Source organism: Shewanella olleyana (assembly GCF_023283825.1).
In the GTDB taxonomy this organism is placed as follows: Bacteria; Pseudomonadota; Gammaproteobacteria; order Enterobacterales; family Shewanellaceae; genus Shewanella; species Shewanella olleyana.
Genome location: NZ_JAKILD010000009.1, coordinates 115343 through 166007, shown reverse-complemented (window position 1 = coordinate 166007; position 50665 = coordinate 115343). Strand labels below are relative to the sequence as shown.

General features: G+C 40.9%; 47 protein-coding genes and 1 pseudogene (1 of these 48 only partly in view). 24 read left to right on the top strand and 24 right to left on the bottom strand.

The window, feature by feature from the left end:
* Positions 1-579 precede the first annotated feature (579 nt).
* Positions 580-2673, top strand: coding sequence for a multiheme c-type cytochrome (locus L2735_RS08695; protein WP_248984318.1), 2094 nt, complete (start codon positions 580-582; stop codon positions 2671-2673).
* Between the two features lie 455 nt (positions 2674-3128).
* On the opposite strand, the gene L2735_RS08690 is transcribed toward L2735_RS08695, so the two are convergent.
* Complete coding sequence (locus L2735_RS08690; RefSeq protein ID WP_248984317.1) at positions 3129-3926, bottom strand: S1/P1 nuclease; 798 nt, start codon at positions 3924-3926, stop codon at positions 3129-3131.
* A gap of 343 nt (positions 3927-4269) precedes the next feature.
* Between L2735_RS08690 and L2735_RS08685 the strand changes: the two genes are divergently transcribed.
* Both L2735_RS08685 and L2735_RS08680 read left to right on the top strand, forming a co-directional pair.
* Entirely contained in the window at positions 4270-7431 is a 3162-nt protein-coding gene (locus L2735_RS08685) for a TonB-dependent receptor (RefSeq protein ID WP_248984316.1), read from the top strand.
* Positions 7432-7572: 141 nt separating this feature from the next.
* Entirely contained in the window at positions 7573-8052 is a 480-nt protein-coding gene (locus L2735_RS08680) for a GNAT family N-acetyltransferase (protein WP_248984315.1), read from the top strand.
* Between the two features lie 195 nt (positions 8053-8247).
* On the opposite strand, the gene L2735_RS08675 is transcribed toward L2735_RS08680, so the two are convergent.
* Positions 8248-8505, bottom strand: a complete 258-nt coding sequence (locus L2735_RS08675; protein WP_248984314.1) for a hypothetical protein — start codon at positions 8503-8505, stop codon at positions 8248-8250.
* A gap of 155 nt (positions 8506-8660) precedes the next feature.
* On the opposite strand from L2735_RS08675, the gene L2735_RS08670 reads away from it, so the two are divergent.
* Positions 8661-9539 carry a radical SAM protein gene (locus tag L2735_RS08670; protein WP_248984313.1) on the top strand — a complete coding sequence of 293 codons (879 nt, stop codon included), beginning with the start codon at positions 8661-8663 and terminating at the stop codon, positions 9537-9539.
* Positions 9540-9639: 100 nt separating this feature from the next.
* Here L2735_RS08670 and L2735_RS08665 read toward each other — a convergent pair whose 3' ends face one another.
* Entirely contained in the window at positions 9640-10353 is a 714-nt protein-coding gene (locus tag L2735_RS08665) for a DUF3313 family protein (protein WP_248984312.1), read from the bottom strand.
* Positions 10354-10488: 135 nt separating this feature from the next.
* Between L2735_RS08665 and L2735_RS08660 the strand changes: the two genes are divergently transcribed.
* Positions 10489-10944: a GNAT family N-acetyltransferase gene (locus L2735_RS08660; RefSeq protein WP_248984311.1), complete on the top strand. Its 456-nt coding sequence runs from the start codon at positions 10489-10491 to the stop codon at positions 10942-10944.
* 17 nt (positions 10945-10961) lie between these two features.
* On the opposite strand, the gene L2735_RS08655 is transcribed toward L2735_RS08660, so the two are convergent.
* The 3 genes from L2735_RS08655 to L2735_RS08645 form a co-directional block, all read right to left on the bottom strand.
* Positions 10962-11156, bottom strand: coding sequence for a helix-turn-helix transcriptional regulator (locus L2735_RS08655; RefSeq protein WP_248984310.1), 195 nt, complete (start codon positions 11154-11156; stop codon positions 10962-10964).
* Positions 11153-11572, bottom strand: a complete 420-nt coding sequence (locus L2735_RS08650) for a hypothetical protein (RefSeq protein WP_248984309.1) — start codon at positions 11570-11572, stop codon at positions 11153-11155. Before L2735_RS08650 ends, L2735_RS08655 begins: the two co-directional genes overlap by 4 nt.
* Positions 11573-11933: 361 nt before the next feature.
* Entirely contained in the window at positions 11934-12773 is an 840-nt protein-coding gene (locus L2735_RS08645; protein WP_248984308.1) for a mechanosensitive ion channel family protein, read from the bottom strand.
* 280 nt (positions 12774-13053) lie between these two features.
* On the opposite strand from L2735_RS08645, the gene L2735_RS08640 reads away from it, so the two are divergent.
* Positions 13054-13518 (top strand): hypothetical protein, encoded by a 465-nt coding sequence (locus L2735_RS08640; RefSeq protein WP_248984307.1) that lies wholly within the window; start codon positions 13054-13056, stop codon positions 13516-13518.
* Between the two features lie 103 nt (positions 13519-13621).
* Here the strand turns inward: L2735_RS08640 and L2735_RS08635 are convergent, their stop codons facing one another.
* A complete protein-coding gene (locus L2735_RS08635) occupies positions 13622-13831 on the bottom strand; it encodes an HP1242/YdcH family protein (RefSeq protein WP_248984306.1) in 210 nt (69 codons plus the stop codon).
* A 305-nt stretch (positions 13832-14136) separates the two neighbouring features.
* On the opposite strand from L2735_RS08635, the gene udp reads away from it, so the two are divergent.
* The 5 genes from udp to L2735_RS20095 all read left to right on the top strand — a co-directional run bounded on the left by udp (position 14137) and on the right by L2735_RS20095 (position 19045).
* Complete coding sequence (gene udp, locus L2735_RS08630) at positions 14137-14895, top strand: uridine phosphorylase (protein ID WP_248984305.1); 759 nt, start codon at positions 14137-14139, stop codon at positions 14893-14895.
* Positions 14896-15197: 302 nt separating this feature from the next.
* A complete protein-coding gene (locus tag L2735_RS08625) occupies positions 15198-15668 on the top strand; it encodes an NfeD family protein (RefSeq protein ID WP_248984304.1) in 471 nt (156 codons plus the stop codon).
* 202 nt (positions 15669-15870) lie between these two features.
* Entirely contained in the window at positions 15871-16806 is a 936-nt protein-coding gene (locus L2735_RS08620) for an SPFH domain-containing protein (RefSeq protein ID WP_248984303.1), read from the top strand.
* Complete coding sequence (locus tag L2735_RS08615) at positions 16806-17744, top strand: SPFH domain-containing protein (RefSeq protein ID WP_248984302.1); 939 nt, start codon at positions 16806-16808, stop codon at positions 17742-17744. Before L2735_RS08620 ends, L2735_RS08615 begins: the two co-directional genes overlap by 1 nt.
* A gap of 200 nt (positions 17745-17944) precedes the next feature.
* Entirely contained in the window at positions 17945-19045 is a 1101-nt protein-coding gene (locus tag L2735_RS20095; RefSeq protein ID WP_248984301.1) for a glycosyltransferase, read from the top strand.
* A gap of 92 nt (positions 19046-19137) precedes the next feature.
* Here the strand turns inward: L2735_RS20095 and L2735_RS08605 are convergent, their stop codons facing one another.
* Positions 19138-19776 (bottom strand): hypothetical protein, encoded by a 639-nt coding sequence (locus L2735_RS08605; protein ID WP_248984300.1) that lies wholly within the window; start codon positions 19774-19776, stop codon positions 19138-19140.
* Positions 19777-20954: 1178 nt separating this feature from the next.
* Here L2735_RS08605 and L2735_RS08600 point away from each other — a divergent pair.
* The 8 genes from L2735_RS08600 (at position 20955) to L2735_RS08565 (ending at position 31483) form a co-directional block, all read left to right on the top strand.
* The gene (locus L2735_RS08600) at positions 20955-23174 is read left to right on the top strand and encodes an LruC domain-containing protein (RefSeq protein ID WP_248984299.1); all 2220 of its coding nucleotides are present in this window, start codon (positions 20955-20957) and stop codon (positions 23172-23174) included.
* Positions 23175-23270: 96 nt separating this feature from the next.
* Complete coding sequence (locus L2735_RS08595; RefSeq protein ID WP_248984298.1) at positions 23271-23888, top strand: hypothetical protein; 618 nt, start codon at positions 23271-23273, stop codon at positions 23886-23888.
* Positions 23889-24134: 246 nt separating this feature from the next.
* Positions 24135-24494, top strand: coding sequence for a RidA family protein (locus L2735_RS08590; protein ID WP_248984297.1), 360 nt, complete (start codon positions 24135-24137; stop codon positions 24492-24494).
* Positions 24495-24693: 199 nt separating this feature from the next.
* Positions 24694-26862: a DNA helicase II gene (gene uvrD, locus L2735_RS08585; protein WP_248984296.1), complete on the top strand. Its 2169-nt coding sequence runs from the start codon at positions 24694-24696 to the stop codon at positions 26860-26862.
* 203 nt (positions 26863-27065) lie between these two features.
* A complete protein-coding gene (gene ubiA / locus L2735_RS08580) occupies positions 27066-27947 on the top strand; it encodes a 4-hydroxybenzoate octaprenyltransferase (protein WP_248984295.1) in 882 nt (293 codons plus the stop codon).
* 92 nt (positions 27948-28039) lie between these two features.
* Entirely contained in the window at positions 28040-28927 is an 888-nt protein-coding gene (locus L2735_RS08575) for an alpha/beta hydrolase (RefSeq protein ID WP_248984294.1), read from the top strand.
* Between the two features lie 31 nt (positions 28928-28958).
* Complete coding sequence (locus tag L2735_RS08570) at positions 28959-29978, top strand: hypothetical protein (RefSeq protein WP_248984293.1); 1020 nt, start codon at positions 28959-28961, stop codon at positions 29976-29978.
* 254 nt (positions 29979-30232) lie between these two features.
* Complete coding sequence (locus L2735_RS08565) at positions 30233-31483, top strand: YeeE/YedE family protein (RefSeq protein WP_248984292.1); 1251 nt, start codon at positions 30233-30235, stop codon at positions 31481-31483.
* 98 nt (positions 31484-31581) lie between these two features.
* On the opposite strand, the gene L2735_RS08560 is transcribed toward L2735_RS08565, so the two are convergent.
* From L2735_RS08560 to ubiD, 3 genes are all read right to left on the bottom strand, one after another.
* Positions 31582-32160: a nucleoside triphosphate pyrophosphohydrolase family protein gene (locus tag L2735_RS08560; RefSeq protein ID WP_248984291.1), complete on the bottom strand. Its 579-nt coding sequence runs from the start codon at positions 32158-32160 to the stop codon at positions 31582-31584.
* 133 nt (positions 32161-32293) lie between these two features.
* On the bottom strand, positions 32294-32992 hold the full coding sequence (fre, locus tag L2735_RS08555) for an NAD(P)H-flavin reductase (RefSeq protein WP_248984290.1): 699 nt from the start codon (positions 32990-32992) through the stop codon (positions 32294-32296).
* 87 nt (positions 32993-33079) lie between these two features.
* Positions 33080-34561: a 4-hydroxy-3-polyprenylbenzoate decarboxylase gene (ubiD, locus tag L2735_RS08550; protein ID WP_248984289.1), complete on the bottom strand. Its 1482-nt coding sequence runs from the start codon at positions 34559-34561 to the stop codon at positions 33080-33082.
* A gap of 340 nt (positions 34562-34901) precedes the next feature.
* Here ubiD and L2735_RS08545 point away from each other — a divergent pair, with 340 nt between their 5' ends.
* A complete protein-coding gene (locus L2735_RS08545) occupies positions 34902-35612 on the top strand; it encodes a hypothetical protein (protein WP_248984288.1) in 711 nt (236 codons plus the stop codon).
* A gap of 1337 nt (positions 35613-36949) precedes the next feature.
* On the opposite strand, the gene L2735_RS08540 is transcribed toward L2735_RS08545, so the two are convergent.
* From L2735_RS08540 to L2735_RS08480, 13 genes and pseudogenes are all read right to left on the bottom strand, one after another.
* On the bottom strand, positions 36950-37207 hold the full coding sequence (locus L2735_RS08540) for a transposase (RefSeq protein WP_248984287.1): 258 nt from the start codon (positions 37205-37207) through the stop codon (positions 36950-36952).
* Between the two features lie 881 nt (positions 37208-38088).
* Positions 38089-39450, bottom strand: a complete 1362-nt coding sequence (gene mgtE, locus L2735_RS08535) for a magnesium transporter (RefSeq protein ID WP_248984286.1) — start codon at positions 39448-39450, stop codon at positions 38089-38091.
* Between the two features lie 327 nt (positions 39451-39777).
* Entirely contained in the window at positions 39778-40050 is a 273-nt protein-coding gene (locus tag L2735_RS08530; RefSeq protein ID WP_248984323.1) for an HPr family phosphocarrier protein, read from the bottom strand.
* An 8-nt stretch (positions 40051-40058) separates the two neighbouring features.
* Positions 40059-40904, bottom strand: a complete 846-nt coding sequence (gene rapZ / locus L2735_RS08525) for an RNase adapter RapZ (protein WP_248984285.1) — start codon at positions 40902-40904, stop codon at positions 40059-40061.
* The gene (gene ptsN / locus L2735_RS08520; RefSeq protein ID WP_153915576.1) at positions 40901-41344 is read right to left on the bottom strand and encodes a PTS IIA-like nitrogen regulatory protein PtsN; all 444 of its coding nucleotides are present in this window, start codon (positions 41342-41344) and stop codon (positions 40901-40903) included. The genes rapZ and ptsN overlap by 4 nt, the downstream gene beginning before the upstream one ends.
* Before the next feature lie 2 nt (positions 41345-41346).
* Entirely contained in the window at positions 41347-41634 is a 288-nt protein-coding gene (gene hpf / locus L2735_RS08515) for a ribosome hibernation promoting factor (protein ID WP_153915577.1), read from the bottom strand.
* A 24-nt stretch (positions 41635-41658) separates the two neighbouring features.
* A complete protein-coding gene (locus L2735_RS08510) occupies positions 41659-43143 on the bottom strand; it encodes an RNA polymerase factor sigma-54 (protein WP_248984284.1) in 1485 nt (494 codons plus the stop codon).
* 181 nt (positions 43144-43324) lie between these two features.
* Positions 43325-44056, bottom strand: coding sequence for an LPS export ABC transporter ATP-binding protein (gene lptB, locus L2735_RS08505; protein ID WP_248984283.1), 732 nt, complete (start codon positions 44054-44056; stop codon positions 43325-43327).
* 233 nt (positions 44057-44289) lie between these two features.
* Positions 44290-44796, bottom strand: a pseudogene (lptA, locus tag L2735_RS08500) (lipopolysaccharide transport periplasmic protein LptA); the annotation flags it as partial.
* 34 nt (positions 44797-44830) lie between these two features.
* Positions 44831-45391 carry an LPS export ABC transporter periplasmic protein LptC gene (lptC, locus tag L2735_RS08495; protein ID WP_248984282.1) on the bottom strand — a complete coding sequence of 187 codons (561 nt, stop codon included), beginning with the start codon at positions 45389-45391 and terminating at the stop codon, positions 44831-44833.
* Entirely contained in the window at positions 45388-45951 is a 564-nt protein-coding gene (gene kdsC / locus L2735_RS08490; protein ID WP_248984281.1) for a 3-deoxy-manno-octulosonate-8-phosphatase KdsC, read from the bottom strand. Before kdsC ends, lptC begins: the two co-directional genes overlap by 4 nt.
* A gap of 35 nt (positions 45952-45986) precedes the next feature.
* Entirely contained in the window at positions 45987-46964 is a 978-nt protein-coding gene (locus tag L2735_RS08485; protein WP_248984280.1) for a KpsF/GutQ family sugar-phosphate isomerase, read from the bottom strand.
* Between the two features lie 68 nt (positions 46965-47032).
* Positions 47033-47995, bottom strand: coding sequence for a calcium/sodium antiporter (locus tag L2735_RS08480; protein ID WP_248984279.1), 963 nt, complete (start codon positions 47993-47995; stop codon positions 47033-47035).
* A gap of 177 nt (positions 47996-48172) precedes the next feature.
* Here L2735_RS08480 and mlaF point away from each other — a divergent pair, with 177 nt between their 5' ends.
* The 4 genes in view from mlaF to L2735_RS08460 are tightly spaced (at most 35 nt apart) and all read left to right on the top strand, a layout consistent with a single transcriptional unit that may run on beyond the window.
* Positions 48173-49000, top strand: a complete 828-nt coding sequence (gene mlaF, locus L2735_RS08475; RefSeq protein ID WP_248984278.1) for a phospholipid ABC transporter ATP-binding protein MlaF — start codon at positions 48173-48175, stop codon at positions 48998-49000.
* Positions 48987-49772 (top strand): lipid asymmetry maintenance ABC transporter permease subunit MlaE, encoded by a 786-nt coding sequence (mlaE, locus tag L2735_RS08470; RefSeq protein WP_248984277.1) that lies wholly within the window; start codon positions 48987-48989, stop codon positions 49770-49772. Before mlaF ends, mlaE begins: the two co-directional genes overlap by 14 nt.
* 35 nt (positions 49773-49807) lie before the next feature.
* On the top strand, positions 49808-50278 hold the full coding sequence (gene mlaD / locus L2735_RS08465) for an outer membrane lipid asymmetry maintenance protein MlaD (RefSeq protein ID WP_248984276.1): 471 nt from the start codon (positions 49808-49810) through the stop codon (positions 50276-50278).
* Positions 50279-50290: 12 nt separating this feature from the next.
* Positions 50291-50665 carry the 5' portion of an MlaC/ttg2D family ABC transporter substrate-binding protein gene (locus L2735_RS08460; RefSeq protein ID WP_248984275.1) on the top strand. 291 nt of this gene lie beyond the right edge of the window, so 375 of the gene's 666 nt are visible here — the first part of the coding sequence; its start codon is at positions 50291-50293; its stop codon lies beyond the right edge, outside the window.

Sequence of the window (50665 nt, the reverse complement as noted above, 5' to 3'; positions counted from 1 at the left end):
TAACCAACAATATTGCTCAAGATGTGTTTTTAAATAAACGTCGTGAAATGCGTATAAACCAATAAAATAAAACCCCCACTTAAAAAAAGTGGGGGTTTGTCATTAATCTGAAACCACTAGCAATAGTGGTTTTTTTTATTGCTTAAATTTTAATTTTAGCTTTGTTTTCGCTTTTCACTTTTCACTTTCAACGACTGCTAACAACCACTTTCAAAAAAGCAGAATATTAAATTTAAATTAATTTGATATTAATCATTAAGCTTATTTCTTTGTAGTTATATAAAACTGCCAACCATATCTCCGGTTAAGCCTTTGAATATATTGATTATTTTATATGTTAATAATTTAATGTGCGCCTTAACCTTTATAAAACAATGGGTTTAGCGTTTTGGGTTTGTGTTAACCGGTAGGTTAGCATTTGTTAATTAAGATCTGCATCAAACTTTCATGTTAAAGGTTGGTGGTTGAAAAGGTTAATTATTCTAACGTGACCATAGTCACTATTTTTATTATTGGAAATAACTAATATCAAAATAGGTTATACCTAAAAAGTAGTAAATATAAGAAATCGGAGTGATGATGAAAAACTTAACGAAATGCAAATTAGCTTTCGTTGTTGCAGCAGCAATGGGGATTGCTGGCTGTGGTAGCGATGGCAAAGATGGTCAAGATGGCGCACCAGGTGAACCAGGTCCAGGACCTAATCCACCAGTAGTAGAAACTTCTGAAGTAACTAATGTTGAATTTATTTCTCATATGGTTGAAGAAGGTCAAGTAACACTTGAATTTGAAATTACTGATGAAGATGGCGCGTTAATTAATGGTCTTGAAAATGCTGCAGTTTACTTAGCTGCTATGACCGAAATGGGCATTCAACGAGCTCGTGATGGCTCTGTTGGTGGGAGTGCAACTGCCGGTGGTGATGAACCTACTGAAGGTGCAACGCTAACTATGCTTGACGATGGTCGATATGAATTTGTTGCGCCAATGTCAGCGGTTCAAGCTGACACTGAAGGCTTAATTCGTTTACAAGTAGGCGGTGGCGATATTGCTACTTCACCTTACATCATTGTAAACAAGCCTGAGATGACACATACAACGACAACTGAAACTTGTTATTCGTGTCACGTTGATTACGCAACATCTGATATTAAACACAGCAAATATGTCGCACTAAATACTGATGGAGAAGTGGATTTTGTTGGTGGTTGTATGGTGTGTCATAACAACGTAGCTAAGAATGAAGATGGCCAGACTGGAGGTTATGCAAGTAATACCATGCAGAAGCTTGGTCATATCAATCATCAGAAATTTGAAAAAGATTTCACTCCGGTAAATTGTTATACCTGTCACGTCGAACCAGTAATGAACAAAGAGTGGGACGGGAACGGTTGTAGTGACTGCCATACTGATACTATGAATAGCCTTGCAAAAGTAAGTAGCAATAAGGTATCTGCTTTGTCTTCTTCTTCATCAGATATTCGTGAGGTACACGCTCAAAAAGTTGCGGGTATTACTGAACGCAAAACAATGCGTAAAAATTATTATACTGAAACTTCTGCTGTATACCAAGATGACGAACATGGCTATTGTGTTGATGTTAAGCTATTTGATAACTCGGGCGATTCAGCTGTACAGCTAAATATTGGTGAAATGTATGAAGCTCATACCGTGACTTACGCTGGTGCTTATGTGAATGCCTATGATAACGAAACTGACTCTATTGTTGCTCGTGTCATTGGTCACGGAGCTGAAAGTTATGTAGAACGTCCAGATGGTACTCGTTCAGTGTGTTATCCAGAGCTACTAAATGGCCCTGGCACAGGTTATGAGGATGCACATCTTACTACTAGCTCACGTGTTACGTTAGCTGATTCTAACTGGGAAGATGATGATGGTAAGTTTGGTGTATCTTTCACAGGTTTCTCTGAAGTAGTTGATAATACATTTACAGCTATCGACAAGGAGTTCTCACGTCGACATAATGTGGATGCGGACAGCTGTACTACTTGTCACAATAACGAGACTAACTACCATAAAAATGGTAGCTACAACACTGGTGGGGAATCTTGTATAGCTTGTCATAATAATGGTCAAGATCGTGCTGGTGCAAGAACCGTTGCTATGGACGCCTTTGCAACTGATGAAAAAAGAATTGAAGCCGGATATACAATACCAGCGATGGATAGAAGTACTCCTCCTGTGCAAACGGGTTGGAAAGCGCCTAGTGGTGCAGGTTTTGGTCCACTAATACATGCATGGCATTGGGGGATGAGTCAACCAATCACTGGTTCTGAAATGGTAGAGCAAAGGGATGGCACTTTTGAAGAAGAGCTTACAACTAATTCTGCTATTAATTTAAATGGTGATAATTGTGTTTCTTGTCACTCTAATGGCATAGATTTGAGTCTAGTTCCAAATCGTTACATGAAGTCTAAAGCTTCTTCAGACGATGGGGTTGCGGGTGTGGTGTCAAGCCCGATTTCTGCAAACTGTTTGTCATGTCATTACGAAGAGTCAGATATCAGTCACATGGAATCTAATGGAGGTGATTTGAATATAACTACTCCATCAACTGAATGGCACACAATTCCTACAGCAGAGTCTTGTGCAACCTGTCATGATACTGGTAAGTCATTCGGTATTGACAAATACCATAACTTTGAACGTTAGGCTGAGACTTTAAGAGTAAGTTTCAAACGTAAAAGTAAATAGGTTTCTGCAGCTATCCCCTGCAAACGGGCTGCAGAATCCTTTAGAAAAGCCACTATTGATTAAATAGTGGCTTTTTTTATTAGGCTGAGTTCATTTAATTGCTGTCTTTTTGAAGTGTTAACTCAAGAAAGTAAGGTTATTGAAATGACAATTCGATGATGCTTTTAAGTCATGATTACTGCAGTTTAAAGGTGAAGTTGTGAGAGATATCTTGCTGTACTATGACTTTACTATGACTTTACTATGACTTTACTACGGCAGTTCAGGCTAAGGATAATGTTGATGCTGTTGGGATGGTTTGACATAAAATAAACCCACATACTTGTTGATAATGTGGGTTTATATTTAGCTGAAGTTATCAATAATCATGCGGTTAAGTAAAATGAAACGCTATATTTACAATGCGATAGAGCTTATTTAGTAAAGATGATATTCAGTTTGTCCGCTAAACGAATGCCAGCTTGTTGCAAGCGTAATTCAACCGTTGGCGTGTGGTCAAAAATATACTGCCAACGTAAATCTGGTTGATCATCACGGTTTTTCTCGAGGTTATAAGTGGCTTCACGTAGCGCTTTTGATTCATTTGCCCAGTCATAATAGCTTTTACCTACCCAGCTTTTGACGTCTTTATCTGAGATACGCTCAATGAACTTGGTGTATTCGGTATAGCTTAGTTGTTTGTGATCAACAATCTTGCTATCCCACACCGAATGTAAGTTAGTGTCTTCACCAAACCATTTCAGTTTTACTTTATTACCGCCGTGATCGTGGCTATGGCCAACATGCAGTGGTTGGTGAATGTCACCGACAAAATGGACATAAAAAGCTAATGCATCGCATTTTTCTTTATCGCTGACCTTAGGGTCTTTCAGCACCTTTTCAAATTTCTTCAAGCTTTCAATAATATCGCCTTTAGGATTTCTTTCTACTGTGTCCCAAGTTTCATCATCAGCGATAGACACATAATGCCAAGGTGTAGAGTGGTACCAATTTTTATCTGAACGTATTTCATCAGGCCAAGTCGACATTTGTGCTAATGATTCGCCTTGAGTTATTTGATTGATTTTTTCTTGCGCAATAGATGAAAGGTTATTTTGTGCTAATTCACCAATAATTCGGTGGCCATTTTGACCCCAAGCATGAGTGGGTTGACTGACGATACCGGTGGTTAGTGCAACGGTTGCGCCAAATAGAAGTACTGCAGGTTTCATTATTATTATTCCATTAGCGATTCAGCGACTTTGACCCTAGTAGATTTGACCCTAGAAGAGTGGCTGAAGCGTGTGATTAGAAGATTTTTATACTAGCTTTTTTAAATTAATTTTTTGTGACAAAAAGGCTACAGCCCAATGCTCATATAGCCTAGACAGAGAAATATGAAGCGCAATTGATGCGATAGTTTAATTATTGTTGAAAAATAGTTCAAGAATGACATGATTTTGAAACAAATTGGTTATAAAATCCGCCCTGAAGTTTTTACTCTACAACTTCATATTAAAAGCTAGATTAACTAGCAAATAAATTAAAATATAAAAATATTTCAGGGGTCTGAAAATGTTAAACAATAAAATCAGTCGCTTAGCGCTAGCGACTTGCTTTGCTATGGGTGTTTCTCTACCAGCCATGGCAGCAGATACCGCGTCAAATATCCGAGGTCAGATTGTTGGACCGCAAGGAAATGCAGTAACAGATGCAACAATTACCATCATCCATGAACCAACAGGTACAGTGACAGAAGTGTCAGTGGGTGCTGATGGCTTGTTCTCAGCACGTGGTTTACGTGTTGGTGGTCCATACATCATCAAAGTCGATTCAGATGAATTTGCGGATGATTTAGAACAAGATTTATATCTAAATGTTGGTGAAACCTTACGCTATAACCGCACATTACAATCAGCTGCCGATATGGAGCGTATTGGTGTTGTAGGTTCAGCTAACTATTTCCGCAGTGCAGGTAGTAACAGCGAGTTCGGCGCGAAAGATATTGCTAATTCTCCTGGTATTAACCGCGATCTTAAAGACGTATTACGTCAAAACCCAATGGCTGTAGTGGGTACTGATGGCGTTTCAATGAGTGTTGCGGGTATTAACCCACGTTTTAACACATTTGTTGTTGACGGTGTTTCTCAAAACGATGATTTCGGTCTTAATTCAAATGGTTACCCAACTCAACGTTCACCTATCTCAATTGATGCGGTAGAAAGTGTTGCATTAAACACGTCTCCGTTCTCTGCTCGAACCGGTGGTTTCTCTGGCGCACAAGTTAACGCCGTAACAAAATCTGGTACAAATGAACTAGCAGGCACAGTATTTTGGGAAACCACTAACGACAGCATGGCTGGCGATGGTAAAGACCAAGAAACTGGCGAGAAGTTAAAGCAAGATTTCGAAGAAACGACTTTTGGTGCCACAGTGGGCTTCCCGCTGATTAAAGACACTTTGTTCTTCTTTGGTTCATATGAAAACTACGATGCGCCACAAGCAGCAGAGTGGGGACCAGCAGGTGCAGGTTTTGCCAATGATTCTCGTGTTACTTCGGATGAACTTGATCGTATTAACAGTATTGCGAATGATGTTTACGGTTTAAGTAACATTGGTAGTTACAGCGCATCTCCACAAGAGAAAGATGAAAAAATCTTAGCTAAATTAGATTGGAACATCACTAACGAGCACCGTGCTTCACTGACTTACCAAAGCACCATTGGTAACAGAACTAACAAAGTATCTGATGATGAATCTTCACTTAACTTATCAAGCTACTGGTATGATAAAGAAGAAGAATTAGAGTCTTACGCAGCAACGTTATACAGTGATTGGACTGATTCATTTACTACAGAAATCAAAGTTGCTTATAAAGATACAACAAGTAGCTCAAACCCTGTTGAAAATATCGGTATTGGTCAAGTTAATGTCCGTACCGATGCTGGCGATGTTAACTTCGGTACTGAGCGTTCACGTCAATCTAATGAGTTAAACAATCAAAACCTAGAATTACGTTTTGTGGGTGATTACTACTTAGATGAACATACTATTGGCTTTGGTTTTCAGTATAACAATGTAGAAGTGTTTAACTTATTTGCCCAAGACACTATGGGCTCATGGGATTTTGATTCAATTGATGACTTTGAAAATGGTGTTGTTGACCGTTTCCGCTATCAAAATGCTGAATCAGGTAATGCTGATGATGTTGCTGCATCATTCAATATGGAAACACTCGCATTATTTATTGAAGACACGTGGGAAATTAATTCAGATTGGGAAATGACATACGGTATTCGTTACGAAACCATCAGCATGTCAGATTCACCTGCATTAAATGATAACTTTGTCGATCGTTATGGCTTTGCCAATAACGAAACAATGGATGGTAAAGATATCTTCTTACCACGTGTTGGCTTAACTTATGTATTGTCGGACGATGTGACCATTCGTGGTGGCGTAGGTCGTTACAGTGGTGGCTACCCAACAGTTTGGATGTCTAACAGCTTTTCAAACGATGGTAACAGTTTACTAAGTTACAACGATGGTTGGAATGATACTTGGGGTACGCCTGACTTTGGTAATGTACCAAGTGGTGCACAAGATGGTTTAGTCGGTGGTGATGGTAATACTAACTCATTAGATCCTAACTTCGAACTTCCTTCAGATTGGCGTGCAAGCATCGGTTTTGACAGTACTTGGGACTTCGGTGCTTTAGGTCAAGATTGGTTCTTTGGTGGTGAGTTCTTATATATCCAAAAAGAAAATGATGTTGCTTGGGTTGATTTAGCTCGCCGTGAACTAACAACGGATTCAACTGGCCGTGTTATTTACGAAACATGGGATCCATTAGCGAATAATGGTGCTGGTGGTAATACTGAACGTTACGATCTGATGCTAACTAATGCAGATGAAGATGGTAAGAGCCAGACGCTAAGTTTCAGTTTAGCAAAAAACTGGGATATGGGTCTTAACATGCGTTTAGGTTACGCATTTAACTCTGTTGATGAAGGGAACCAAGGTTCATCTTCAACGGCAACGTCTAACTACCAATACACGTCAGTCGGTGAAGACAGAAACGGCACGACTATCGGTCCTGGTTACTATGAAACACCACATCGTTTCACTATGAGCTTAGGTTATGATGTTGAGTTTATTGCTGGCTATAACTCTAGTTTTAATATGTTCTATGAAGCACGTGAAGGCCGTCCAATGACTTGGGTGTTAGGTTCACATAATGATCGTGGTTTTGGTGACCAAGGTGCATTTGCTTACTCAGACTCTTACCTTCCTTACATCCCAACAGGTGCAGATGATACCAATGTTGAGTATGCTGGCGGTTTAACTTATGAAGAGTTTAAAGAGGCAATTGATGAAATTGGTTTAGGAAAATATGCTGGTGGTATCGCAAGTAAGGGTTCAGACAACCAACCTTGGGTACATCAGTTAGATTTCCGTTTCACGCAAGAGTTACCTGGTTTCCTAGAAGATCATAAAGGTATCTTATACTTCGACGTAAAAAACGTACTTAACCTAATGAATGATGATTGGGGTGTGGTTGAGTACCAATCTTTCGGTAGTAAAATCTTAGTAGACCATAATTACGATGCTGATACAGGTGTATACACTTATTCAGTACCTTTCGGTCAAGATGGTATCGAAACTGCGAACCAAAATACTTATGACATCAATAAGTCTGCTTGGCAGTTAAAAGTAGGTGTTAAATACAAGTTCTAAATTGAGCTAGTTTAATCGATAAAATACCGAGCTTAGGCTCGGTATTTTTTTGCCTAAAATGACTGGAGTGACTTGCTTATTAATCGAGTGATTTATTCGTGCTAGACTGCTGAGAATCGGAGAAAGTAGAGCGTTAAAACGATGTCGTTATTAGATTCAATACAGTGGAAATTATTAAGCTTTAACGAGCTTAGTCTTGATGAGCTTTATGATGTATTAAAGCTTAGGGTTGATGTGTTTGTAGTTGAGCAAAATTGCCCATATCCTGAGTTAGATAACAAAGATAGGTTAGCTGATGCTAAACATTTATTAGGGTTCAATCCACAAGGTGAGCTTATTGCTTATACCAGAATATTACCCGCTGGAGTGAGTTACCCTGAAGCGAGTATTGGTAGAGTGATTATTGCAGAGTCAGGCCGTGGCAAAGGAATCGCCCACGCATTAATGCAGCGCTCTATTGATGCCGTAAAAGAGTTGTGGCCACAGGAAAATATTCAAATAGGCGCTCAGCAACACTTAAATAAATTTTACCAACAACAAGGCTTTATCAATAATTCAGAGATGTACCTTGAAGATGGCATTCCGCATATTGATATGTTACTTAGCTTACAACAAAGTTAGCTTTGGTCGTGAGATGAATGCTTATTCCCATTGGGGCTAAGGTGGCGATAAAAATCGCATTTTTTGATTTGGTATAAGAAGTGAGTGATACGACCATAAAATTAGCTCATAAAAAAGAGTGCTTAAAGCACTCTTTTTTGTCGGCGTTACATACTAGGTTACAGATTGCGTAACTGTTTCTAACTCATGTTTTCGCTATTTGGATTCGTCTCGTAATTTGATGTCGGGGCGTAAGTTTAATTCGCCTTCAAAATCAATTACAGCGAGCTCTTTTTGTTGAGCAATGATAGCCAGAGGGCCTTCTGGCATCATTCTAACGAAAAGCAATCGGTACCCAAATCGGTTTAAATCATACAGCGCCATTTTCTGGTCCGCGGTCATGAGTTCCCAGTGTTGTTCCTGATCGAGCGCTTCCCCTCGACGTTCACTGAGTGCATATGCAACTTGATTCATAATCAATTAGCCTGAATAATTATTTGATTAACAAAACGACTATAAACAAGGTATACGATCATTTCAAACGTTTACGATCAAAAATAAGATTAAAAAACAAACGTTACGAATGATATTTATACAAAAAGTGATGGTATTTCACTAAAGGAACTGATTTGATTAACTATATAGAGCCTGTTTTTAGACCGCCATCGGAGTGGAAATCACTTATTTTGCAAGTGACTAACGGTTGTAGTTGGAACAACTGCAGTTTTTGCGACATGTACACTCAAGAACAGAAAAAGTTTAAAGCCCAAAAAGTCGATAAAATAGAGCAAGATATTCTTGCCGCAGCTGCCTCTGGTCATCCTATTAGCAGAGTATTTTTAGCTGACGGTGATGCAATGACATTACCTTTTAAGCGCCTTAAAGAAATTTGTCAGTTGATCAAAACCCATCTGCCATCAGTGACTCGCATAAGTAGTTATTGCTTACCACGTAACCTAACCAATAAATCAGTAGAGCAGTTGGCTGAGCTGCGTGAAGTGGGCTTATCACTACTTTATGTTGGCTGTGAAAGCGGTGATAACGAAGTGCTAAGCCGCATTGAAAAAGGCGAAGATTATCAATCATCTTTAGTGGCATTACAAAAGATTAAACAAGCTGGGATGAAGTCATCGGTGATGATATTGATGGGGCTTGGTGGCACACAACTATCTCTGCAACATGCTAAAGCTTCTGCCAAATTAATGAACGCTGCACAGCCTGAATACTTATCTACCTTAGTGGTGACCTTGCCTTTAGGCACAGAAAGGATGGACAAGGTATTTGATGGTAAATTTGAGTTGCCGGATCAATTAGGTTTGCTTACTGAAATGCAGACTTTACTGTCAAACCTAGAGCTAGATAAAACGATTTTCCGTTCAGATCATGCATCTAATTATTTGGTATTAAAAGGGGTGTTAGGCAAAGACAAGTCTCAGCTATTAAGTCGAGTCAATCAGGCTATTCAAGGCATGGTACCACTGAGACAAGAATGGCAACGTGGTTTATAAGTTCATTTAAAATCCTGCATCCTAAAGCTTTGCACTTTATTGAAAATACTCATTAAAGTGCAAAGTGCAAAGTGCAAAGTGCAAAGTGTTAGGGTTAGCGTTAATCCTTCGGCGCTGCTGCAGCGTTCATTAGCGCATTTTTAAAGTCGTTTACCCAATGACGATAAACTGTTTTAACATCACCCCAGTTAAATACTTTGGTATTTTGTCGCCACTGATCAAACCCGACGGCGCGATCTGCAGCTTTAGCTAATACCTCTCCAGTTTGTGCATCCTTAAGTACCGCTAGCAGCACCATAGAACCAGAGTTTTGAGTGTAGGTTTTGCCCATGGAGTTGAAACTTTTACGAGAGGTTTCAACTGGCGCACTTAACCTAATATCAGTGACTGCGGTTTCAATGATTAAGGTGTTTGGCCCTTTTTCTGTCACTAGCTCGAAAGGCTGCTCACTGTTGAAAACATCTGCAACGGTTTGTGAAAACTGCACTGCCATTTTATCAAGCGATGCTTGCGGAAGGTCATAGGTTGCGTTTGGCCCATCTGACTTTCGATCAACTCTTGGTGCGTGATAATCCGCTGGATGATCATTGGTCACTTTGGTAGTTTCGAAATAAAGCTTGGTGTATTTAGCCCAATCAACGTCTGGTCTGACGTAGGATAAGGCCAGTTGTGAATTATCGACTTTGACTAATCCATCTTTGGTTATTTCAACATCTGGCCCTTGCTGCAATGTTGCTGTTCCCGAGCTACAGCCTGTGCTCATCAGTAATAGTAAGCTGGTTAGAGTTGTAGTAATAGTGTGAGTATTAAGCATATAATCAATCCCTTAATTTATATTATGTTATTCAATATGGCAGGTATCAGAGCAGTGTCAATATACACTGATAGCGCTACAGGTATGGTTAAGGTGGTTTTTTCTTAAGGTGCGGTTTTTAGGTGAACGATTGATATGGATATTCGAATTGATGATTTAGCTGGGCCTGAAATTGCAGCTTTATTAAATGAGCACTTACAAGATATGTATGCCACATCTCCTGCCGATTCAGTCCACGCATTAGACATGACTAAACTAAAGCAGCCCAACATTACTTTCTGGACGATTTGGGAAAATGACTTATTGGCAGGTTGCGGCGCAATAAATGCCTACTCAGCAAAACATGTTGAGATAAAATCGATGCGAGTAGCGAATCAATTTCGCCGCCGTGGTGTTGCAAAAGAACTGCTAAGTCACATGCTCGCATTCGCCAAAAAACAAGGTTATCAAACTATTAACTTAGAAACAGGCTCAATGGACTTCTTTGCCCCAGCGCGACAATTATACAGTGAACATGGCTTTATTGAGTGTGGCCCATTCGCCGATTACGACTTAGATCCAAACAGTATTTTTATGATGTTACGTTTATAAGCCTTGTGCGATTCAACCTATTCTTCATCCTGAAAGATATCTTCGATACTTAGCTTAAATAACCTTGCAGCTTTAAACGCCAACGGCAAACTCGGATCAAACTTACCTTTTTCGATCGCATTAATGGTTTGCCTAGACACATTTAATCGCTCGGCAAGTTGGGCTTGAGTTAAATCATGTTCTGCCCGTAGCACTTTCAATCGATTCTTCATTGATACTTCCTGTTCCCTAATAAAATACCAACCATGTAGGTGAGTGCCATTATTATCACCAAATGAGAAATCTCTGCATCAAATCCAATTAGGCCTGTGACATCTAAGTTGGAATAACTTAAGCCTACGATTAGGCCAACACCTAGACTACCTGCCATAGCATTGAGTTGGATACGTTGTTGTAACTCGTCTAAGCCTGCAAGGTGACGCTTATTGGCAAGGATCATCCCAACCCCGACGGCAAGATTAACGACAATGGCGAGTAAGGTTAATAGCTCATTTTCCTGCCAGATAAATTTAGGGCCAAAGTTCGCAATTGCCATGGTCACGACCCATGCCGTTGTCCATTTTGCTAATGACTTTGTGTCTCGGCAATTGTTCGCTTTCCAGCTTTTTTCAGGTTCATTGTGGGTCATCTCTCTCTCCTTAGATTTAAGTTAACTTGTCATAATGTCAATCAAACTTGACTTTTATAGTGTGGTATTTGAACAGTTAAAGTCAAGTTTATTTTACTTTTAGTCTTGTTTTGATGACATTAAAAAGGCGGGAGAGGGTGAGTGCTTATCAATGGTTTAGATTAAATACTATTTAAAAACAATATATTAAAAGCTGTTGAAGGGCGTAATTGTTAACGTGTATTCGGCTAAAAAGATCACTAAAGGCGAGACAAATGAGCTTAACGACAAATAAAAAGGCTCAAGCAGAGTTGCTTGAGCCTCGTTCACGCAAATTTTGTCAGTGTTTATCGCGGTTATATAGTGAATATATAGCGAGTGTTTATTGTTGTAAGTGGATTTCTCGCACCGGACAAGGAATGGTAATACTAGCGGTTCTTAACGCGTTTATGATGGCGAGATTACTTTGGTATTTATCGTCATAATAACTGTTGGTTGGCACCCAGTAGCGCACCCCGATTTCCATTCCTATGCTGTTAAAGTCATTAATTCCCACTTGCGGCGGACGAGACTGGTTAACCGTTTCTTGTGACAGTAAAGCATCAGTAATCAGTTTAGTGACTAATTGCGGATCGGTTTGGTAATCAATATTAAACTTGGTTTCTACCAGCTTATATTGTTGTGAGTTATGGAGAATTTCCCCAACAATGTGTTTATTTGGGATATTGATTAACTCGCCTTCTTCATTAGTGAGAATCGTAAGCCCTAATTGGATTTTTTGAACGACCCCAGACACACCTTTAATTTCGATGGTATTGCCGATGACAAAGGGGCGAGTCACAATAATTGTTACGCCTGCGGCGTAGTTTGCCAGCATACCTTGCAGGGCTAGACCTGCACCTAATGACGCAGCACCAATAGCTGCAACCATTGGGGTCACACTTATGCCAAGCTTACCTAAGCAGATAATCGATACCATGACGATAATGGTAATTCTGACAAGGTTAGAGACAAAGTTACCTAAGGTGACATCAATATTATGTTTTTCAAATTGATTGGTTACCACATCGGACATTTTGTTGGCGACCCAAATACCAATGAGCAATATGATCACAGCACCAACTATTTGGAAGCTGTACTGAACAATAAACTCTGTCAGTAATTCATACACATTTTGCAGTTGTGCTAATTCTTGATCTAAACCTGCTGGATTCTCATTCATATTGATGGTCTTTTTTGTTGGATGAACAAACAGATAATGACTGATTATAGTGTTGTAATAAAGTGTTGTCTCGGGCTGATTTTTAACGTTTTTAGTTAATTGAACACTTATAATCTGCATTTAAACTATTTAATTAATTTAAAAGCTGTAAATACGTGAGGTGCTTCAAGTTTTTTATGCTACTTAATAGGTAGTAAAATTCATTGAGGTATAGTGCATTGCACCCTCTATTTAAAGACTTTTTCAATAAAGCTTTAAACCCTACATCAGGAATAACAACATGAAAGCCATATTATTTGTAGTAAGTTTATTTTTTATGACGACGGCACAAGCCAATGTGTTTGCTGTGAATGATAAAATTGAACCTGTCACTCTAGAAGATCAATTTGAACAACCATTGGTTGTGAATGAGCAAACTCAGGTTGTCCTTTTTAGCCGTGGCATGAAAGGTGGCGAATTCATCCAAGAAGCCTTAGAGGCAATTCCAGCAGAAAAAAAACCTGATAACTTGGCTTATATTGCTGATATCAGCGGTATGCCTTCGTTAATTGCTCGTTTTGTTGCTATCCCAAAAATGAAAGATTTACCTTTTCCTATGGGTCTTGATCGTGAAGGTGAAGTGACAGCTTCTTGGCCTGCAGAAGAAGATATGGCAACGGTTATTGTGCTAGATAAATTTACCGTAGTCAGCATTGAGAATTTTGATTCAAGTGATGCTATTGTTGAAGCCATCAGCAAGAAGTAATTCAACTTCTTAAGGCGGCTTAATCTAGCCTTAAACTAAAGGACGCCTATGCGTCCTTTTTTGTTTTTACATTCCAATAATCAATAAATCTTTCATTTATGTCCTATTGCTTTTTCAGCATGGTATAAATTTCTTCTTTTAAATGTAGTTTCTTTGATTTCATTATTTTAAGTTCAGGAGTCGTGTCACTATTGTAGTGTTTTTCGTGGTGCTTAATTTGTTCATCTAACTGATTATGCTCATCAAAAATCTTTGAAAAATGTGTATTTGATGTTTTTAATTTACTGATTAAATCGCGGTACTCTGGAAACATAAAACAACTCCTTTTCGTTACTGTTAACTTAAAAATACTCCCTCTTTTGCCTAGGTAACGTGACAAAGATCAACTATTGCTTGATTGGGTAAAATTGCTCTGAATGAACTAAAATTAGCTATTATTTTTTAGGTGGTTTATGGTGCGCTAAATTAGCGATTAACGATTACATTTGTAAATTTGTCACAGCAATCGTTTTATAAATATCAAGATATATGTGATCGAGTTAACCTTAACAGAGCGAATAGTGGGTTAAAGTCGACACAATTAGGATTTTATATTCAATAATGAAAGGGGTTTTCAACATGGCCGACGTATTTCACTTAGGTTTAACCAAGCAAATGCTTGATGGCGCAACCACGGCAATCGTGCCTGGTGATCCAGAGCGAGTTAAGCGTATTGCTGAATTAATGGACAATGCGACGTTTTTAGCAAGTCACCGTGAATATACCAGTTACCTTGCTTATATTGATGGCAAAGCGGTAGTGGTTTGTTCTACGGGTATTGGTGGTCCATCAACTTCAATTGCAGTAGAAGAGTTAGCCCAGTTAGGCGTAACGACTTTCCTACGTGTTGGTACAACGGGTGCGATTCAACCACAAGTTAACGTAGGTGATGTGATTGTGACTCAAGCATCAGTGCGTTTAGATGGCGCAAGTTTACATTTTGCTCCACTTGAGTTCCCAGCAGCTGCAGACTTTAACTGTACTACAGCAATGGTAGCAGCTTGTCGTGACTACGGTTTAGAGCCTCATGTGGGTATTACTGCTTCTTCAGATACTTTCTACCCAGGTCAAGAACGTTACGATACTGTATCGGGCCGAGTGACTAGCCGTTTTGTTGGCTCTATGAAAGAGTGGCAATCAATGGGCGTATTGAACTACGAAATGGAATCAGCGACCTTATTCACCATGTGTGCATCACAAGGTTGGCGAGCAGCGTGTGTTGCTGGTGTGATTGTGAATCGTACTCAGCAAGAGATCCCTGATGAAGCAATGATGAAGAAAACCGAAGTCAGCGCAATTACCATTGTGGTTGATGCGGCTCGTAAGTTATTAGCTTAATTCTTATTGATTAAATAGCTTAACTTATTGTAATTAAAGGCGCTTAGGCGCCTTTTTTGTTGTCTTTTTCTAACCCCAAATGAAATAAGTTTAATGTAAACGAACATTTCTTAAAGGCTAATGTGATTGCAATTTCATCGTTTTACTGTATTGTTGACATATTATGTCGTTAGTTAAATGGCATTCCAATTGTTATCAAGTCTATCTAAATTCGGGTACATAAACAGGTTTCCACCAATAGGAAACGCACCTGAGTTTAATAGCTTAAAGGATTTAATGATAACGTTTTTACAGGGGGGTATATGGAGTTTTCAAATCCAACCAGCATTTGGTTAATTGTTGGTCTTGTCTTAATGATCGCGGAAATTATTGTTCCCGGCGGTATCGTTATCCTACTAGGCGCTGCATGCGTTATTGTTGCTGCTGCATTATTTGCTGGCATTGTTGATGGAGCGACGCAAAGTTTCACCTTATGGTTTATCACTTCAATTGTATTGTTACTGAGTTTTCGTCATATCACCCAAAGAATGATTGGTGGCGATGCGCATGTTGATAATACCGATGAAGAAATGGATTTATATAATCAAGTTGTCACGGTAAAAGCGGATATTGGCCCTGGTGAGCATGAAGGCCGAGTCACATTCTCTGGTACCGAGTGGCCTGCGTTAGGCGATGGCACTGAGATTAAATCTGGGAGCAAAGTGCGGATTATTTGCCGCGAGAACATTGCCCTTATTGTTGAGCCTTATGTAGAAACCGAAGCACCGAGTTAGGCCTTTAATTCGTTATTAACGTTTTAGCGCTATTAATGCCAATAGCGCTACCAATGCTAGTAACACAGTGAAAGGTTATCCAATAAAGCGTGATTGAGTTTGCGTGTTCAATGAGTGTTATCAAATCAAAATTAACGACATCATTACTAAAGATTTAAGTCGCTAATGATGTGCAAGATTATTTTCATAAGGAAGGGGAAGTATGTTTGAACTAACCATAGCTTTGCTATTTGTCGGGTTTATTTTATATAAACTGATGTTGATTGTTCCAATGCGCGAGGTCAATGTGATTGAGCGATTAGGCAAATTTAGAATCGTATTAAAACCTGGGTTTCATTTTCTTGTTCCATTCGTTGATCGCGTTGCTTATCGCCATGATACCCGCGAAGAAGTATTAGATGTGCCACCTCAAAGCTGTATCTCAAAAGATAACACTCAGTTGGAAGTGGACGGTTTAGTGTACTTAAAAGTCATGGATGGCAAGTTAGCCAGCTATGGTATCGAGAATTATCGCCGCGCAGCAGTCAACCTTGCGCAAACTACCATGCGTTCTGAAATCGGTAAGTTAACCTTATCGCAAACCTTTTCTGAACGTGACAGCTTGAATGAATCCATTGTTCGCGAAATTGATAAAGCTTCAGATCCTTGGGGGATCAAAGTATTGCGTTATGAGATCAAAAACATCACGCCTTCAATTCATGTTATTCATACCCTTGAAAAACAAATGGAAGCTGAGCGTCGTAAGCGTGCTGAAATTACCTTAGCTAACGCTGAAAAAGACGCAATGATTAACATCTCACAAGGTGAGCGCCAAGAAGCGATTAACTTGTCGGAAGGCCAAAAGCAAAAACGGATTAATGAAGCAGTAGGCTCTGGACAGCAAATCACTATCATTGCCAAAGCAAAATCAGAAGGCATGGATATGATTTGTACTGCGCTGGCTAATGAAGGCGGTAATGATGCGATGAACATGATGCTTAAAGAACAGTTTATTAGCCAAGTGGGTAATATCCTTTCTGAATCTCAAGTGTCGATTGTGCCTGCTGAAATGGCCAAGCTTGAAGGTTTTTTTGAAGGGATGGAGCAAGTGACTCACGCAGTTGCTAAACCATCATCAGCCACAAAAGGAGCACGATAATGTTAAACGGAATTGATACTGATTTCATCGTGATGATTATTTGGGGTGCAATCTTTTTAGTATTTTTGCTGAAATTATTCCAATCGATTCGTTTGGTACCGACTAAATCAGCTTACATTGTTGAGCGCTTAGGTAAGTATCACAACACCTTGGATGCTGGTTTTCATGCCTTAGTGCCATTCATTGATAAAGTGGCCTACATTCATGACTTAAAAGAAGAAACCATTGATGTACCGCCGCAAGAATGTTTCTCAAGTGACGAAGTTAACGTAGAAGTTGATGGGGTGATTTATATCTCAGTCGTTGACCCTGTTAAAGCAAGTTACGGGATTACTGACTATCGATATGCAGCGATTCAATTAGCGCAAACCACCACACGTTCAGTGATTGGTACGCTGGACTTAGACCGCACCTTTGAAGAACGCGATATTATTTCGGCCAAGGTAGTTGAAGTACTTGATGAAGCAGGTGCGATTTGGGGAATTCGAGTTCATCGTTATGAAATCAAAAATATTACTCCACCTGAAACGGTTAAAAATGCTATGGAAATGCAGGTAAATGCTGAACGTGAGCGCCGTGCATTGCTGGCTCAAAGTGAAGGTGATAAACAAAGTAAAATTAACCGCTCTGAAGGTGTTATGGCTGAAACCATTAACCGCTCAGAAGGTGAAATGCAGCGTATTATCAATGAAGCCGAAGGTAAAGCGGAAGAGATTTTAACGCTGGCCAAAGCGACTGCTGAATCCATCGAACAATTAGCGGTTGTGATATCAAAACCCGGTGGTCAAAGTGCGCTGCGCTTACAATTAGGTGAGCAGTACTTTAAACAGCTTGAAGGATTAAGCGATGCCGATAACCGTGTGGTATTACCGGCTAATTTAATCCACTTTGATCAATGGATGAACACTATGGGTCTTGAAGACGAATTCAAGAAATAGTCCCATTAACACTTGGTAAATTAAAACTGAATGAAGGCTAGCATGATTGCTAGCCTTTTTTATTGGCTATTTACTCATGCAAACTTTGCCAGTTGATAAAGATAAAGTTATGTTTATCTTAGTGAATCAATTTTTACTCTCACAACTGAATCTTTAGTTTCAATTTATCAGTGATATGAATGTGTATATCAAGGAGCTAAGTGGAGCCTAAATCCTTTTCTCAAAACCAGTGCCTGTCGCTGCCACAAGTATTGCATTGTGTTGACGACCCAAACATGGGCGGCGTTAATTTTGCGCTGCAAAGCTTGTGTGGCTCTCAGTTGCAAAACGACTTTAACTTCGACATTCAGTACGTGGACTTTTCCAAGTCGGTGACACTAAACACCACTGCCGATATTATCTGCCTCCATGGCGCATCAAACTGGCGGAATTTAGTTAATATCGCACGGTTCAAATTACGTCATCCTAAAGCTAAATTTATCCTACAAGAACATCATTACAGCGAGCAATTTGTGGCTCAGCAAATACAGTCGCCCACACGTTTTTATTGGATGTTAAAACTTAATTATTGGTTGATGGATAACATCATTGCCATTGCACCATCACAACAAAAATGGATGCTGGATAATAAGCTAGCCACACCTGAAAAAATTGCGCTATTAGGACAAGGACGAGATTTAACAGCGTTCACGGCCAGCAATAATCAACCACTACAAAAAACTGCTAGTGATGTTCCTGTTATTGCAGCTTACGGCCGCTTTCATCGCCAAAAGGGCTTTGACTTATTAATCAAGGCAAGGCAGTTGGTAAAGCACCCTTGTCGATTAATATTAGCAGGAGAAGGTCCGCAAGCTGCCGAGCTAACGGCGTTAGCAGCAGAGCATTCGAATATAGGCTCGGCCACTGTTGAAATTGTCGATAAAGTTGATGATGTACCGAGCTTTTTACAAGCATGCGATGCGGTGATTATCCCTTCAAGGTGGGAACCCTTCGGGTTGATATTTATCGAATCACTGGCAATGAATAAACCGATTATTTCAAGCCAAGTGGACGGCTTAGGGGATCAAGTTAACCAACACTCAGAACATCACCTTATTGATGGTAATCAATCAGCGATAACCCCAATTTCTGCGCCTATATCAGTTGAAAGCATTGCAGATGCCATCGATCAATTCTTATCTCAAGTGGCTTCATCAAACACAGACTCGAATATTGGCTATATCAATCACTGGAAACAGCAACAATGGCTTGAACTACAACAAGCATGGAAAAGCTTGTTTGAGCAGTTGTTGGGGGGATAAGTAAGGTAAAGTGACCATAAAGTTGTGTTGTTGGAAAGTTTATCCTCATCCATTTATTTTAAATTTCCTCTTATTGACATGTTAGAAGTAAATTACTCCAACCTCTTTGAAAAAAAACTGTTAAGTATTTTAAATAATATTATTGCAAAATAGATGAGGAAAACGACACCAATAAGGCTACCAACAATCTTAAACAAGGTGATGAAGGCAGATTGATTGTCATCAACTTTTTTCTCAACATAAGCTTGGTAGCTCAATGTTGAACTACTATTTGTGTTGCCGCCGATGACAGATATATTTTTGAATGTTGGGTTGGCCAAGAGACAATATAAATGGATGCTTTCCATTTGGTGTAACCTTTTAATATCAAATGTGATAATGCTGCTTTCGTGATTGGTTTCTTTTGAGAAAACATTACTTGGTTGGGTTTCGCAGCTGCTTATCGCATTTCTACCAAAGTTAATTGTAGCTTTCGCGTCTCTTACTTCATTGTGAGATTCATTTTTGAACTCTGCATAGAATGACGACTCCAATACTGTATTGACTGGTGGTAGTGAAACACTTTTTATGCTGATAGAGGTTAAATTTCTTCCTTGTTTGGTTTCAACAGCATTTTCTTTGTCCACTTTGATTTCTCTTTCATCGAAATGGATATACAGAGCAACGGCCCCTGTTATTGCAGCAGCTATGACAGCACCCCACAATCCATATTTTGCTGTTTTAAATTCCATTTAACTCGATGTCTCCTTTACTTCTAGCAGTATATTATGCTGAATTTTGAAATGGAAATGCTCTTAAATAAGAACAAGTTGCTAATACTTTAATGAATCAAGATTAGCAGTAAAACATTGCCTCAACAATGAGTTACAACATAAAAATATTCAATCTAATTTTAGCCGCCAGAGTTAAACAAAGAACCTCCATTATTGTATAAACTGCAATATTCTTGCAGGGAGATAATCTACTAGATTCTCGCCTTTATGATAATTAGAGGTGTAGAAATGAGCTAGGTAATATTTTTAAAATGCACTTTTGAGTATGATCGTCATCTCATCATTTATTTGCAAACTCCGTATGGATTAGCTCAAAGTCGTGGCGCTTCGCCCACACCAGACTAAAAGGGAGTGAACTGCGACTCCCTCTTAGAACACCCCGCAGCTCCGGCGAAATTTAAACAGCAAAATTTCCAACGGAGAATCATCCAGCGTTATCCTTCTTTTGAAGTCTTCCTCTGTAAGCTGCAAAAATCACTAACGCTTCCGATGGGGCGTCCCTTCCCCTCGAAAGCTAGCCAGACATCCCTGTCTGGACTCACGCGATTTATTTGCTTACCTCAATTTAATTGGAGCATTCATAGAAAATCAAAATCAGTTTTAAATCTTTACAGAATGAGCACTGTAACAACAAATGAACTTGCAGGTTCAATAATCTCCGTTGGAAGTGTCCGAATGCGTTGAGCTAATTTTCGTGATGGAGGCAGGACGCCGACATAGCCTCAGTTGAGCCATGGATGGCGAGTCTGAGGCGGTAGTAAATTCGCTCTATAGCATGAGGAAAAACACTTCGTCGGAGCGGCAAGGGATATCGAAAAGGGAAATGCTGTTGTTTCCCTTTCGTCTGGTGTGGGCGAAGCACCACGACGTTGACCTTAATCCAAACGAAGTTTGGAAAATAACAGGGCTGCTGCAATCCGATGTCGACGAAGCGCCACAACGTAGACCTTAATCCAAACCAAGTTTGGAACTATAAACACCCATCTTCCCAAATTCAGAATGCGTTGCAGAATGCATTTTAAACAAATAAATAATTCATTAAATCTATTAAGTTGCTGTATTTAAAGGTAAATGAAACTTGGCATTCACTGTGCATTATCAAGTCACATCCTGATAACGAATAGCGAGATGCCAATATGCAAAAATTCAAAGCAAGAACATCACCAACGAAAACAGTAGCTGTTAATCCACTGAATTCCCAGATTATCAATATTCTTGGTTTTAGTAGTATTGCTATTGGTACTAGCATGGCGTTATTTAGCGCTAATACCAATGCCGCTGAAGCCTTTGAAGCGTGTCCTACCGAAGCCTTTATTGTTCAAACTCCCTCTGGTATACCCAAAACATTTGGTGTCGAACTCGGTACTGGTAGCTACACGGTTTTATCACCTGATATGGGGCTTAAAAAATCACTCAACGGTGTAGGTTTTAGTTATCTTGATAACTACCTCTACGGTTGGGATTATGAGCACGGCACTGTGGGTAAGGTCGGTGAAGACTATCAAGTTGAACCTATGACGATTAATAAAGATACCGCTGCTGCATCGGCGGGGAATTTTTATGTGGGTGACGTCGCCATTAACGAAAACGTCTGGTACGGCTACCGTAAAGGTAAAGGGTTATTTACCGTTCCTCTTGATGGTAATGACCATCCAATGAGCATTGTGCCGGGTAGTAAAAATAATGCCACTTACAATGTGACTGATTTTGCTTTCCATCCAACCAATGGTTTTTTATACGCAGTCACCAACGGTAGTACAGGCTCATTAATCAAAATTGATCCAAGTAGCGGTGCATCAGAAACCATCGGAACCGTGATTACTAAAGCCAATGGTAGCTTTACCTTTGGGGCGCAGTTCTTTGATCCAGATGGTAATTTATATTTAAGTAATAACGGTGATGGTAACGTCTACAAAGTTAACGTTGAGAGTGATGACCCAGAAGCTGAACTTTTCTCTTATGGTCCTTCTTCAACTTCTAATGATGGTGCGCGTTGTGCACTTGCTGAAGTGCCTGTAGGTGACAGTGTCGATTTTGGTGATGCGCCAGATAGTTACGGAACATTAATTGATTCAAATGGTGCTCGTCACGGCATCATTGCGGGTATGTCATTAGGTATCCTTGTCGACAATGAGTCTGATGGATATCCAGCGCCGCTGTCTGATGATGCAAGTGATGGTATCGATGATGATGACGGTATCAGTATGCCTACAGGCTTCGAAGTCGGTGAATCAGCAATGTTAATTGTGACGACTCAAGGTGACGCTGCATTCTTAAATGGTTGGGTCGACTGGAATCAAAATGGCGAGTTCGACACTGATGAAAAAGTGATTGCGGGTCGCTCTGTTAGTGCAGGTGTAACCACAATATCTATTGATGTACCTAACTGGGCTAAAACCGGTAAAACATGGTCTCGTTTCCGCCTAAGTTCAGTTGCTGACTTGCTACCAAACGGTGGTGTGAGTGATGGTGAGGTGGAAGATTACCCGCTAACCGTAACTGAAACGGGAGTGACGATTAGCTACTACCCATCTTCATCTGAATACACTACGTTGGCTTACGAGGATTTATATCCAAACCAAGGTGATTTTGATATGAACGATGTGGTGATGCAGTTACGTATCAGCCAGTTCAGTAAAAATGACATGGTACGCCGCGTGGCATTTGATGCTCAGTTGGTTGCAATGGGCGCTGCTTATCACAATGGCTTTGCAGTGCAGTTACCTGAAATTGGCCGCGGTAATGTGCAAGAGTCTGCGATTGATTGGAGCATGCAAGGTGTTAAACAAACCACGTCTCCATTAGAAGAAAATCAAACTAATGCGGTACTCGTGTTTAGTGAAGATTTATGGCAACACGCCACGCCTGGTAATGGTTGTCTGTATTTCAGAACGGAGCCTGGTTGTGGTACTCAATACCGCGCAACATGGCAGATGACAGTGCCTTTCATTGATTCAGTTCATGTTGATGACATGCCTGAATTCCCATATGACCCATTCATTTTTGCGACACCCGATACCGATCATGGTTTAGCCGCTAAAAATATTACCGATGGTAAAAATCCAGGTCGTAAACTTGAAATCCATTTGAAAAATAAAGCGCCAACTGATTTGTTTGATACGCGCTTTTTAGGGATGCATGACGATGCTTTGGCCGCATCACAAGGTCAATACTTCCAAGATGAAAACGGAATGAGCTGGGCAATAGAAGTACCAGATTCATGGCAGCATCCAGCTGAAAATCAACGTGTTGATAATGCCTATATTGAGTTTATTGAATTTGCTGCGGATGCAACAGGTGAAACGAAACCTTATTGGTACCTAACCGCTGCTGATTCATTAATTTTCAAAGACTAATGCTAATTACAACAACTAGTACTTTGATACAGACAAAAATGAATCGATAGCAAACACAATGAATTTAAGTAAAACGGAATTTAAAAGGTAAATATTATGAACACATTAATTACTGGTAAGACTCAAGATAACGAACAAGTCACACTTGAAAACAGCATGGGCTTTAAAGGCATGAAACTCGGTAGTATCGCATTGGCACTAATGCTGACTCAGCTAACAGCTTGTGGTGGAGGCGGCGGAGATGACAGCTCGCCAGCACCAGCGGCAGCGACTCCAGTAGCAACAACGCCAACGACTACTACAACACCAACAACACCAGCAACGCCGACGACTCCAGAGACACCAATGGATCCTGAAACACCAGAAGAACCCGCTCCAGCGCCTACGTCAATTGATGACTTAGTGGTGGATGCTGACTTTGACTTACAAGCGGCATTTAATCTAGCCATTAGTGTTGGCCTTGATTCAACCCAGCGTGGATACTTTTCACTTTGCGATCAATATGAGCAAAATGGCGCACAAATTACGGTGAACTTTGAATCATGTTTATTACGTGGTGCGCTTAATGAAGGTAGCTTAGTTGAGGACTTATTGGTGGCTAACCATCAGCAAAACTTAGTGGCAGTTGTATGGTTTTACGATGGTTCGAATCCGTTATATCAAATGTGGTTTTACGACATGGAAGCTGAAGAGCAAACGTTAACGATTAACTAAGCCAAAGTTAGTTTATCCATGAATCGACGTACTCATTCTAGGAAACCGTTGAACGCGTTAACATCCCCTGAGCAGCACATTAAGATGATGCACAGGGGATTTTTTCATTTGTTGTTATTTGGTCATGAGGCTTGAGCGCCAAAGACCCTATTTGTATACATGGCGTTATTCTTAGTTGTAAATGTCGATTGTTCTGACGGATAATCGTGTAAATTAATTATAATATTCACTGTTAAGAGAGTTAGCATGACTATCGAACGCATGGAAACTAAAACCCGCATGAGCCGCATTGTAAAACATAACGGCACGATCTATTTATGTGGCCAAGTTTGCCAAGATGCCACTAAAGACATCACCGAACAAACCCAAACCATGTTGGACAAAGTTGAAGCGTTATTACTGCAAGCGGGTAGTGATAAAAAGCATATGTTATCAGCCACAATCTATGTTAAAGACATGTCTTACTTTGCAGAAATGAATGCGGTTTGGGATGCATGGGTAATTGAAGGATATGCCCCAGCGCGTGCTTGCGTTGCCGCAAAAATGGCACGAGATGCATTATTAGTTGAAATTTCAGTGATTGCTGCTGAGATAACGCCATCATAAAACCTCAATATACAACTTGCGCCAATACACTTAAGTCATTGATGCCGATGACTTGAGTGTTGAAGAGCGATTACAGGTTATTTGATAACAATCGCTCAGCCTTATCTCTTATTCATACTTCTTAGATTTAGCCTCTCTCTACCCTAGGCTCACACGCCATTGAACTGATATACTGCCCGCTTGATTTTTGGGAGGACCAATGGACGTATCATCATTATTAGATGGCTTAAACGAAATGCAACGCGAAGCAGTGGGTGCGCCTCTGTCGAGTATGCTGGTTTTGGCTGGCGCAGGCAGTGGTAAAACTCGGGTATTAACCCATCGTATTGCTTGGCTAATGCAGGTTGAACAACAAAGTCCATACTCCATTCTAGCGGTAACCTTTACCAATAAAGCGGCGGCAGAAATGCGCGAACGTGTGGAAAAGGTGGTTGGCACTAACATGGGTCGTATGTGGATTGGTACTTTCCATGGTTTAGCTCATCGCTTATTACGCACCCATTATCAAGATGCGAATTTACCGCAAAGTTTTCAGATCATCGATTCAGACGATCAATTGCGTTTACTAAAACGAATTCTTAAAAGCCTCAATTTAGATGAAAAGCAATATCCTCCGCGTCAGTGCCAAGGTTACATTAACGGCAAAAAAGACCAAGGATTACGCCCTAAGCATATCGATGCGGGCAACTTTCCTATTGAGCAAAACCTATTAAACATCTACAAAATTTACCAAGAGTCGTGCGATCGCGCAGGCTTGGTGGATTTTGCAGAAATTTTATTGCGCGCACACGAATTGTGGCTCAATAAACCTCACGTATTAGCCCATTATCAAGAACGCTTTAAGCACATTTTGGTGGACGAATTCCAAGATACCAACGCCATTCAATATGCGTGGATCCGAGTGCTAGCGGGTAAATCAGCCAATGTGATGATTGTGGGTGATGACGATCAGTCAATTTATGGCTGGCGCGGCGCGCAAGTTGAAAACTTACATCGTTTTTTAACTGATTTCCCAGGTTCTAATACCGTTAGGCTAGAACAAAATTATCGCTCTACGGCGAATATTTTGAATGCCTCAAATGAATTAATTGCCAATAACCCCGAACGTTTAGGTAAAAAACTGTGGACTGAAGATAAGGCGGGCGAGCCAATTTCAGTGTACTGCGCCTTTAACGAAATGGATGAAGCGCGCTTTATTGTTGGCAAAATGGCTGAGTGGCATGCCAAAGGTGGCAACTTAGCGGATTGCGCCATTTTATATCGCTCCAATGCCCAGTCTCGTGTACTGGAAGAAGCCTTGTTGCATAAAGGGTTAGCGTATCGAATTTATGGCGGTTTACGCTTCTTCGAGCGCCAAGAAATTAAAGATGCCATGGGCTATATGCGTCTTATCAATAACAAAGATGATGATGCAGCCTTTGAGCGTGTAGTCAACACGCCAACCCGTGGTATTGGTAACCGTACCTTAGAGATTATTCGCTCCACAGCGCGTCAGCAAGAAATGACCATGTGGCAAGCCAGCGTCAGACTGATAGAAGAAAAAGTATTAACGGGACGTGCGGCAAATGCCGTCAATGGCTTTATGGATTTAGTGATTGGTATGCGCACCGACACTGATGACATGAGCTTATATAGCATGACCGATACCGTGATCCAGCGTTCAGGTCTGCGGGCTATGTACGAAGCTGAAAAAGGCGAAAAAGCCCAGTCACGGGTAGAAAACTTAAACGAATTGGTCATTGCTGCACGCAGTTTCGAGATGCCAGAAGAGCTAGAAGATATGGGCGAGTTAAATGCCTTTTTATCCCATGCAGCACTTGAGGCGGGCGAAGGCCAAGCGGATAAATTTACCGATGCAGTGCAGTTAATGACATTGCACTCAGCCAAAGGGCTTGAGTTCCCAGTGGTATTTATGGCGGGTGTCGAAGAAGGTATCTTCCCAAGTAAAATGGCATTGGATGAAGGCGATCGCTTAGATGAAGAGCGCCGCTTATGTTATGTGGGCATGACCCGCGCAATGCAAAAACTGTATATCAGTTACGCAGAGTCGCGCCGTATTTATGGCCGTGAAGACTATGCCAGTCCTTCGCGTTTTATCGGTGAAATCCCATCGGAATATGTTGAAGAAATTCGCATGAAAGCGTCGGTATCAGCACCAGCCATGAGTAGCCGTTTTAACGTACCACGCCAATCCATTGCTAATGACAGTGGCTTTAAAGTCGGCCAAAAAGTGAAGCACTTTAAATTTGGTCAAGGCATAGTGACTGACTTTGAAGGCACGGCAGATAAAGCTCGAGTTCAGGTTAACTTTACTGATTTCGGCAGTAAGTGGTTATTAGTATCACTGGCGAAATTAGAGGCCTGTTAAACGTTAAAACGAGTTTATTTAAATCGATATAAGCTTTGATATCGATCAAGCTATCGCCATTGGCATCGCTACTTTTGGCTTGTTATTGTTTAATAAACTTTTCAGCGTGTTAGATTATTATTTTGGCCAACACATATAAATAGCGTCATCACGATATGACGAATAAGAAGTGATTCAGCTTCAATTGCGGGAGTGAGTTAGCCATGGCAGTATCCTCATGGACGCTAAAACAAAAGATTTCGATTTACCAACGCTTAACACGATTAGACAGACCCATTGGCACCTTATTGTTAATGTGGCCTTGCCTAATGGCATTGGTACTAGCAGCGGGCGGCATGCCTGATGTAAAGGTACTGGTTATCTTTGTCTTTGGTGTGTTTATCATGCGTGCTTGTGGCTGTGTGATTAACGACTTTGCAGACCGAAAGTTAGATGCGCACGTTGAGCGCACCAAACACAGACCGCTAGCTTCAGGTGAAGTGAGCAGTAAAGAAGCGTTAATGCTGTTTGTGGTGATGGCGCTTATTGCGTTTAGCTTGGTGCTATTTTTGAACCCGCTGGTGGTTAAACTCTCTGTGGTGGGGATCATTCTCACTATCATGTACCCGTTTATGAAACGCGTGACCAACATGCCGCAAATGTTTTTAGGCATTGTTTGGAGTTGGTCAATTCCTATGGCTTATGCAGCCCAATTAGGGACAGTGCCTATTGAGGCGTGGTGGCTTTTTGCTGCAAACTGGTGCTGGACGGTGGCTTACGACACTATGTACGCCATGGTCGATAGAGATGATGATTTAAAAATTGGTATCAAATCGACGGCGATATTATTTGGCGACTACGATCGCCAATGGATTGGTTTGTTTCAATTAGCGGCTTTAGGTTGTTTTATCATGGCTGGCTGGTCCGCGGATCGAGGCTTATTGTTTGGCATTGGTATCGCGACATTTATTGCGTTTAGTAGTTATCAGCAATATCTAATTTATGGCCGCGAACGTGCGCCTTGTTTCAAAGCATTTTTAAATAATAACTGGGCAGGGTTTGCCTTGTTTGTTGCATTAGCAGCTGATTATATGCTGCTCTACTAATTTAGTGTGAAAACGGTACAATAGCCTGAATAATAGCTGGGTCAATCAAAGACTCAGCATTAGGGCTAAAACAACATCAACAAGGATAGCTGATGCACACTTTTTTATTGCTGGTTGTGGTGGTAATGGGGTTATGTTTATCAACCTTACCGACGCCAGCAAAGGCAAATGATGCCTTTTCCATTCCTAATTCAAGCTCCATAACGTTAGAAGATTCAGACCGAAGTTATAAGGTGTTTATTAAGCTGCCTAATAGCTATCAAGAAAACGATCCCGCGCAGCATTACCCTGTGGTCTATATGACTGATGCCATGTACAACTTTCAAGTGGTTTCAGGTGTTACTCGCCTGCCAATGAATATGCGCAATATGCAGCAAGCGATTTTAGTGGGGATTGATTGGCAAGAGGGCATGAGTCCTGCCGCCAGTCGCATTCGAGATTACACCCCAAGCTCAGATGAAAGCTGGAAGAGAAAAACCGGTGAAGCCGACCGTCATTTACGCTTTATCGCGAATAAGTTGATGCCTCACATCAACAAAACCTACCGTACTATACCAAGCCAAAACACCTTAGTAGGTCATTCATTAGGTGGGCTATTTGGCGCCTATAGCTTGCTGACCCAGCCAGAGCTGTTTAGCAATTACCTACTGAGTAGTCCTTCATTGTGGTTTAACGACAAACAACTGATGAAGCAGTTTCGTGCCAGTGACTTTATGCTCAAAAGCATCAATGCCAAGGTGTTTATTGCCATTGGCGAGTACGAAACGGCTGAGTTGACTGATTTCGGTCATGATATGGTGAATGATGCGAAGGAATTTAAAGCCATCTTAGAGCAAAAAAATAGGCTGTCGGCGATCCAAGGGATTAATGTCAAATTACAGGTCATTGCCGAGGCGGATCACAGCATGGCATTTCCAACGGCTGCAATTCAGGGCTTAAGTTGGTTTTTGCCTCAGCAAAATAGGTTGGCTTTGCACTAATCTTACCGTTTAGCGTTACAAGGAGTGTATTGTGAAACGTTCTATGAAATTTCGTTTAGGCTTTTTAGTCCTAACCATTATCAGTTATGTCATCGGTTTTCAGGTGTTGCCTGAGCAGCTTAATAGCACTTATGAAATGACGGTGGTGAGTGGCATTTCTGTGCTTTATTTCCTGGTTTTACCGATACTTTATTGGATTGCAATCATCAATATAGGTAAGCAAAAACCATGGAAAATATTGATGATACTCAGCTTAAGTGCCTTGATGGCACGTTTGAGCTTTCCTGAAGACATTGCCAGTTATTTTGAGTTTGTCATGTGGCTACGCTACCCCATTCTTGCGGTTATTTTACTGTTTGAGATTTACTTATTATTTAGTGTGATTAAAGGTTTATGGCAAGCAAGAAAGCTCAAAGGCGACCCAAGAATAAAAGCGCTAAATATTAGTGATGATGAGAAAAGCCAAATGGTGGGCATGATAATGGCGGGGGAAGCGGCTAATTGGTTTTACAGTATTCCTAAGTTCAGTGCTAATCACCCCAAAGCGATAACCAATATTAAGTTGCTTAGCGCCAAAGCGTGGTTTATGTGGTTAATGATTGGCTTATGTTTTATTGGCTCGACGATCGCGTATTTATTGTTAGTGGACTGGAGTGAAATAGCGGCGATTTTAGTTTCGGCGATTGTGGGTTATGGCTTTTTAACTTTCATTGCTAATTACCGATTATCTCGCCATTACTCATTGTATTTACATGATGACAAACTGGTGATTAACAATAGTATTTGGGGATTGTTGATGGTTGATATCGCTGACATTAAAGCTCTGACAATCACTGAAACGATAAAAACCAAGGATGAAGAAATTTTGTTTGTTGGCCGTGGTGATACAGCCAATGTATCGGTCGACTTTAACCGAACTCAGCGTTATTTTGGCGCCATGGGGCAACTGCCTGAACCTATTGAGCAGCTATTACTGGTGGTGGATGAGCCACATAAACTGCAACAAGCCATTGAGTCTGCTCAATCAAATACGGCAGACGCTAACTCGTAAAGGTGATAAAGCCCGCCGTTAATTCTATTTACTGTTCTATTTACTGTTCTATTTACTTTTTATGCCACTCATTGAGTGGCATTTTTTGTTTCAGGCATGAGTTAGTCCAAAGGGGTATATCAATCTGGCGGGTTTCCATAGACATCAATATGATGATTCACCACAATTACCGAAATTTCAAAACGATTAAAAGCTATTTAAATCAATAGCTTTGTAATCATATTGTTTCGTAAATATTGGTAAATGTTACAATTATGAATAACAAGCAAGCTCTGTATGGCCTCATCGTACTCATGCTGACTCTCGTTGCTGGGAGCACTTTACTTAGTTCTGATGGGTTGTTTCTTCGGTTACTACTAGGATTAAGTTTAGGTTTTGCCCTTGCGAAAGGCTCTATTGGTTTTGCGGGGAGTATTAATCGTGCTTATCGACGTGGCTCAACGCAACTATTACAAACCTTGATGTTTATGTTTGTTATTACGGCCTTTATCAATGCAGGTTTATTGATGAATACCGGATATAGCCAGTTTGATCTGTGGGTTAATCCAATCAACTTGGGCTTGTTGCTAGGCGGGGTGATGTTTGGTGCTGGGATGAGTTTATCAAGCTGCTGCGCTACAGGCATGATGGTTGAATTTGTCAGTGATATTCCGCGGGCAGCGACCACGCTAGTGTTTTTTGGCGCAGGGGTATTTTTTGGCTTTCCATTACAAAGCGGGCAGGAGTGGATAACTGAGACTTGGGTTTCTTCTCAAAGCTTTGATGGTAAGGGAGTATTCTTACCTGATTTATTCGCTAATACGCCTTTGAATGGTTATTTCATGGCGATGGTGATGACCTGTTTATTGGCATTGATTGTCGTGGTGCTTGCGAAAAAGTATGAGAGCCACCGCCGCCAGAATGGATCGTATTTAGGTGTCGATGGCGAGCTTGCCCGTCAACAATTGGCTCAGCAAGAAGACAAACCCTTTAAATTGTGGAGTGTTGAAACATATCAAGCATGGTTCGCCAGCTTATGGCAAATGCGCACCACTGCGTTAGTGATTGCCATTATATTCGGCATCATGATGGCTAGCACTGGTTCAGGCTGGGGCGCTTCAACGCCATTCGGTATTTGGTTTGCCAAGGGACTGATGTTTTTTGGAGTAGAACTAGAAACCATTACAGCATTGAGTGATCGCCCTGAAGGCATGTTTACTACGGCATTTTTTGACCATGAAATATCAGTGCAGAATATGGCGATATTTTTAGGTGCGTTAATTGCGGTATTGTTTATGGGTAAGTTCCGATTTTCATTACGTTTAAATCATTCTTATAAACAGTTTGCTTTATTTGCCTTGGGCGGGCTGTTGATGGGCTTTGGAACTCGCTTTGCCAACGGGTGTAATGTGGGCGCTTTATTTACCCCAATCGCTAACTTTTCATTATCGGGTTGGGTGTATTTAGTCGTGCTGATTGTAGGCGGGATTATTGGCAATCGTTTTCAAAAATGGGCAATCAAATAACCCATCACAGAAAACAAAAAATGCGCTCCTATGAGCGCATTTTTTGAGGCTAATTTACTGGCATGACGTTTAAATCATGCTGACCTGTATCAGAGGAATTAGTTGGTCACTAATTTAGCTAAATCAGCAGGGCGGTAATACACCGACTTTAACACTTTACCTTGGCGAACCACTTTACCTGCCATTTCCACGTCTTTAGCGCATTTGGCGATAATGAATTCACCTTTGGTGCTACCGACAATTTCAACGCCTTGTTTAGCGTAATGAGCAATAGTTTCGTTAAGTTCTTGTTCGTTGCGGCACACTTTACTCATGTTGCTTGAGTGAACTTCATCCCAGCATTCAATGAAGTTAATCTCACGATTTTTAGCAACACAGAGTAATAAATCAACCAGGTAACTGATTTCCAAACGGTCGCTCATCTTAGCTGCACCAAGGTGCACTAAACGACCCATAAGCACATAAACAGAATCAACAATGGCATCAGCTTGTTCAACCCGGCAGTCTGCTTCTGCAAGCTCTGTGAGCTCTTCAATAATCAATGAAGTGTGTAGGGTATCTGCTTTGTCATCTAAGCTTGCAGCATTTTCGATAGGCAAATCAAAGGTGCTACGAAATTCTTTAATATCACCATATAAGTGGTCAAAAGTAGGTTGGTCTAAAACAGATAACTTCATTGTTCAATAAGCCTAGAAAGTAAGAAATAGACGATTATGGTAATGAATTGGATATGATTCTACAAGGAAAGCGACGATGCAAACTAATGTCTGCATCGTCGTTTAAAACATTAAATTAAATAGTCTGAATATATTATTTGATAAATGCGAAGGCATCACCATATAAATGAGCTTCATCGACGCCCATTTCACGGAACACTTCACGGGCTGCGCCGACCATATCAAAACGGCCTGCGATGTAGATGTCGTAGCCGACTAAACTGACATAGTCTTGCTTAATTTGCTCAAGCAAATTGGCTTGTTTGCCATTCCAGTTAGCTGGTGCGTCTTCGACAACAGGCACAAACTCTAACCAGTTGTTCTCAGCATGCCATTGACGAGCAATTTCTTGATAGTACATGGCATCTTCAGTACGACAGCCCCAATAGAATTGAGTTGGTACTGTTTGTCCAAGGGCAATTTGTTGCTCAATAATACTTTTGATATAAGAGAAACCTGTTCCGCCAGCAACCATAATACGAGGACGTTGGCTTTCTGTGCGTAAAAAAGCATTACCAGCAGGCGCTTCAATCTCAATGTATTCATTGCTTGTTAAGCGCTCTACCACTTGCATAGGATAACTTTCTGAAACTGCAGCGCCAATATGAAGCTCAATGATTTCTGCATTAGGAGCCGATGCGATCGAGAAAGGACGTTTGTCTTTTTCTCCCATCACGATTGATAAGTATTGCCCAGCTTGGAACTCAAAAGCCGCTTCAGGTTTAAGAAATACCTGAAAAACTGCGTCATTAAACGCGGTGACTTTTTCAACTTTACAGCGAATGGTGTTCATCTAACGTCCTTTGTGGCCCTTTCTAAGAAGGGTTATTTTCTTTTTATATGTAGGCTCTAGGTTGAGCTAGTGTGATATAGATCACCATTATAGCGTTGGAGCATCGTCAATACCTAATTCTTCCCAAATATGATCAATCTTTTCTTTCACTTTGGGGTCCATCACAATTGGCGTTCCCCATTCTCTGTCGGTTTCTCCTGGCCATTTGTTAGTGGCATCTAAACCCATTTTTGAGCCTAAACCAGCAATAGGAGAGGCGAAATCAAGGTAATCGATAGGGGTGTTATCTACCATTACTGTGTCACGGGTTGGATCCATACGGGTAGTGATAGCCCAAATGACATCTTGCCAGTCGCGGCAATTTACATCCTCGTCAACAATGATAATAAACTTGGTATACATAAACTGGCGTAAGAACGACCATGCGCCCATCATTACTCGTTTAGCATGACCTGCATATTGCTTACGAATTGAAATCACTGCCATACGGTACGAACAGCCTTCTGGCGGCAAGTAGAAGTCGATGATCTCAGGGTACTGCTTACGTAAAATGGGTACGAAGACTTCATTAAGTGCAACACCCAACATAGCTGGCTCGTCAGGTGGACGGCCTGTGTAGGTGCTGTGATAAATGGCATCTTTACGTTGGGTCATATGGGTGACGGTAAAGACTGGGAATTTGTCGGTTTCATTATAGTAACCAGTGTGATCACCATAAGGCCCTTCTTCAGCCATTTCTTCTGGGTCAATATAACCCTCTAAAATGATTTCGCTGGTGGCGGGTACTTCTAAGTCACAACTTAAGGCTTTACAGACTTCAGTTCGCTCGCCACGAAGTAAACCCGCAAATGCATATTCACTCATTGAGTCTGGTACAGGGGTAACTGCGCCTAAAATGGTGACAGGATCAGCGCCCAGTGCCACAACAACGGGGTAGCGTTCACCGGGGTGCTTTTCTTTAAAATCTTTAAAATCTAATGCGCCGCCGCGATGGTCAAGCCAGCGCATAATCAGCTTGTTTTTACCCAGTAATTGCTGACGGTAAATACCTAAGTTTTGGCGTTTTTGGCGAGGACCTTTAGTGATGGTGAGTCCCCAAGTCACTAATGGTGCTATATCGCCAGGCCAGCAATGCTGCACTGGTAATTTGGTTAAATCAACATCATCACCGGTAATAACTACTTCCTGACATGGAGGGTTACGCACGGTTTTAGGTGGCATATTCAAGGCTTGCTTGAATTTAGGGATTTTCGCAATAGCATCTTTAAAGCCGCTTGGAGGCTCAGGCTCTTTAAGGAAAGCAAGTAATTCACCGACTTCACGTAGCGCCAATGGGTCTTCTTTACCTAGTGCCATGGCAACTCGTTTTGGGGTGCCAAATAGGTTGACTAACACAGGCATACTGTTGTCTGTTGGGTTTTCGAAAAGTAGGGCTGGACCGCCTGAACGTAATACACGATCGGCAATCTCTGTCATTTCCAAATTGGGATCAACAGGATAACTAATACGTTTCAGTTCACCGTTGGTTTCTAGGTGATCGATGAAGCTACGTAAATCCTTAAAACTCATGGCTTATTCACTCGTTTATTGAAAGCTCTTTGAGGCGCACTATAGCATTTTTATAATATTGGGTTAAGCCAAGATTATTTGTTAAGCAGCATTTTGAGGTAAACTGAAATGAGCGACGTTTATCAGTATCTTTAGTTTTGCTTTTTGACTCTAGTTAAACAGTCTAAGCACCTAACTATTATCAAGTAAGTATTAGCAATTAAGTATTAGCAATTAAGTATTAGCACATTACTATCAACCCGTTACTATTGGCATTTGGCTATTTGCAATTAACTAAAAGTCATTAGCCATGAGCAAGTACCATAAGTAAATAATGATAGTTTTACCAAGGAGTGATTCTATGAAAGCATTAGTTCATCGAAATCCTTTTCATCTTCAACTCTTCGAGTATGTCTCCAGTTTATTCGTATCATTTGGTCGCGAAGAGAATGGCTGCAAGCTTCAACAATTAGGCCACCCTCTGCCAGTGATTTTGCTAGCGACGACTCTACTTGGCGTTTATGCCCCGAGCCTTAATGCTGAAGTGTATAGCACTCATCAAATAGCTAATTTAACTGCAGGTGAGAAGCAACAGCACTCTGGCTCATATTCGTCAGGTCGACATGGAAGCGATCGATATACCCGTCATTCAGGTTCATCAGTTAGATGGGGAGTAGATTATAACAACTACTGGGGGCCTAGTGTGGGGATCGGTTGGAGTAGTGGCTGGAACAATCGTTGGCATAACCGCTGGGGCTATGGTGGTTGGGGAAGTAGCAGATGGGGAAATGGTTGGCGTTATCCATATCGATACGATTATTACGATCGCCACTATCGCAATCAATATATGAACAATTCAGCCCCGAGATCTAATTATGTTGAGCCTGTGACCCAAGTTGAGCCACCTAAACGGACAACAACCAGTATTCAATATGCTAAAGGACTGACTCAGTTACCTGAAAATGCTCGAGTGATACAACGCGATGGGCAAACGCTTTATGAGTGGGATGGTAAAGAGTATTACTTTGATTGGTCTACAGAGCGGTATTTTGCTCTAGAAGCTAAGCCATAGTTATAAGTCACAGTTGTAAACGTTATTTAAAAACGATCTCAAACGCCAATCTAGAAAGGTAAAAGCCCTAATGAATCCATTTCATTAGGGCTTTTGTTGTTGCATTGTCTTCCGACATTTTATCGTTACATATTATTATTTTTATTCCCTGTAACGTACTTCAAAATAGCCGCAGTTGTTTTATGGGGGTAACAACAGCAATTATTAAGAATGAACTGACAAACTTACTTGTACTTATATTTTATTATCCTTCCCAAACGCTTTTCGCCTATGAGAAGTCAAGTAAGTTTGTCGTAACACGTTAAGCATGAACTTAATGCCTATACCATTAAGTTCAGCCTAATAAGTTGACAAGAAGAGTTGTGATTTCATTAAGTTTCGCTGGGGACCGAAAATTAATTTTAAAACAACCTATCTTGCCGGAACTGCTTATGACTTTCGGACCAACTCGCTTAACTTAGTGGCCAATGAGTCACAATAAAATTGACAAGAAAAATCGCTATCAATAACTAACTTGACTGCTTAACTCTCGATGGGGGACGAAAGTTAAAGCGACTAGTCTTGCCTGAACCGCTAATGATAATTTGAACAAATCACTCACCTACTTGTTCAAACCTTCACTATAAAATTGACAAGAAAAATCGCTATCAATAACTATCTTGACTGCTTAACTTCCGATGGGGGCCGAAAGCTAAAACGACTTATCTTGCCTGAACCGCTAATGATAATTTGAACAAATCACTCACCTACTTGTTCAAACCTTCACCATAAAATTGACAAGAAAAATCGCTATCAATAACTAACTTGACTGCTTAACTCTCGCTGGGGGACGAAAGCTAAAGCGACTTATCTTGCCTGAACCGCTAATGATGAGTTGAGACAAACTACTTACTTAACTGCTCAAATCTTCACTATAAAATTGACAAGAAAGACGCTATCAAAAATTTCTTGATTGCTTAACTTCCGATGGGGGCCGAAAGCTAAAGCGACTTATCTTGCCTGAACCGCTAATGATGATTTGAGGTAAATAACAAACTTATTTATTCAAATCTTCATTATAAAATTGACAAGAAAGCCGATATCAAAAATTTCTTGATTGCTTAACTTCCGATGGGGGCCGAAAGCTAAAGCGACTTATCTTGCCTGAACCGCTAATGATGATTTGAGGTAAATAACAAACTTACTTATTCAAATCTTCATTATAAAATTGACAAGAAAGCCGATATCAAAAATTTCTTGATTGCTTAACTTCCGATGGGGGTAGAAAGTTAACACGACTTATCTTGTCTGAACCGCTAGTGAACCAATTTGTAAATTGAGTTCACCTTTTAAATTCTTTAATTACCATTAATCGCAACGAGTTGCTGGTTAAGCTGAGACAACTTACGTTGTAAATGAGCTATTTCTGATGTAATGGCACTTTTGTTCACATTAGATGCAGGCTTGGTCTCTTTTTTTCTTACCCATTGGTAAATGGTTTTAGCTGACACACTGTACCGTTTAGCAACATCTGAAATTAAACGATTATCTTGCTGCACTTCTTTGATCACTTGCTGCTTAAGTTCGCTTGAATATATTCTGTTTAGTGCTGTCATAACGCTACCTACTGCTCTGCTTATTACTGCTAATATTTGTCTTTTTAATCGCTGCTTATGTCGGCTAACAATCAAAATCAACTTTAAAGGTTATTAAATAAACCAAGTAATTAAGAACTATTTTTTATTGATGTTGTTATCAACATCCCAACAGCTATAGCCGAGGTGATTAAAGAAGTTCCATTGATACTGGCATTGCTCAAAAATGACTTTTAAATGATTCATGCTTATCTCCTTCATCATACTCTTTGCTTTTAATCTGCTGTTATAAAACAGGTCCTATTTACTCTAAATTGGTCAATTATCAATCTACCCCTAAGGTGGTATATATCTATATGGAATACTTGTGCCAATTTTAAAATAAATATTTTATTCAATATTAACAATAACTTAATTTTTTAAAGTGTTAACTCTAAAAAATGGAGTTGATCCACAATGGTGCGATAGTTCTTTTTTGGTGCAAATCTTAGTTAAATTGGTAAAAGATATTAACCAATGAGTTTAGCCATGATTTTATCCTAACTATGTGTCAGAAATTTGAAGGTACTTGTAACCGGACTTAAACGGATGAAAACAAGTCGCAGTTGATTGAGCTGGATGATTTATAGGAAGTAGTGGCTTGTTTTAAAGTGACTAATTTCAGGTGCTAATTACAAATGCTAATTTCAGGTGCTAATTACAAATGCTAACTGCAGGTGCTAATTACAGATGCTAACTACAGCTGCTATTTACAGATATTCATTACGAATGCTTACTACAAATAAAAAATCCATGAACTTTGATAGGTTCATGGATTTTTTAGTTTTTCAGAGCGGTTTAAGTCGCTTTTATTTGATGGTAGCGACATAAGCGCATGAAGGATTACATTAGGACAAATCAGCTTACATAAGGAAAATAGTTGCTAGGCCTAAGAAAGCGAACAAGCCTATTACATCGGTAACCGTTGTCAGCACCATTCCACCCGCAAGTGCAGGATCGATGTTAAGCTTTTTGAGAATAAGTGGAATGCTAGCGCCTGCTAAACCTGCAACTGTCATGTTGATCAGCATAGCGCCGCCAATGAGGCCACCTAATGCCATGTCATCTTTCCATAACCATACCGCAAAAAATACCAGCACCGACCACATAATACCATTGAGGAAACCAATGGCTAATTCCTTGCCGATAAGCCAGCGAGAGTTACTCTGGCCGATATGACCTAATGCAATACCACGAATAACCAATGCTAAGGTTTGGTTACCTGCGACGCCACCCATGCTAGGTACAATTGTCATTAAAATCGCAATAGTTGCAAACTGCTCTAAGGTGCCCTCAAACATATTACTGACTGATGCAGCAAGAAGAGCTGCAAATAAGTTGATGGTCAGCCATAGAGAACGCCTGACGGTACTTTTCATGACTGGGCCGAAGGTGTCCTCGTCATCATCCATACCTGCCATCCCCATCATGGAGTGTTCGGCGTCTTCACGAATAACATCAACGACATCATCAATGGTGATACGTCCTAGCAGCTTTTGCTCTTCATCAACAACAGGTGCAGAAATCCAGTCATGGCGTTCGAATAATTGTGCTACTTCATTGTCGGGCATATCCACGGGGATACTTTCAAGCTCAGGATCCATGATGGTACGGATGGTTTCACTTGGATTACAGGTCAGCAAGTCAGCTAATCGAACACCACCGAGTACATGGTCGTTTTTATCTACCACATATAAGGTATCTGTGGTGTCAGGCAAATTACCGCGCTGGCGAAGGTAGCGAAGTACCACATCAATATTAACGTCAGGTCTGAGCGTGACTGTATCGGTATTCATGATACTGCCAGCGGTGTCGTCTGGATATGAGAGCGCTTGCTCGACGCGATGACGATCTTGGCTACTCATTGATTGCAGTACTTTTTTGTATACCGCATCAGGAAGGCTTCTTAAGATATAAGCTAAGTCATCGGTGTCCATGCCTGAAGTTGCTTGAGCGACTTTTTCAGGAGTCATACCGCTGATGAGTGAATCTTTTAACTCTTCACCCAATTCTTCTAAAATTTCACCGGCTTGTTCTTGGTCGATGAGCTGCCATAACACTTGGCGGGTTTTAGGGGGAGAAGATTCAAGGATGAGGGCGACATCTGATGCTGCCATATCATGTAGCATGTTTCTTACATGGACAAACATACCGCTGCCCAATGCTTGAGTCAGCTGATTTAGGCGTTGTTCGGTAAGTTCGCTGTCGATTACTTCGATACCCATTCGCCACTCCTCAAAAATTCGATTGCCAATATTAACTTAACAGGGTGGAAAGGGAGAAGCAGTTTCTATTACTCGCTAAGTTACTGCATAAAAATTAAGCGTTTTATTGGTTTTTGTTAGACTTTAATGAGTATAGCGAACAAAACAAATTTGAAGAGAATTAACTGCAAGAACAAGTTGGATGTGTAACCTAGAAACATTAACGTTGATGTTATTTGGGTTTATTTATACAAGAAAAGGACGTGGGAAGCGGGTGATTGTTGGTTGTGGAAATGGAACTCCGCTGTAGATTCAATCATTATACTCGGCGCATACAAACAAAAAGAGTTAGCTTTCTTCGTCAAACTTATCATTGATCAATTTACACACAGCATCTAATGCTTGCTGAGCATCAGGGCCTTGTGCTTCTACGGTAATCACTTTTCCAATACCGCTTTCTAGCATTAACAAACCTAAAACGCTGGCAGCGCTTGCCTGTTTTTCACCTTGGATAAGCGTAATGCTTGCTTCGAATTCAGTGGCTAGAATAGCAAGTTTGGTCGCTGCGCGGGCGTGAAGACCAAGTTTGTTACTGATGGTGATATCTTTAGAAAAGCTCAAAGGCTGGCTCACTTATCAAGCTCTCTATGACGGGCACTGACTTGATGTTTGCTGTTATTGAAGCGTTTGGTCAGTTGATCGGCGATATACACTGAACGATGCTGGCCACCTGTACAACCAATAGCGATGGTTAAGTAGCTGCGGTTGTTGCGTTCAAGGTGAGGCATCCAAGTTTCAAATAGGTTTTCAATTTGCCAAATGAACTTATTAACTAAAGGTTGTCTGCCTAAAAAGTCTTGAACTGGCTTATCAAGCCCTGTTAAAGGTCTTAATTCCATTTCCCAATGCGGGTTTGGTAAAAAGCGCACGTCGAACATGAAGTCAGCTTCTGCGGGCATACCATGTTTGAAGCCAAAAGATTCAAAGTGGATCACTAGTTCTTTATCGACACTGCCCATTAATATTTGTCTAACTTGATCGCTCAAGTCGTAAATAGTTAATTGAGAGGTATCGATATAGTGATCGACCATTTTAGCTATTGGTTCGAGTAATCGACCTTCAAGCTGAATGGCTTCTTGCAGTGAGATTTGATTTTTAGACAGCGGATGTAACCGGCGGGTTTCACTGTAGCGTTTAAGCAAAACTTGATCATTGGAGTTTAGGAATAAACTAATGATGGTCGTATCGTCAGATAGTAAGGCGATTTGCTCTTGAAGCACTTTGCCTTGCTCTTCGATATTACGAACGTCGACACTGATGGCGACAAGCTCGTTATTACCTTTGAGCTGTTCAAGTAAACTACCAATAAGAGGCAGAGGAAGGTTATCAACACAATAATAACCTAAATCTTCGAGTACCCTTAGTGCAATGGATTTACCTGAGCCTGATCGTCCTGATACGATGACAAGTTTCATGCAGTAATAACCTGATAAAGTTCTGTAGCGTCATGACTCTTTCGAAGTCGCTTAAGGATTAATTTATCGCTCAGTTTTTCAGCCATACTCGACAGCGTACTTAAATGCTGTTGGCATTGATCTGAAGGAACAAGCAGCGCAAATAAAATATCCACGGGTTTCTTGTCGATAGCATCAAACTCAATGCCTTCTTCACACTTGATCAAAATTGCTATCGGTTCTTCGATATCAGTTAATCGACCATGCGGAATTGCAATGCCATTTCCTATACCTGTACTACCCATTTTCTCACGGGCTATTAAACTTTCAAAAATAGCCTGTGATGACAAGGTTGGGTATTGGGCAGCCATTAAATTGCTGATGAGTTCCAATACCTTTTTTTTACTGCCCGGCGTGGCGCAGGTCGTGCACGCCGGTTGCAGAATTGTGCGAAGTTCCATCGTTAGTGCTTAGTTAACTTCTCTTTGTGTTTAATTACCTGACGATCTAATTTGTCTATCAGGGCGTCAATTGCGACATACATATCTGCGTTCTGTGATATGGCAAAAACTTCACCTCCTTTGAGGTGTAATTTTGCTTCAGCAATTTGTTGCAGCTTCTGAACATTGAGCACAACATGAACATTATTGATCTGTTCGAAGTGTCGTTCAAGCTTTGAAAACTTAGTTTGTACGTACTCTCGTAAAGATTGAGTAATTTCTACATGGTGCCCAGTCAAGTTAATTTGCATATATCATCCTCCAATAACAAAGGCTTACAAGCTTTTGCGTTGGTTTGAGGGAGGGATGAGCATTGCTTCACGATATTTGGCGATTGTACGCCGAGCAACATTAATCCCTTGTTCTGCCAATAGCGTCGCCATTTTACTATCGCTAAGTGGCTTTTGCTGGTTTTCTGCTGCAACAAGCTTTTTAATAAAGGCTCGAATTGCAGTAGAAGAACATTCTCCACCATCATCAGTACTAACATGGCTAGAGAAGAAATATTTTAGTTCAAAAAGTCCGCGAGGGGTGTGCATGTATTTTTGGGTGGTAACACGCGAAATAGTCGACTCATGCATCTCAACGGCTTCTGCAATGTCATTAAGTACCATTGGTTTCATGGCTTCTTCACCAAACTCAAAGAAACCTTGCTGGAATTGCACAATGCAATTAGCCACTTTTAATAAGGTTTCGTTGCGGCTTTCAATACTTTTTATAAACCATTTGGCTTCTTGTAAATGGCCGCGAATAAACTGGCTGTCTGACTGATTTGCAGAACCTTTCGCCATAGCTGCATATTGCTGATTAACACCAATTTTAGGCATGTTATCTGGATTTAATTCAACGACCCAACGACCACTCTTTTTAAACACTGTCACATCAGGAATGACATATTCATCTTTAATTGGCGTAATTTGTAAGCCCGGACGCGGGTTAAGCGTTTGAATAAATTGAATAGCTTCGCGTAAATCATCTTCTTTAAGCTTGGTTTTACGCATTAATAATCTAAAGTCGCGGCCAGCAATTAAATCAAGGTGTTCACCGATGAGCAATTTTACATTGTCGATGCAAGGGATCTCATCAGGGTATTGCCCGAGTTGGATCATTAAGCATTCACTTAAATCTCTTGCTGCAACGCCTACAGGATCAAAATGCTGAACTCGTTTGAGTACGGCTTCAACTTCGTCGAGCTCAATATCTTCAAGACCTAAAGCTTGTAAAATATCTTCGGTGGTTTGAGTTAAATAACCACGTTCATCTACTGCATCGATAATGGCAGTTGCGATGACCAAATCATTTTCTGAAAATGGGGTAAGGTTTTTTTGCCACTCAAGATGTTCATATAGGCCTTCGGTGGTTTCACCTTGAAAGGGCATATCGTCATCACGAGCAACTGCGCCAGAGCCTGAGCTAGGAGAGGCGGTATAAACTTCATCCCATGTGGTGTCCATAGGAAGATCTTCAGGCATTGACTCTTTGGTCAATGATTCTGTGGTATCCACCGTTGAGGTGTCTTTTTCAACGGTAACTTGGCTGTTGTCACTAAAATCAGTATCGGTTTGCTGGGCGTTCTCTTTTACAGGTTCTTTTGCTTTAGCAAACTCATCTTCGAGCTCAAGGAGTGGATTTGAGTCTAGTGCTTGTTGAATTTCTTGCTGGAGCTCCAATGAGGAAAGTTGCAATAAGCGAATGGCTTGTTGCAACTGAGGGGTCATTGTCAGGTGTTGACCCATTTTAAGTTGGAGTGAGGCTTTCATTTACCGCTTATCCCTAATTGAATTTCATCATCGCGACTAACAATTTTGTGGGTCTAGCACCTTTTTAAACTGCTTCTAGGCTTAAGCTGAACCTTGGCTTAAGTTGAGTCTAGAACATAGCGCTAAAAAGTGGGACTGATACTGGTCGCGAAATGCCATATAGTGCACTAAAGAATGCTAACTATAGCTTGAATTGCTCACCTAAGTATACTGACCTGACTTGCTGATTGTCTAAGATTTCAGCAGGCGTGCCTTCAGCGATTAAATCGCCGTGACTGACAATATACGCATGCTCACATACATCAAGTGTTTCACGAACATTGTGGTCAGTAATTAACACGCCTAAACCACGACTTTTTAATTGTTGAATAATTTTCTTGATATCTATCACGGAGATAGGATCTACCCCAGCAAAAGGTTCATCGAGTAAAATGAACTTAGGGTTGGCGGCTAATGCTCTGGCGATTTCGACACGTCGACGTTCACCACCTGACAAAGCCATACCTTGGCTATCGCGGATATGAGTAATATTGAACTCTTCTAATAAGTGCTCTAGCTCTTCTATACGTTGTTCAGTCGTTAAGCTTTTACGGGTTTGTAAAACGGCCATGATGTTATCGTGGACGGTCAGCTTACGAAAAATACTGGCTTCTTGAGGTAAATATCCAATGCCTTTGCGAGCCCGTAAATGCATTGGATCTGCTGTAAGATCGTCTGAATCAATTAAAATACGGCCTTTATCACTTTTCACTAGCCCAACAACCATGTAAAACGTGGTGGTTTTACCTGCACCATTAGGACCCAAAAGCCCAACGATTTGACCTGTTTTAACTGTCAAACTTACGTTTTTAACGACTTGGCGGCTTTTGTAGCTCTTCGCCAAGTTTTCTGCAGTTAAGGTAATTTGCGTCATTATTGAGTTTGCTCTAGCGCTGGTGTGATAGGTAATGCATCAGTAGCAGGGATATTTTTATTTAATACAGGCTCTTCAATTGCAGGCATATCAGCTTGCGCATCAATCACTGCATCTTTAACCGTTTCAGCTTCACCATTGGCTGAAGTGGCTTGATCTTGTATTTGGTTTTCTGACTCTTCTAGTTCGACCGCAGGCTCATTAGGCTCGACTAGAACATCTTCAATTTGAGTTGAGTTATCTTTAGAGTCATTTAAACCTGAGTGGTTTTCAGGTTGAAAAATAGTAATAACACGATCTTGACCATTACCAGTGCTTTCTGCAATAAGCTGTTGTTTATCAATGTTGTAGCTAATTAAGTTGCCTGTAACTTGGCTACCCGCTTGATCAAGTTTAGCGTTACCTTTTAAGGTTAAAATACTGGTGGCAAGTTCATATCTAATTTCATTGGCACTCGCTGTACCAATACGGCCATCGTCCAATTCTTGAGAAAAAGTGGCAGGGCTACCAGTAGCAACCATGGTTTTTTGGCTTCCGGACTCTTCACTAAATGCACGTAATTGGTCGGCATTTATATTGATTGTACCTTGGGTGACATTTACTGGCCCAAAGAAAATAACTTGGTTGTTTTTAATGTCTGCTTTTTGGCTTACAGCGGCGACTTTAAGCTCTTGTTGTAAATCGCCTTCTTTAGCGCTAACGCTAGTCATTCCAATTAGGCTTATTCCAACTAGACTCATCTTTGCAAGATGATGTAGTGAGTCAGTAAGGTTGTTACTTTGCTTCATACGTTCCTTCTACTTGACTTAAAAGCTCTAATTCTTCGGCATTTAAATCAGCATAAAGGCCTAAGCCTTGTATATTAAAATCTTGACCAGTCACATAAATTTGTCGATCAGATGTCATGATCATGGTGTTCAAATCCAGTGCTAGCATAGTAGTTGTCAAAGATTGTACTGGTTCATTGATGTTTATTGCATCAATAATAACATTATTTTGCAGCACGACTTTGCCAGTCTCTTTATTAAGCTTGCCTAAATCAGCAGTTAATTGCCACTCAGCTTCACCATTTTCTGGATACACCAAATAAACTGGTTCAGTGAATAAGGTTTCATTGGTTTGCTGAAAGTGCTCCATATGTTTTGCTGAAACACGGCTTTGTACTAAACCTTGGGCATTAAATTCGGTGCTACGTAAATCGTTGGCAATAAACTCTGGGCGCGCAGGATCAGGAAGCTTGGTTGCTTCTATCTGGCTGCGTTTGACTTGCACTTGCCAGTACAAAACTAATGCAGCACCAAAAAACGCTAAAATGGCGAGTGTGGTGCGGCTCATATACTCATTCCGTGGGCCGATTCAAACTTGTCTTGGCTAACTAATAGTAAATCAGTTAATTCTCTTAATGCACCATTACCGCCATTGATACTGGTAATCATTTGGCAATGGCGCTTTACAAATGGGTGACCGTCGGCAACACAAACCGCTAACCCTACCTCTTTCATAACGGGTAAATCGACCATATCATCACCAATGTAAGCAACTTCATCAGCAGTGACATTATAAATGCTCAATAAGTCTTTAAATGGTGTAAGTTTATCGTCTACGCCCTGATAAATATGACTTACGCCTAAGGCGGTCATGCGGTTTTCTACAATGGCTGACTTACGCCCTGTGATCACGGCAACATTAATGCCACTGGTTAATATTGAACGTACGCCATAACCATCACGGGTATGAAATGCTTTAAGCTCTTCACCTGCATTACTTAAGTAGATGCGGCCATCAGAAAATACGCCGTCGACATCACAGATAAGGAGTTTAATTTTTTTAGCTCGTTGCCATACATCATCACTAACTGGGCCGTATAAACCTTGATGAACTTGTGCTTCTGACATATTAAATAACTCCTGCTTTGACCATGTCTAGCATATTAAATAACTCCTGCTTTGACCATGTCTAGCATATTAAGTGCGCCAACAGGTTGTTGGTTACCATCAACAACAATTAAGCCGTTAATGCTTTTCTCATCCATAATTTGTAGCGCTTGTGCTGCTAAAATATCGGCACTAATTGTTATACAGTTAGGCGACATGACATCAGCAATAGCTGTAGTACGAAGATTTTTTTCTGCATCAATAACTCGGCGTAAATCGCCATCTGTAAAGATACCGACGAGTTTGCCACTGTCATCAGTGACAGCGGTCATACCTAAACCTTTATTAGAGATTTCGTATAACGACTCGGTAATACAAACCTTGCTATTAACTTGTGGGACATCATTGCCTTGATGCATAACATCTGACACTTTTAACAATAATTTACGGCCTAAAGAGCCGCCAGGGTGCGATAGTGCAAAGTCATCACGGGTGAACCCTTTGGCTTGAAGCAATGCTACCGCTAATGCATCACCCATCACCAGTGTCGCAGTGGTACTTGATGTAGGTGCCAATCCTAATGGGCAAGCTTCTTCAGGTACTTCAATACAAAGGTGCAGTTTAGATAAGCGCGCCATATTGGATTCAGGTTTGCCTGTTATGGCAATCACGGGTACGCCCATGCGCTGAATCACAGGTAGTAAGGTGAGGATTTCACTGGATTCGCCAGAGTTTGAAATGGCGAGAATAATATCGTTTTTATCCAATGCGCCTAAGTCACCATGGCTTGCTTCACCAGGGTGAACAAAAAACGCAGGTGTTCCTGTGCTTGCAAGAGTGGCAGAAATCTTATTGCCGATATGGCCTGATTTCCCCATACCCATGACAATCACTTTACCTTTACATTGCAAAATAAGTTCACAAGCTTGTCCAAATGCATCGGAGTCAACGTATTGATATAGATTATCTAAAGCTGACTTTTCAATATCAATGACTTGACGGCCCCATTGACGCAATTGTTTCTGATCTATCATAGCTCTCTCACTCTGTTCCAAAGCTAATTAAATAATAGCTTTGGTGAGGTAAAAGTCTTTATGCCCCGTTATTGAGATTGAAATAAGACAATCTGGTACGCAATAAAGACGACTAATAAAATGGCGCCATGCCAGCGAGTAAGCTGCTTTTTAGCGCCACTGGATAATACTAAAACAACTAGTGCAGTACTGGTACCAAGCACCATGTAAAAATCACGGCTACTTGCTTGGGCATCTATTTCACCAGGGGCTATCAGCCCTGGGATCGCCAACACCGCTAAAATATTAAATAAGTTCGACCCGACAATGTTACCAATGGCGAGGTCATCTTCTTTTTTAAGTACCCCTGCAATACAAGCTGCGAGCTCTGGTAAGCTTGTTCCAACAGCAATGATAGTTAAACCAATGACTAAATCCGACAGTCCAAATGTCTTGGCAATGCCGACAGCGCCAGTCACCATCCAGTCAGCTGAAAGCGGTAACAGTATCATGCCTACAATTATCCAGATAATAGCATGTAATGTGGGTACATTTTTAGGGATCTCTGCATCAGATTCGTCAGATAATGGATCAATTTGTTTATTTCTCATGGCTTGCCATATAAAGAAGCCCATTAATCCCAAAAAGGCGACCAATAAAATGCCGCCATCAACGCGGGTGAGCATGCCATCATGGATCAAATAACCTGCTAGCACTGTAGCGGCTAACATTAACGGTATTTCACGTTTTAAGGTCTGTGAACTGACTGAAATCGCCCCGAGTAAGGCAGTTATACCTAATATTAAAGTGATATTGGCAACGTTAGAGCCTAGGACATTACCGACAGCGGTATCACTCATGCCTTCCATCGATGCGGTGGCTGCGACAAACATTTCTGGTGCAGAACTGCCCATTGCCACAATCGTTAAACCAATCAACATTGGCGGTAGACCTAGGTTTCGAGCGAAAGCGGCCGCGCCATATACGAAGCGGTCGGCGCTCCAAACTAAAACGCCTAAGCCAGCGATTAGCATCAAAATATTAAAAACCATGTTGTTCCAAAAAATGTGTTGATAGCGATATTTGTGCAGAATTTTAACAAAAATATGAGCTGATGCGATAATTGTTGTGAATTGTAACTCATGGTGATTGATTTGTTGTAGGTTCTTACACAATTTCGTACAATTCAGTTCTACATCTTACGGGCCAGGAAGGCTATTATTTCCTCTATGTCAGATTCAAGTTTAGTAAACATAACACCAGCTTTGGTTGAAATTCGTCATATGAAATTCAGTCGTGGTTCACGCGTCATTTTTGATGATATTTGTCTAAATATTCCCAAAGGTAAAGTGACAGCAATTATGGGCCCTAGTGGGATAGGCAAAACCACCTTGTTAAAGCTCATTGGTGGTCAACTTACTCCAGATAGCGGTGAAGTGTTATTTAGCGGTCAAAATGTGCATCAACTTAAGCGCCAGCAATTATTTGAGCTGCGTAAACGCATGAGCATGTTATTTCAAAGTGGTGCATTATTCACTGATATGAATGTGTTTGATAATGTCGCATTTGCACTACGTGAACATTCTGGCTTACCTGAAAGCATTATCCGTAAAGTGGTGATGATGAAGCTACAAGCGGTTGGCTTACGAGGCGCCGCGTTAATGAACCCCAATGAGTTATCTGGTGGGATGCAGCGCCGTGCGGCACTTGCCCGTGCCATCGCCCTTGAACCTGAAATGATCCTCTATGACGAACCTTTTGCAGGCCAAGACCCTATTTCTATGGGCATGCTGGTGAAATTAATTGGTGAGCTTTCAAGTACGTTAAATTTAACCTCTGTGGTGGTTTCACATGATGTTGATGCGGTGCTGAGTATCGCTGACTATGTTTACGTGATTGCAGAAAAGAAAGTCATTGCATCAGGAACGCCTGATGAGCTTCAAGCATCAAAAAACCCGCAAATTGAACAATTTATTAATGGTAGACCTGATGGGCCGGTTCCATTTCATTTTCCTGCAGAAGATTACCAACAGGAGATGTTAAGTGGGCGTAATTAATCAGATTACCAATTTAGGCCGTACTGCATTAGACGTTGTCGCAGGATTAGGCCGCGCAGGGTTAATGCTTTGGGGCGCTATTATCAATGTGCCCAACTTTGTAAAAGGCTTGCCGTTACTGATTAAACAAATGTATGTGCTTGGTGTTCGCTCCATGGTCATCATTGTGGTATCAGGACTGTTTATCGGCATGGTACTGGCGCTGCAAGGCTATACGGTATTAGCAGATTTTGGCACAGTTGAAAGTTTAGGCCCAATGGTTGCGCTAAGTTTATTACGTGAACTTGGCCCTGTAGTGACGGCATTGTTGTTTGCAGGTCGTGCGGGCTCAGCATTGACTGCTGAAATCGGTTTAATGAAATCGACAGAGCAGCTGTCTAGTTTAGAGATGATGGCGATTGATCCGTTAAGACAAGTTATTGCGCCGCGCTTTTGGGCGGGGGTGATCAGCGTCCCTTTGTTGACCATGATGTTCTGTCTTGTGGGTATTTTAGGTGGTCATCTGGTAGGCGTTGAATGGAAAGGCATTGATAGCGGTTCTTTTTGGTCAATCCTGCAGTCTTCAATTGAATGGCGCCAAGATATTGTGAACTGTTTAATTAAGAGCACTATATTTGGCATAGTGGTGACTTGGATTGCCTTGTATCGTGGCTATGAGGTGACGCCTAATCCTGAAGGAATAAGTAAGGCAACGACATCGACAGTTGTTCAAGCAAGTTTAGCGGTACTCGCACTCGACTTTTTGCTCACAGCAATCATGTTTGGTCAGTAATTTTTTGCATTCATTAATTTAAGTGGTTGAAGCATATGTTGACAAGGAAAGTAGAATTATTGGTAGGACTCTTTTTGCTAACAGGGTTGTTGGCATTCTGTGTGCTGGTGTTTAACGTTGCCAATGTAGAACTTAAATCGAACCAAGAGACTTATACTTTAAAGGCCGAGTTTAACAATATCGGTGGGTTAAAAGTGCGCTCGCCGGTTAAAGTCGGTGGTGTTGTGGTAGGCCGAGTATCTAACATTACGCTTGATATGAAAAAGCTAGTGCCAGTCGTCACGTTGACGATGGATAAACAATATGATCAATTCCCTGAAACCAGTAGTTTATCTATTTTAACCTCAGGACTATTAGGTGAGCAATTTTTAGGGTTAACCCCAGGTTTTATGGACGATGATATTGCGATGCTAGCTGATGGCGATAGGGTACATGACACTCGTTCTGCGCTTATTTTAGAAGATTTGATTGGACAGTTACTTTATAGCGTATCTTCAAAGGATTAATAGGAGAGACATATGAGCAAGTTATTACAACCGTTTATGCAAACCTTAATTTTTGTTGCTGCAAGTATATTTACTTTTTCTACAGTGGCAGCAGAAGAGATTGATACTCATGATCCTTTCAAATTAGTTCAGCAAGTTTCCAATAAAACCTTTGACCGTTTTGACACAGATAAAGCTCTGATTGATGCCGATTTAGGCCATTTGAAAGTCATTGTTCGTGAAGAACTCATGCCCTACGTTGACTATAAATATGCAGCCTACAAGGTTATGGGGCAATACTTACGTGATACGACTCCAGAGCAACGTGAACGTTTTGTTGAAGCTTTTGAGGGGTACTTAGTCGCAACGTATGCTCAAGCTTTTACTGAGTACACCAATCAAAAAGTC

Coding starts and splice junctions, on each gene's coding strand:
- L2735_RS08565 (WP_248984292.1), top strand. CDS start 30,233: ATGAATAACAAGCAAGCTCTGTATGGCCTCATCGTACTCATGCTGACT.
- L2735_RS08590 (WP_248984297.1), top strand. CDS start 24,135: ATGACTATCGAACGCATGGAAACTAAAACCCGCATGAGCCGCATTGTA.
- L2735_RS08600 (WP_248984299.1), top strand. CDS start 20,955: ATGCAAAAATTCAAAGCAAGAACATCACCAACGAAAACAGTAGCTGTT.
- L2735_RS08645 (WP_248984308.1), bottom strand. CDS start 12,773: ATGAATGAGAATCCAGCAGGTTTAGATCAAGAATTAGCACAACTGCAA.
- L2735_RS08690 (WP_248984317.1), bottom strand. CDS start 3,926: ATGAAACCTGCAGTACTTCTATTTGGCGCAACCGTTGCACTAACCACC.
- L2735_RS08620 (WP_248984303.1), top strand. CDS start 15,871: ATGTTTGAACTAACCATAGCTTTGCTATTTGTCGGGTTTATTTTATAT.
- L2735_RS08485 (WP_248984280.1), bottom strand. CDS start 46,964: ATGATAGATCAGAAACAATTGCGTCAATGGGGCCGTCAAGTCATTGAT.
- L2735_RS08480 (WP_248984279.1), bottom strand. CDS start 47,995: ATGGTTTTTAATATTTTGATGCTAATCGCTGGCTTAGGCGTTTTAGTT.
- L2735_RS08650 (WP_248984309.1), bottom strand. CDS start 11,572: ATGACCCACAATGAACCTGAAAAAAGCTGGAAAGCGAACAATTGCCGA.
- L2735_RS08685 (WP_248984316.1), top strand. CDS start 4,270: ATGTTAAACAATAAAATCAGTCGCTTAGCGCTAGCGACTTGCTTTGCT.
- lptB (WP_248984283.1), bottom strand. CDS start 44,056: ATGACGCAAATTACCTTAACTGCAGAAAACTTGGCGAAGAGCTACAAA.
- L2735_RS08615 (WP_248984302.1), top strand. CDS start 16,806: ATGTTAAACGGAATTGATACTGATTTCATCGTGATGATTATTTGGGGT.
- L2735_RS08695 (WP_248984318.1), top strand. CDS start 580: ATGAAAAACTTAACGAAATGCAAATTAGCTTTCGTTGTTGCAGCAGCA.
- mlaF (WP_248984278.1), top strand. CDS start 48,173: ATGTCAGATTCAAGTTTAGTAAACATAACACCAGCTTTGGTTGAAATT.
- L2735_RS08655 (WP_248984310.1), bottom strand. CDS start 11,156: ATGAAGAATCGATTGAAAGTGCTACGGGCAGAACATGATTTAACTCAA.
- L2735_RS08675 (WP_248984314.1), bottom strand. CDS start 8,505: ATGAATCAAGTTGCATATGCACTCAGTGAACGTCGAGGGGAAGCGCTC.
- L2735_RS08510 (WP_248984284.1), bottom strand. CDS start 43,143: ATGAAAGCCTCACTCCAACTTAAAATGGGTCAACACCTGACAATGACC.
- ubiA (WP_248984295.1), top strand. CDS start 27,066: ATGGCAGTATCCTCATGGACGCTAAAACAAAAGATTTCGATTTACCAA.
- kdsC (WP_248984281.1), bottom strand. CDS start 45,951: ATGTCAGAAGCACAAGTTCATCAAGGTTTATACGGCCCAGTTAGTGAT.
- L2735_RS08540 (WP_248984287.1), bottom strand. CDS start 37,207: ATGACAGCACTAAACAGAATATATTCAAGCGAACTTAAGCAGCAAGTG.
- udp (WP_248984305.1), top strand. CDS start 14,137: ATGGCCGACGTATTTCACTTAGGTTTAACCAAGCAAATGCTTGATGGC.
- mlaD (WP_248984276.1), top strand. CDS start 49,808: ATGTTGACAAGGAAAGTAGAATTATTGGTAGGACTCTTTTTGCTAACA.
- L2735_RS08665 (WP_248984312.1), bottom strand. CDS start 10,353: ATGCTTAATACTCACACTATTACTACAACTCTAACCAGCTTACTATTA.
- ptsN (WP_153915576.1), bottom strand. CDS start 41,344: ATGGAACTTCGCACAATTCTGCAACCGGCGTGCACGACCTGCGCCACG.
- L2735_RS08680 (WP_248984315.1), top strand. CDS start 7,573: ATGTCGTTATTAGATTCAATACAGTGGAAATTATTAAGCTTTAACGAG.
- L2735_RS08560 (WP_248984291.1), bottom strand. CDS start 32,160: ATGAAGTTATCTGTTTTAGACCAACCTACTTTTGACCACTTATATGGT.
- hpf (WP_153915577.1), bottom strand. CDS start 41,634: ATGCAAATTAACTTGACTGGGCACCATGTAGAAATTACTCAATCTTTA.
- lptC (WP_248984282.1), bottom strand. CDS start 45,391: ATGAGCCGCACCACACTCGCCATTTTAGCGTTTTTTGGTGCTGCATTA.
- L2735_RS08605 (WP_248984300.1), bottom strand. CDS start 19,776: ATGGAATTTAAAACAGCAAAATATGGATTGTGGGGTGCTGTCATAGCT.
- L2735_RS08640 (WP_248984307.1), top strand. CDS start 13,054: ATGAAAGCCATATTATTTGTAGTAAGTTTATTTTTTATGACGACGGCA.
- L2735_RS08575 (WP_248984294.1), top strand. CDS start 28,040: ATGCACACTTTTTTATTGCTGGTTGTGGTGGTAATGGGGTTATGTTTA.
- mgtE (WP_248984286.1), bottom strand. CDS start 39,450: ATGGGTATCGAAGTAATCGACAGCGAACTTACCGAACAACGCCTAAAT.
- L2735_RS08635 (WP_248984306.1), bottom strand. CDS start 13,831: ATGTTTCCAGAGTACCGCGATTTAATCAGTAAATTAAAAACATCAAAT.
- uvrD (WP_248984296.1), top strand. CDS start 24,694: ATGGACGTATCATCATTATTAGATGGCTTAAACGAAATGCAACGCGAA.
- L2735_RS08660 (WP_248984311.1), top strand. CDS start 10,489: ATGGATATTCGAATTGATGATTTAGCTGGGCCTGAAATTGCAGCTTTA.
- ubiD (WP_248984289.1), bottom strand. CDS start 34,561: ATGAGTTTTAAGGATTTACGTAGCTTCATCGATCACCTAGAAACCAAC.
- L2735_RS08625 (WP_248984304.1), top strand. CDS start 15,198: ATGGAGTTTTCAAATCCAACCAGCATTTGGTTAATTGTTGGTCTTGTC.
- fre (WP_248984290.1), bottom strand. CDS start 32,992: ATGAACACCATTCGCTGTAAAGTTGAAAAAGTCACCGCGTTTAATGAC.
- L2735_RS08545 (WP_248984288.1), top strand. CDS start 34,902: ATGAAAGCATTAGTTCATCGAAATCCTTTTCATCTTCAACTCTTCGAG.
- rapZ (WP_248984285.1), bottom strand. CDS start 40,904: ATGAAACTTGTCATCGTATCAGGACGATCAGGCTCAGGTAAATCCATT.
- L2735_RS08595 (WP_248984298.1), top strand. CDS start 23,271: ATGAACACATTAATTACTGGTAAGACTCAAGATAACGAACAAGTCACA.